The organism is Pseudomonas sp. CFBP2511 (genome assembly GCF_030209255.1).
Taxonomy (GTDB): domain Bacteria; phylum Pseudomonadota; class Gammaproteobacteria; order Pseudomonadales; family Pseudomonadaceae; genus Aquipseudomonas; species Aquipseudomonas avellanae.
In genome coordinates, this window is the sequence record NZ_JARVSI010000017.1 from 1 (window position 1) to 54,264 (window position 54,264).

A 54,264-nucleotide genomic window follows, 5' to 3' on the forward strand; every position below is an offset into this window, starting at 1 on the left:
AAGTGGGGCGAATTATAGACACATCACAGAGGGCGTCAACCGTTAATTTCAAAAAACCTGAAATTAACCGTTAGCGCCGTAGCTATATAGAGAAGCGCTTTAAAAACACTCTTTTATATAGCTACAGCACACCTGCGGCTCGCAGCGATGCAACCTCATCACCGCCCAAACCGAGAAGCTCCTCCAGTACCACAGCTGTATGTTCGCCCAGCATAGGCGGCGCCCTACGGTATTCAACGGGCGTCTCGGACAAACGAATCGGGCTGGCGACCTGCGGGACCTTGCCACCCAGTGCATGGGGCAGCTCAATCGCCAACCCGCGTGCCACAACTTGCGGATCGGCAAACACCTTGGCCAGATCATTGACCGGGGCGCACGGCACACCCACAGCCTCCAGTACGGCCACCCACTGAGCGGTCGCCTTGAAAACCGTCACCTGCCGAATCAGCGGGATCAGTTCAGCACGATGAGCCACTCGCAGCGTGTTGGTCAGAAAACGCGGATCATCTGCCCACTGCGACTGCCCCGCCACTTCGGCAAACTTCCTGAACTGACTGTCGTTACCCACCGTAAGGATAAGGTCGCCATCGGCAGTCGGAAAACTCTGATAGGGCACGATATTGGGATGGGCATTGCCCAGACGCTCTGGTGCGACCCCGGTAGTCAGGTAGTTCATGGCCTGATTGGCCAGGCAGGCCACCTGCACGTCCAGCAACGCCATATCAATATGCTGCCCTACATCGCTTTGATCGCGATGAGCCAGAGCTGCAAGGATTGCGGTCGTTGAATACAGGCCGGTCAGAATGTCGGTCAGCGCGACGCCGACCTTCACCGGACCTGCACCTTCCTCGCCCTCCGGCAAACCGGTAAGGCTCATCAGACCGCCAAGCGCCTGAATCATGAAGTCGTAACCCGGACGAGTCGCATATGGACCGCTTTGACCGAAACCGGTAATGGAGCAATAGATCAGTCGGGGGTTGATTGCCTTGAGCGACGCATAATCCAGCCCGTAAGCCGCCAACCCACCAACCTTGAAGTTTTCTATGACGATATCGGACTTCGCCGCCAGCTCCCTGACCAGCTTCTGCCCTTCAGGTCGCGTGAAGTCGATGGTGACCGACTGCTTGTTACGATTGGCCGACAGGTAATAAGCCGCCTCACTGGTGTTATGCCCGGCCGCATCCTTAAGAAACGGAGGCCCCCAGGCGCGAGTGTCATCGCCACAGCCCGGACGCTCGACCTTGATGACGTCAGCGCCCAGATCAGCAAGGATCTGCCCGGCCCAGGGTCCGGCCAGAACACGCGAAAGATCGAGCACTCTTATATGTGAAAGCGCACCCATGATCAGCCCTCCTTAATAGAAAGCCTGAATACCGGTCTGCGCTCGCCCCAGGATCAACGCATGAACGTCATGCGTCCCTTCATACGTATTCACCACTTCCAGATTGACCAGATGGCGCGCAATGCCGAATTCGTCGGAAATCCCGTTCCCGCCCAGCATGTCGCGAGCCATGCGCGCGATATCCAGAGATTTGCCGCAGGAGTTGCGCTTCATGATCGAGGTGATTTCCACCGCCGCAATGCCTTCGTCTTTCATACGCCCCAATCGCAGACAGCCTTGCAGCGCCAGGGTGATCTCGGTCTGCATGTCTGCGAGCTTTTTCTGGATCAACTGATTGGCTGCCAGCGGACGGCCAAACTGCTGACGATCAAGGGTGTATTGCCGAGCGGTGTGCCAGCAGAATTCAGCCGCACCCAGCGCACCCCAGGAAATACCGTAGCGTGCCGAATTAAGGCAGGTAAAAGGACCTTTGAGACCGCGCACGTCCGGGAAGATGTTTTCTTCGGGCACGAACACATTGTCCATGACGATCTCGCCGGTGATTGACGCGCGCAAACCGACCTTGCCATGAATGACCGGAGCACTCAGCCCCGCCCAGCCTTTTTCAAGAACGAAACCGCGAATATCACCAGCGTCGTCCTTGGCCCACACCACGAACACGTCCGCGATCGGACTGTTGGTGATCCACATCTTGCTGCCGCTCAGGCGATAACCGCCTTCGACACTCCTTGCCCGGGTGATCATCGCGCCAGGGTCGGAGCCGTGATTGGGCTCGGCTAGGCCAAAGCAGCCGATCCACTCGCCAGACGCCAGTTTGGGCAGGTATTTCTCTTTCTGGGCCTGCGTGCCGAATTCATTGATCGGCACCATGACCAGTGAGGACTGCACACTCATCATCGAACGATAGCCCGAGTCAACGCGCTCTACTTCGCGGGCGATTAGCCCGTAACAGACGTAATTCAAGCCACTGCCGCCGAACTCTTCAGGGATGGTCGCACCCAGCAGCCCCACTTCACCCATCTCGCGAAAGATGTCCGGGTCGGTTTTCTCGTGACGAAACGCTTCCAGCACACGCGGCGCAAGCTTGCCCTGGGCGAACTGCTCGGCAGTGTCGCGAACCATGCGCTCTTCTTCAGAAAGCTGTTGATCCAGCAACAATGGGTCGATCCAGTTAAAGCTCGCTTTACCGCTCATGTCTGTTCCTCACGCTCAGCTGAAAAATCCTGTAACGATCCTAGCCCCGGCTTACCCCTGCGACAATCGAGGTTTTATCAAGGCACTGTGCTAATTTCTCACTCCGAAGTTCGGTTAATGGCCCCACAACAAAAAGATCAGTGAGAAGAAAGTACATGAGACGCAAAATACCCAGTACAACCGCCCTGGTGAGTTTTGAGGCAGCCGCGCGCCATGAGAGCTTCACCAAAGCCGCGCATGAACTTTCCCTCACGCAGGGCGCCGTTTGCCGGCAGATAGGCGGGCTGGAAGAGTTCCTCGGCATAGAACTGTTCCGACGCTCCAGGCGGGGCGTAAAGCTTACAGAAGCAGGGCTTTCCTACAGCCGCCGTGTTGCCCAGCAGCTGGACGCCGTCGAACGGGACACCCTTTCGGTCATGGGCGAACAAGGCGCGCATGCCATCGAGCTGGCCGTAGTCCCCACCTTCGGCACCCAATGGCTATTGCCGCGTCTGAAAGACTTTCAGCACAAGCACCCTGATGTCACGGTTCATCTGACCAACCGCACGCGCCCGTTTCTGTTCGCCGACACCGACTTCGATGCCGCCATCTATTTTGGCGACGCCGACTGGTCCGGCACCCAGTCACACAGGCTGATGGGCGAAAACTCATTGCCGGTGTGCAGCCCTTCATTCCTGGGCGGGCGAGGCAGCCTCAAGGCCAGCGAGCTGGCCGAGCTGCCGCTGCTTCAACAGACCACCCGCCCCTATGCGTGGCGCCAATGGTTCAACGCGCAGAACCTGAACGTTGCCCGCGACATGACCGGCCCTCGCTACGAGCTGTTCTCGATGCTGGCGCAGGCAGCCATGCACGACATGGGCGTGGCGCTGATCCCGCCCTTTCTCATCCAGCGTGAACTGCACGAAAAACGCTTGGTGATCGCCAGCACCAGCGCCCTGCCCAGCAACAAGGCTTATCACTTGATGATCCCCGAGCGAAAAGTAGAGTCTGCTTCATTGACCGCATTTCGCGACTGGCTGGTCGATCAGGCCCATGATTACTCACTGCCGCAAGACAAAGAACACACACTCGCTTAAAGGTAGTGATATGCCAAATCCCCCTACATATATAACCTTATGTCGCATAGGGACAACTCGCTAAAAAGCTCGATAATCGAACTAGCCCCTCAATATTTACGGGGTTATTCCATTGATTTCAGCTTGGTCCCCGGCGTTTTTCGAAAAAAAGTTTTATCACCTGTATTTTTTGTGGATTAACGCTCAAACACCCGCAGCCAAAGCGCTTCACGGGAATACTGCGACAATAAGTCACAGCGTGACTTGTAGTTCATCTATAGTTTCGTTACAGAATATATTGATGCTTGGAAACATCGCCTGCAAAATGCCCCGCGCCTGCTCGAAAGGGCGCGTTGATTGACCGTTCCAGACGCACCAGCCAGACGCACCAACCGTAGTGCCCTGGCCTACCTACAAACGATAAAAAATCGCGCAGGAGATTTGTCGTGCACATTGGTGTTCCTCTCGAAACGCAAGCGGGCGAAACCAGGGTGGCTGCCACCCCGGAAACTATCAAAAAGCTGATCAGCCAAGGACACAGGATCACCGTGCAGCGCGGCGCCGGTATTCAGGCCAGCGTTCCAGACAGCGCTTTTGAGGCCGCAGGCGCGGTCATAGGTGAGGCGAGCGAAGCGTTTGCAGGTGAGCTGATCCTCAAGGTCGTCGCGCCGAACGATAACGAGTTAGCACTGATAAACAGCGGCTCGGTGGTCATCGGCATGCTCAACCCGTTCAACAACGAGCTGATCGGCAAGATGGCCGATCGCGGCGTCACCGCTTTCGCCCTGGAAGCCGCGCCACGCACCTCCCGCGCCCAGAGCCTCGATGTGCTGTCTTCGCAAGCCAACATTGCCGGCTACAAAGCCGTGCTGCTCGCCGCGCACCACTACCCGCGCTTCATGCCGATGCTGATGACCGCAGCTGGCACCGTCAAAGCGGCACGCGTGCTGATACTCGGCGCAGGTGTCGCAGGCCTGCAGGCCATTGCTACTGCCAAACGGCTGGGTGCAGTGGTGGAAGGCTCCGACGTGAGGCCGGCAGTCAAAGAGCAGATCGAATCGCTCGGCGCAAAATTCATTGATGTGCCATACGAGACCGATGAAGAGCACGAGTGCGCCGAAGGGGTCGGCGGTTATGCCCGGCCAATGCCCGCCAGCTGGATGCAGCGCCAGGCCGCAGCCGTTCACGAGCGGGCCAGGCTGGCGGACATCATTATTACTACCGCCCTGATCCCCGGCCGCAAGGCACCGGTGCTGCTCAGCGCCGAAACCGTGGCGCAGATGAAGCCCGGCTCGGTAGTGATCGACCTGGCGGCTGCACAAGGCGGCAATTGCCCGCTGACGGTGGCGGATGAGGTTGTCGTCGCGCACGGCGTCACCCTAATCGGGCACACCAACCTGCCCGCACTGGTCGCCGCCGATGCATCCGCGCTGTACGCCCGCAACCTGCTGGACTTCATAAAGCTGCTGTTCGACAAAGACGGCACATTCTCGATCAACCTTGAAGACGACATCGTCGCCGCGTGCCTGATGTGCCGCGACGGTCAAGTCGTACGCAAAAACGGCTGAGGACACACCCATGGAAGAGCTGATCTCCCCCGGCGTCTATAACCTGATCATCTTCGTGCTGGCCATCTATGTCGGCTACCACGTGGTCTGGAACGTCACGCCTGCGCTGCACACGCCCTTGATGGCCGTTACCAACGCGATCTCTGCCATCGTGATTGTCGGCGCCATGCTCGCCGCTGCCCTCACTGTCACGCCGCTGGGCAAGACCATGGGCACGCTGGCCGTCGCGCTGGCTGCAGTGAATGTGTTTGGCGGTTTTCTGGTCACGCGGCGAATGCTGGAGATGTTCAGGAAAAAGGCACCCAAAGCGAAAGACGAGGCGCCAAAGTCATGAGCATGAATCTGGTCACGCTGCTGTATCTGATTGCATCGATCTGTTTCATCCAGGCACTCAAAGGCCTGTCACACCCGACCACCTCCCGCCGCGGCAACCTGTTCGGCATGCTCGGCATGGGTCTGGCGGTTATCACCACGATAGGCCTGGTGTTCAAACTGGCAGCCCTTTCCAGCGCTGAAGGCACTAGCGCCGGCATTGGCTACATCGTGGTCGGCCTGCTGGTAGGCGGAACCGCCGGCTCGATCATGGCAAAACGTGTCGAAATGACCAAAATGCCGGAGCTGGTAGCGTTCATGCACAGCATGATCGGCCTGGCGGCGGTGTTCATTGCCATTGCCGCTGTGGTCGAGCCCCAGTCACTGGGCATCGTTCAGCACTTGGGCGACGCTATCCCGGCGGGCAACCGTCTGGAGCTTTTCCTCGGTGCGGCCATTGGCGCGGTCACGTTCTCGGGTTCGGTGATCGCCTTCGGCAAACTGTCGGGCAAGTACAAGTTCCGGCTGTTTCAGGGTGCACCGGTACAGTTTGCCGGGCAGCACAAGCTCAACCTGGCGCTCGGCCTGGCCACGCTGTTCTTTGGCCTGACTTTCATGTTCACCGGCAGCCTCACAGCCTTTGCGATCATGCTTGCCCTTGCGTTCGTGATCGGCGTGCTGCTGATCATCCCGATTGGCGGCGCCGACATGCCGGTCGTGGTCTCGATGCTCAACAGTTATTCAGGCTGGGCAGCGGCGGGTATCGGCTTTTCGCTGAACAACTCGATGCTGATCATCGCCGGCTCGCTGGTGGGTTCTTCTGGCGCGATCCTGTCTTACATCATGTGCAAGGCGATGAACCGCTCGTTCTTCAACGTGATCGGCGGCGGCTTCGGTGGCGCAACGGATTCGGCAGGGCCTGCAGGCGCCAAGGAAGCGCGCCCGGTGAAGTCCGGCTCGGCAGACGATGCAACCTTCCTGCTGACCAATGCCGACACCGTGATCATCGTGCCGGGTTACGGCTTGGCTGTGGCTCGCGCGCAGCATGCCCTCAAGGAGCTGACAGAAAAGCTTGTGCACCGTGGCGTCACCGTCAAGTACGCCATTCACCCGGTTGCCGGGCGTATGCCGGGGCACATGAACGTACTGCTGGCCGAAGCGGAAGTGCCTTACGACCAGGTGTTCGAGATGGACGACATCAACTCCGAGTTTGGCCAGGCTGACGTGGTTTTGGTGCTCGGTGCCAACGACGTGGTCAACCCGGCCGCCAAGAACGATCCGAAATCGCCCATTGCCGGGATGCCGATTCTGGAAGCCTTCAAGGCCAAAACCATCATCGTCAACAAGCGCTCGATGGCCAGTGGTTACGCAGGACTGGATAACGAGCTGTTCTATCTGGATAAAACCATGATGGTGTTCGGAGACGCCAAAAAGGTGATCGAGGACATGGTGAAGGCTGTGGAAAACGCCTAGCCTGACCCTGCTTCAGCACAGCCCCGGCTCGCTTGGCGACCGGGGCTTTTTACATTTCGCGTAACAGTGTTTTGCGCTAAAGCCGCCCATTAGAGCCCTTAAATGCGACCTTGGTAGCGGGACGAACAAGGCCCGGTTCTCTAGACTTGTCGCTCGCTTCTATCTACGAGACAGATCCCATGTACCGTGACCGTATCCGCCTGCCCTCCCTGATGAGCAAGGTTATGAGCGCAGCCGATGCTGCTGCATTGATTGAAGACGGCATGACCGTCGGCATGAGCGGCTTCACCCGCGCAGGCGAAGCCAAGGCCGTGCCGCATGCGCTGGCCGAGCGCGCCAAGGTGACACCGCTGAAAATCAGCCTGATGACGGGTGCCAGCCTGGGCAATGACCTGGACAAGCAACTGACCGAATCCGGCGTGCTGTCCCGGCGCATGCCGTTTCAGGTCGACAGCACTCTGCGCAAGGCGATCAACAACGGCACGGTGATGTTCATCGACCAGCATTTGTCCGATACCGTCGAGTTGTTGCGCAATCGGCAGATCAAGGCCGTGGACCTGGCGGTGATCGAGTGTGTGGCAATTACCGAGGAAGGCCACCTGGTGCTGAGCACCTCCGTTGGCAACTCGGCCAGTTTCGCTATTCTGGCCAAACAGGTCATCGTGGAAATCAACCTGTCCCAGCCTCTGGAGCTGGAAGGCCTGCATGACATCTATATACCCAGCTACCGGCCGACGCGCCTGCCGATCCCGGTGCTGGAAGCCGATTCGCGCATCGGCAGCCATGCGGTGAAGATCGACCCGGCGAAGATCGTCGGCATCGTTATCAGCAACCAGCCTGACTCGCCTTCCACCGTCACGCCACCTGACGCAGACACTCAGGCCATCGCCAACCACCTGGTGGAGTTCTTCAAGAAGGAGGTGCGCGAAGACCGGCTCACCGACAAACTGATGCCCCTGCAGGCGGGCATTGGCAACATCGCCAACGCAGTCATGCATGGCCTGCTGGAATCGCCATTCACTGACCTGACCATGTATTCCGAAGTATTGCAGGACTCGACATTCGACCTGTTCGACGCCGGCAAACTGACATTTGCTTCCGGCAGCTCCATGACCCTGTCAGCGGCCAAACACGCCGAAGTATTTGCCGACTTCAACCGCTATAAATCCAGGCTGGTGCTGCGCCCGCAGGAAATATCCAATCACCCCGAAGTCATCCGGCGCCTGGGGATTATCGGGATCAATACCGCGCTGGAGTTCGATCTGTACGGCAACGTCAACTCCACCCACATCTGTGGCACGCGGATGATGAACGGCATTGGCGGCTCTGGGGATTTTTCGCGCAACGCGCACCTGGCGATATTCGTCACCAAGTCGATTGCCAAGGGCGGTGCCATTTCCAGCGTTGTGCCGATGGTCAGCCATGTCGACCACACCGAGCATGACGTCGACATTCTGGTGACCGAGCAGGGGCTGGCCGATTTACGCGGGCTGGCACCTCGCGAGCGGGCGCGGGTGATCATCGATAACTGCGTACATGCTGATTATCGCGATGCGTTGAACGCCTATTTCGACGCCGCCTGCGCGCTGGGCGGGCATACGCCGCACATCCTTCGGGAAGCACTGAGTTGGCACATCAACCTGGAAGAAACCGGGCGCATGCTGCCGACCTGAACAGGACAGTTGGAAGTGATCGAGACCTTTGCTTGATCACTTCCTGGTGCTGCTGAGCGGTATCCGAGAAAACTGTACTTCTGTACCGGTCATAAAACTGCCTTAAAACACCAAAATCACCACAATCGAGCATAAAACGCACTGGATTGGTGCCGACCGGTACAGTTGCCCCATTTATGAACAAAACAGTGCCCGATCACAGTTAACTGAACCCTCACAATACAGCTGAACTGTGTCTATCGAAGCTGGACGCGTACGAGGAAAATGGGCACCAGTCAAGCAACTCACTAATCCCGCCACAAGCGGAAGGAAGTCACACCATGGAACGTACAATCAGTTCCGATCTGTTCAGCGAAAGCACCGTCAACACTGCAAAAGCTTCTTTGCCTCTGCGCGTATTCGCCAACCTGATGCTCTGGCAGCGTCGCTTGTCCAGCCGCCATCAACTGGCTCGCCTGGATTCCCGTCTGCTGGCTGACGCCGGTATCAGCGAATCCCAGCGTTACGAAGAGCTGAGCAAGCCGTTCTGGCGCTAATTTAGCGCTCGCTGGTCCCAGACCTCCAAAGGTCTCCCACCAGCACCCCGAATTGCTTCATACAAAACCCGTCTCAGGCAACCGAGGCGGGTTTTGTCGTTTCAGGCTTACAATACAGGCTGATTCCCAAGCAGCAGTACAGTTTTAGTTATGTCAAAAATAAGCCTGTACAGTTACCAAATATCGCATGTTAGATGACAACAGGCCGTCGACCGCCATGACAAGCGCGGTACCGCTGGGATAATCTAGCGCTCTACCCAAGCCCTTTGGCTTCGCAAGCAGCCTATGCCCTTTTGTCCACGATGGAATTCGATCATGTCTCTGCTACGTACCCTTGGCGCTGCCATCCTGTTGACCGCAGCAGCAGGCGCCAACGCCTCAAGCTTCATCGTGACCACTGACGCGGTGGTCGATGCAGTCAACGCGGCGACCCGCGCCACCTCCAAAGTGTCATCGTCTCTCAAGGACGACAAGATCGTTCTGGCCGCGCGTGAAGATGCAGCCAGCTTCGTGGCCAGCTCCGGCGAGATTCGCGGCGCTCGCCTTGAAGGCGCACTGCAGCACATCCGCCAACAGTTGCCTGAACTGCAAGCCACCGACAACCAGCTGGCGCAGGCCATTCTGGCCATCTGACACATAACGCCCCGGCCACGTGTCGGGGTAGCCCGTGCCAGAGCATTGCGCTAGCCTTGAGGCCTGTTTTGCCGGTTCGTGAAAGCCATGCGTTTACTGCACCTTCTGTTTATCGCACCCATTGCCAGCCTGGCCGTTGTCAGTCAGGTTCAAGCGTTCGATACGACCACACAAAGCCTGGTCATCACCGGCTATGTCACCAGTCAGGTCACAACGGCACCGTTCGATAACAAGCTGATCATCGCGGCACGGGACGACGCTGCAGCGTTTGTCGCCAGTGGTGGAGCAATGCGCGGTGCGAGGCTTGAATCGGCCTTGCTCGCTCTGCGCCAGGCAAATGCAAAACTTCATGCCAGCGACCTTGAACTGGCGCAGGCAATCCTCGTCCAATAGCCACTTTCCCCTCTTTGCGTAACTGGAGACGTCACTACATGCGTACCCCGCTGATTGCTGCTGCTTCACTTGGCCTGCTGTTGCTGGCCGATCTTGCCCAGGCTCAGACCGTTGTGGCCACGAGCAACATCATCGTTCGCGCGTTCGGCCGTACCATCGACTTTACCTCGGACACCACCACGTCGATCCGTGATTCCAAGGTTGTCATCCAGGCCAAGGACGATGCCGCCAGCTACGTTGCCAGCGGCGGCGACATTCACGGAGCCCAGCTCGACGCAGCCTTCGATACGCTGCGTACTCGCGTGCCGGAAGCGCGCGGTGCCAGCGACCAGACCCTGGCTGAAGCAATCCTCGCATTGTGAGGCGGTTTCGCGCCTGGCTGCTTGCTGGCGCGCTGTCGCTGGTCGGGACACCTGCCTTTGCCAGCCTGAAGCTGGAACTGCAGGCCGATGGCCTCAGCGCCGCCCAACAGCAAGCCAGCCAGACGCTGCTCGACGAAGCCATGCAGGCGCTGCCGCCCAGCTTCGTCGAGACGCTGGACCGCACCGTCGAGGTGAGCTGGTCCGGTGACATGCCGCAAAACGCCTATGGCCAGGCTGCCGGCCCTTATCAGCTGTACCTCAACAGCCATTTGCTGGCTGCGTTGACCGACGGCTCGGCTGCCACAGCCCAGACAGGCCGCCCGCATGGCACGGTTCGCCGGGAAATGCTCGCCACCGTCCTGCATGAACTGACCCACGTGTACGACCGCGCTCGTCTGTGGTCACCCACCGAGAAGGCGGCTATTTTCCGCTGCGCCTCGCGCAACAGTTCGCTGGGCAAGATCGGCCTGCCCGACAGCTGTCGCGGTCAGACCGAACGACGCTTCACCCTGAGCGACGATCCGCGCCTGCTGGACCTCGCCGGCTGGCAGCAATATGTCGGACGCCGCGGTGAACGCGAAGAACATAACGGCCAGGTCGCGCGCAGCCCGGACATTTACGAAACCACCAGCCCGCTGGAATTCGTGGCCGTCAATATGGAGTATTTTCTCCTCGACCCGGCCTACGCCTGCCGTCGCCCCGCGCTGTATGCCTATTACAAGCAGCGCTTCGGCTGGGCACCTGCGGCACGCGATGAGTGCCCGACGTATTACCCGTACCTGAACGCCGGCAGCGACTTCGGCCGAGAGCCCTTGGGCAAGCTGGACCCGGAGCGGGTCTATGCGGTCGATTACCTGCTGGCCGAGGCGAACCAGAACTGGGCAAGCCGCTGGGGTCACAGCATGTTGCGGCTGGTGATCTGCAAACCCGGTCGCCCGCGCGGCCCGGATTGCCGACTGGACCTCGACCAGCATCTGGTCCTGTCTTACCGGGCGTTTGTCGGCGACGTGCAGCTCTCGAGCTGGGATGGCCTGATGGGTGCGTACCCGTCACGGCTGTTTGTCCTGCCGCTTGCTCAGGTCATTGATGAATACACCAAGACCGAACTGCGCAGCCTGGCATCGGTGCCGATCACGCTGTCCCGCCCGGAGATCGAAGGGCTGGTTCAGCATGCTGCCGAGATGCACTGGAGCTACGACGGCAACTACTACTTTCTCTCGAACAACTGCGCGGTTGAAAACCTCAAACTGTTGCGCAGCGGCACGCACAATCCCAAGCTGGTCGGCCTGGACAGCATTCTGCCCAACGGTTTGCTTGAAGTGCTTAAAGGCCGTGGGCTGGCGGATACCAGCGTGCTGGACGACCCCAAGGAAGCGCTGCGTCTGGGCTATCGATTCGACTCCTACCGCGATCGTTATCAGGCGATGTTCGAGGTATTGAAGAAATACCTGCCGATCAAGCAGAACACCGTCGAAGAATGGATGACCCTGCCCGCCAGCGAACGCAGCCAATGGTTCGAGAAGGCTGACCTGCGCACCAGTGCCGCCATCCTGCTACTGGAACAGGCGAGCCTGCGTCGGCAATTGCTGCTGGCACAGGATGAAGTCAAGCAACGCTATCTGGGCGCACGGCAGTTGAACGACGGCAGGGTTTCCAAGGCAACCACGACGCTGCAGGAGATTCTTGCCAGCAGCGGCTTTCTGAGTCGCCCTGCCGAGCTGCTGGGCAGCGATGGTTATGGCTTGCCGCAGGCCAGTGAATGGCAGCGTCTTGAGGCAGAAAGCAGTCAGCGCCAGAAACAGCTCAAGCGCCTGACCGGCGATCTCGACAAGGAAGTGCGCGCATTGCTGGAGCCTGAACGGGCCAAGGAAATCGCAGCCAACGAAAACAATCTGAAACAGATGGGCGAACACCTTCGCGCGCTGCACAAAGCAGCAGGCGGTCTGCAACTGCCTTGATCAGGCTGCTTTCTTTTTCGGCTTGAGGTACTTGGTAAGGCCCTGGAACCAGATTACCAAGGCCGGGTTGCCCTTGATCTGAATGTCCTTGTCCTGAACGCCCCTCATGAACGCCAACTGCTTGTTTTTTGCCTGAAGTGTGGCAAAACCGAACGCTGCGTCACGAAACGCGATGGCAAAGGCAGGCTCTGCCACTACACCGCTCGCTGTGCGAATGCGTTGATCCTGAACCACGAAATGGCGCGCAATCCTGCCGTCTATGGTCTGCAACTGAAAGGTAAGGTTCTTGCCAGCCAACTGCTGCTGGAAATCAGGATTGTCTCTACTGGCGCGGGCCATCATTCGGCCCAGCATCCAAAGAAGAAAGCGAAATTTCATACAGTTCCTCGGCGTGAACCAGACCCTGTCATCAGAGCCCGGGTGGCTAGTACAGTGTAGTAGGTTGAAGGGAAAAGCCTGCAAGGAAAGATCTATTTCGACGAAGATCGGTACATAAACCTTAATCCACAACCAGGTGCTGCTCCGCATGGAAAGCAGCACCGTCGCCTAATCAGCGAATGCTGCTGATGCTGCCCTTGCTGCCCGTTACCTTCACGTTGACCTTCTTGAAGATGAAGTAGTCCTGAACGCTGACTTCATAACGTGGTGCCACGATCAGATCGGCACCCGAGGAATTGACTGCCTTGTAGGCAGCAGCCGCCTTGGCGGTCGATACAGGGTCAGGCAGCGCCAGCCCAAGACCACCGCCACCACTCGCGCCGCCGTAGGTCACGCCATCGGCAAAATGGTTGTCGCCACCGAAACTCAGGAAGTTGAACAGCACATTGGTGGAGGACTCACCGGTGATGGTGCCGCCGACCTTGACGTCCGCTTTAAGGTCGGTTTTGACCGTGCCTTCCAGCGGTGCGCTTGGCTGGCTGACGTTGTAGCTCACGCAACCACTGGTGGTGGCGATCAGCGCCGCAACAGCAGCAGACATCCATAGCTTCTTCATTCGAGATTTCCCAAGAGTAATTTTAAGGGGTGCAGCAGGAGCGGCACTCTAGGGGAATGCGAAACAAGAAAATGTCAGGCAAATGCCAGTGTTCAGGAAGGCTGCTGTACAAAATTCAGTAGGATTATTCTCACCACAGGCGCTCGCGCCTGAACCGTACGACACGCCAGATGCAAAAACGGGCACGCCAACTGAATGGTGTGCCCGCATTTCAGTAACGCGCCTCCCGCCGAGGCGCGCGACCAGGTATCAAGGGTTGACGCTGTCTTTCAGGGCTTTCCCCGGTTTGAAGGCTACGGTGTTGCTTGCCTTGATTTTTACTGGCTCTCCGGTCTGTGGGTTCTTGCCAGTCCGGGCGCCGCGATGGCGTTGTAGAAACGTGCCAAAGCCTACCAGCGTGACACTGTCCTTGCGGTGCAGTGCGCCAGTGATTTCTTCGAGAATGGCATTGAGAACGCGATTGGACTGTTCTTTGGTGAGATCCGCTTTTTCAGCAATAGCGGCTGCAACATCTGGTTTACGCATATGAAGCCTCTTTAACGGTTTTTTGTTTTTATGTCCCGCGCCGCTCGTGAAAAGCGGCAACAAGGCGCCGCGACGGCTCTACGTAGCGGCAGACAGACCGAGGATGGCATGCTGGCGTGGCCCGCGCCAGTGCACGGGCATGGTTTCTTGACAAAAAACCGTGGTATATCCGACAAAATGCCGCGAAATTATGCCAATAACGCAGGTAAAACCTTGTTCAGTGCGAGTTTTTCCATAACCGCAGTGCCGGTCAGTGCGTAACCCAGCAGATTGCCACCAGTGTCGTGACACAGTGCCTTGATATCAGCCCCCTGCCCTTCGATGCTCCACTGCCCGTCAGTACCGCGCGGCGGAGGGGAAACCACCAGCGGACACGCCGGCGTCTTTACAGTGATCGGCATGGGGCCATACTTCACGGCCGTCGGTGTTCCAGCCAGCGTCTGGGCCAGGGCGCGTGCACAGCTCATCAATGGCATGACATACAACAGGTTGAGACCGTCGACTTCAGCACAATCACCCAGCGCGTAGATATTGGCGTGGGAGGTTTGCAACTGACGGTCCGCCAGAATGCCGCGCCCCGTCTGCAGGCCGGCAGCGGCGGCCAGATCGATGCGCGGCCGCAGGCCAATGGCCGAAACCACCACGTCGCAATCAATCACCTGCCCGTCCGACAAATGCGCTTGCAGGCCATCATCTGCGCGTTGCAAATGTGTCAGCAGCGGGCCGAGGTGGAAACGTGCCCCCAGGCTTTCAAGCCCGGCCTTGACGGCCGCCGCAGCAGCAGGCGGCAACAGGGTCGGCATGACCTGTTCGCAGGGCGCAACCAGGTCCACTTCGTAACCGCCCAGCATTAGGTCGTTGGCAAACTCGCAGCCAATCAGGCCTGCCCCTAGAATCAATACGCGGCGCTTGCCCGCAGCCGCCGCCCGAAAGCGCGCGTAATCCTGCAGGTCGTTAATCGGGAACACCGCATCGCTGGCATCGCCTTCCACCGGCACGCGTATGGTTTCAGCCCCCCAGGCCAGCACCAGATCACGGTAATACACCGCCTCTTCACCGATCCACAGGCGTTTGTGGCCAGGATCAATGCCGCTGATACGCGTGTGCGTTCGGATTTCGGCCTTGAGCTGATCGGCCATTGCACCCGGCTCGGCCATGCTCAGGCCGTCGGCTTCCTTGTTCTTGCCAAAGCCTGTGGACAGCATTGGTTTGGAATAGGAGCGGCCATCATCGGCCGTGATCAATAGCAGCGGTGTGTCTGCGTCCAGCTTGCGAAACTCCCGAGCGAGGTTGTAGCCCGCAAGACCGGTGCCGACGATGACGACGGGTGCACTCATTGTTTTTTCCTGCTCAATGTTTTTCTGCTCAGTGTTACCGAAGAACGATCAGGCGATTTCGATCATTTCAAAGTCCATCTTGCCAACGCCGCAATCCGGGCACAGCCAGTCTTCAGGCACGTCCTGCCAGAGTGTGCCGGCGGCAATTCCGTCATCCGGCCAACCATCGGCTTCGTTGTAGATCAGGCCACAGACAATGCATTGCCACTTCTTCATGTTTTGATTCTCTTGGTTATCAGGCTAAGTGTAGTGCGGCGGTCGATTGCCACCTGAACGGGCGTTGTACTGATCACAAGGCCCGGATGCAAGCCTGATTCTATGACTTGTTGCTCTGCCGGTCGGCGGTCAAGCCAGGCAATCGTGATAAGCTCGCTGCCTCGTTGGCCGTCGAAACTGACTTATTGTGACCCAGCATTCCCCCGTATTCGTTACCCCTGACTGGCTTGAGCGCGAGCAACTGACTGACACGCCCACACCTGTATTTTTCGGCTGGCTATTCAATCAGCAATCCCTTACACGCCGACTGGACCGCCTGTCTGACGGCGGCTTCGATATCGTTCCCCTGTTTGAAGGCTGGCAAGCGTTGCGCGACGACGAATGCGCCGCTTTGGGCTTGCCAGCAGCCAGCGAAGGCTGGGTGCGCGAGGTGTACTTGCGCGGTAACGGCGAAAACTGGGTGTTCGCCCGTAGCGTCGCCGCACGGGACGCGCTGCAACACGGCGGTTTGCACATGGACGAACTGGGTACCCGCTCGCTGGGCGCATTGCTGTTCAGCGACCCGGCGTTCGACCGCGGCACCCTCCAGGTGTGTCATTACCCGCAAAGCTGGCTGCCTGATGCCGATGCAGTTTCCGGGCTGTGGGCACGCCGCTCACAATTCAGTCGCGGTGCGTTGAGCGTGCTGGTTGCCGAAGTTTTTCTGCCCGCCCTGTGGAATGCGATTCATAACAAGGACCACGCCTGATGTACCTGTCCCTGCTCAAATCCCTCAATCGCCTGAGCCCACGCGCCTGGGATTTTGTCCAACTGACACGTATCGACAAGCCGATCGGCATTTATCTGTTGCTGTGGCCAACCCTGTGGGCGGTCTGGATCGCAGGCAAGGGCTCGCCGTCGCTGAACACGGTGTTCATCTTCGTGGCAGGCGTATTCCTCATGCGCGCGGCGGGCTGCGTGATCAATGACTTCGCCGACCGCAAGGTCGATGGTCACGTAAAGCGTACCGAACAACGCCCGCTGGTCAGCGGTAAAGTCAGTTCGCGTGAAGCGTTGGTTCTGTTTGCCGTACTGGTCAGCCTGAGTTTTGTGCTGGTGCTGTTCACCAACAGCACGACGATCTGGCTGTCATTTGGCGGGCTGGCGCTGGCTGCCTGTTATCCGTTCATGAAGCGCTACACCTATTACCCGCAGGTGGTGCTGGGTGCCGCGTTCTCGTGGGGAATGCCGATGGCGTTTACCGCTGAAACCGGCGAGCTGCCTGCCGCAGCCTGGCTGTTGTACATCGCCAACCTGCTCTGGACAGTGGGCTACGACACTTACTACGCAATGGTCGATCGCGACGATGACCTGAAAATCGGCGTGAAATCCACCGCCGTGCTGTTTGGCGATGCCGACCGCGTGATCATTTTGTCCCTGCAAGGTCTGGCGCTGGGCTGTCTGGCGCTGGCCGGTTCGCGCTTTGAGCTGGGTGCCTTTTTCTACATGGGGTTGCTGGTCGCGGCTGCCTGCTTCGCCTGGGAATTCTGGAGCACGCGCCTGCGCGAGCGCGATGCCTGCTTCAAGGCCTTTCTGCACAATCATTGGGCGGGCCTTGCGATATTCCTCGGCATCGTCGCCGATTACGCCTTGCGCTGAGCACAGCCGCCAAGCGCACTCGGGCGATTGAAATAAAGGCGTGATCACTGGGCGTGCGGGCCCCCGGTATCCTGTGCGCATGCTAGCCTCATCCAGACCTGTCACACGACTGCAATAATTCCGTTATCTAATGCGCCCCAAGACAGTTAAATGACAAGAGGTTCGAGCATGGCTGGCAGGAGCATCCTGATCGTTGACGACGAAGCGCCTATTCGTGAAATGATCGCCGTTGCGTTGGAAATGGCTGGATACGACTGTATTGAAGCCGAAAACTCTCAGCAGGCCCACGCGATCATCGTCGACCGCAAGCCTGACCTTATTCTGCTCGACTGGATGCTGCCTGGCACATCCGGCATCGAATTGGCCCGACGCCTCAAACGTGATGAGCTGACCGGGGATATCCCGATCATCATGCTCACCGCCAAGGGCGAAGAGGACAACAAGATCCAGGGCCTGGAAGTGGGCGCTGACGATTACATCACCAAGCCGTTTTCGCCCCGCGAACTGGTTGCCCGCCTCAAGGCCGTGCTGCGCCGGGCCGGGCCGACTGACGGAGAGTCCCCTATCGAAGTCGGCGGCTTGCTGCTCGACCCGATCAGCCACCGCGTCACCATCGATGGCAAACCGGCAGAAATGGGCCCAACCGAATACCGCCTGCTGCAATTTTTCATGACCCATCAGGAGCGCGCTTACACACGTGGCCAGCTGCTGGATCAGGTCTGGGGCGGCAACGTGTACGTCGAAGAGCGTACCGTCGATGTCCACATTCGTCGCCTGCGCAAGGCCTTGGGTGATGCGTATGAAAATCTGGTACAAACCGTGCGCGGCACCGGCTATCGCTTTTCAACGAAGAGCTGACAGCCGTTTCGTCGATGCAGGGCAGCGACCGGTGCGGACCAGACAAGGATTTACCCTTAATTGAATCAAAATTGGTACGGCACCCTGATACGCCACATGTTGCTGCTGGTCACCGCCTGCCTGTTGGTGGGCCTGATCAGCGGACACTATGGCTGGAGCCTGGCCACCGGTCTGGGCCTGTATCTGGCCTGGACCCTCAAACAATTACTGCGCCTGCATGACTGGCTGAGCAGCCACAAGGCCGACGAGCCACCTCCAGACGGTTACGGCCTATGGGGCGAAGTGTTCGACAGCATCTACCACCTGCAACGCCGTGACCAACGGGTGCGTGGCCGCTTGCAGGCCGTCATCGACCGCGTGCAGGAATCCACCGCTGCTCTGCGCGATGCGGTGATCATGCTCGACAGCGAAGGCAATCTGGAGTGGTGGAACCGCGCCGCCGAAACCTTGCTGGGCCTCAAGACGCCGCAGGACAGTGGCCAGCCCGTGACCAATCTGGTGCGCCATCCACGCTTCAAGGAATACTTTGCGCTGGGCGACTACAGCGAGCCGCTGGAGATCTCCTCGCCCACCAACGACCGCATGCGCATTCAGTTGCTGATTACCCGCTATGGCAACAACGAGCATCTGATGCTGGTACGTGACGTCACACGCATTCATCTGCTGGAGCAGATGCGCAAAGACTTCGTCGCCAACGTATCCCATGAATTACGCACGCCGCTGACCGTGATCTTCGGCTACCTGGAAACACTGCTCGACAACGTGGAAGAGGTGAACCCACGCTGGGTGCGGGCACTGCAACAGATGCATCAACAAGGCGGGCGCATGCAGACGCTGCTCAACGACCTGCTGTTGCTGGCCAAGCTCGAAGCCACGGATTACCCTTCGGACAACAATCCGGTCGTGGTCACTGCGCTGCTCAAGACCATTACCGCCGACGCCAATGCGCTGTCGGGCAGCAAGAATCAACAGATCCACCTCAGCCTTGAAAGCGACATGCTCCTCAAAGGCAGCGAAAGCGAGCTGCGCAGCGCGTTTTCCAACCTGATTTTCAACGCGGTCAAGTACACCCTGGCCGAAGGCGTTATCCGCATACGCTGGTGGAACGACGAACGGGGCGCGCACCTTAGCGTGCAGGATTCGGGCATCGGCATTGAGACCAAACATCTGCCACGCCTGACGGAACGCTTCTACAGGGTCGATACCAGCCGGGCCTCCAATACCGGTGGCACGGGGCTGGGCCTGGCGATCGTCAAACACGTGTTGCTGCGCCATCGCGGCCACCTTGAGATCAATAGCGTTCCGGGCAAGGGCAGCGTTTTTACTTGCCACTTTGCCGACGACCAATTGTCCAAACCCTTGAACGACGATTCAGACTACTAGGCAATCGAGCTTTCAGCCGCTACATTGCCGGGTTCATAGCGTCTTCCTTGGCGCGAAATCGCTCTCTTTCTGTTAATACGGACCCTGCAAAACCCCATCATGGACCCTTCTCCTAGTTTTAACCTGTCTTCACTCTTTGCCGACTTCGGCATGATTCTCTTTGCTCTGTTCCTGGTCCTGCTCAACGGCTTTTTCGTTGCGGCAGAGTTCGCCATGGTCAAACTGCGCTCGACCAAGGTCGAGGCCATCGCCGACAAGAACGGCTGGCGCGGGCACATCCTGCGCAAGGTCCACGGCCAACTGGACGCCTATCTCTCGGCCTGCCAGTTGGGTATCACCCTTGCCTCTCTCGGCCTGGGCTGGGTGGGCGAACCGGCGTTTGCGCACCTGCTGGAGCCACTGCTCGCCGCAATGGGCGTCGACACCCCGGAACTGATCAAGGGCGTGTCGTTCTTTACCGCCTTCTTCATCATTTCCTACCTGCACATCGTCATCGGCGAGCTGGCCCCCAAGTCATGGGCAATCCGCAAGCCGGAGCTGCTGTCGCTATGGACGGCGGCACCGCTGTACTTTTTCTACTGGCTGATGTACCCGGCCATCTACCTGCTCAACGCCAGCGCCAACGCCATTTTGCGCATCGCAGGCCAGGGCGAGCCTGGCCCGCACCATGAGCACAGCTACAGCCGCGATGAACTGAAACTGATTCTGCACTCCAGCCGTGGTCAGGACCCAAGCGATCAGGGCATGCGGGTGCTGGCATCTGCTGTGGAAATGGGCGAGCTGGAAGTGGTCGATTGGGCCAACTCCCGCGAAGACATGGTGTCGCTGGACTTCAACGCGCCGCTCAAGGAAATTCTGGCCTTGTTTCGTCGCCACAAATTCAGCCGTTATCCGCTGTACGACGCCGAACGTGGCGAGTTCGTCGGGCTGTTGCACATCAAGGACTTGCTGCTGGAGCTGGCCGCGCTGGATCATATTCCCGAATCCTTCAACCTGGCTGAACTGACCCGCCCGCTGGAGCGCGTGTCGCGGCACATGCCGCTGTCGCAATTGCTGGAGCAGTTCCGCAAGGGCGGCGCGCATTTCGCCGTGGTCGAAGAAGCCGACGGCAAGATCGTCGGCTACCTGACCATGGAAGACGTACTCGAAGTGCTGGTCGGCGATATTCAGGACGAACACCGCAAGGTGGAGCGCGGCATTCTCGCTTACCAGCCGGGCAAGCTGTTAGTGCGTGGCGATACGCCGCTGTTCAAGATCGAGCGTCTGCTGGGCATCGACCTGGATCACATCGAAGCGGAAACCCTGGCAGGTCTGATCTACGAAACCCTCAAGCGCGTGCCGGAAGAAGAAGAGCAGATGGAAGTCGAGGGCCTGCGCATCATCATCAAAAAGATGAAAGGCCCGAAAATCGTTTTGGCTAAAGTGCTGAAGCTGGATTGACCCGATCAGCGCCGCCTGTTCAAAATCGGCCGCAAAGCGTCATGAGCTCATGCCCGCGCGGAGCATTGGCGCGATAGGCAACAGCGCTAATTCCCGCCCACCGCGAAGTTGGGCAGGCTCGGTACCGGTGTAGCGAATTCGTAGGGGATGGAGACCAGTTCATTGCCCGAATTGCGTTGCACGACAAAGTGCAGGTGCGGGCCGGTGCTGTTGCCGGTATTGCCGGAACGCGCCAGCGCCGTACCGACACTGACCCGCTGACCTTCCCTGACCGCCACCGAGCCTTGCATCAAGTGCAGGTAGACGCCCATCGTGCCGTCCTCGTGCAGAATCCGCACAAAGTTGCCTGACGCATTCGAGCCTCTGCCTGACTGGCTGTTTTCGATCTTCACCACCGTGCCGCCGCGCGCTGCGATGATCGGCGTGCCTTCGGGCATGGCGATGTCCATCGCGTAGCGCCCTTTGACACCGAAGTGGCTGTATCTGCCATTAGGCCCCTGGGTCAGACGAAACGGCCCACCGATCCACGGCAACGGGTATTTGTAAGCGTGTACCGAGCCCTTGGGATCGCCCAGCGTGGAAGTGAGCATCGACGCGTAATTCATCGGCTTGCTCGCAACCTTGGGGCTCAAGACCACCACCCGTTCGTTACTGCGTGCAGGGATAGTGCGGCGCAATGTCGAGGAAGCCCCTGCCACACCCAACACGTTGGTGACGCTGGAAAGCTTGAGTTCAACCTCGACCGGGGCATAAAGGTCGTTACGCACATACAGGCTGTGCACGCCCTTTTCCCGCCGCACACTCAGGTGCACCTGCTGGTCGATACGTTCGACCATCCGGTCCCGAAAGACCATGACCGATGCACCCGGCGTCGGCCGGTCAGAGAACGACACCACGCCTTGGGCATCGGTGAATTTGTAGATCGTGACTGCCCCCGCCGACTGCACAGTCAACGTCAGGGCAAACAGGATGAGCAGGCGTTCAAGCATCGGAGGCGATCAGGTTCAAAGGTGCCGGGTGCCAAGCCTAGCAGCCTTGCAGGCAGAAGAGGACTCACAGGTATCAATCGGACATGAATGAAGCGCCAGACAAGCCGCGCCAGACACAAGACGCGCAGTGCCGTTAAAACACTGCGCGAGGTGAATACGGTCAGATAGCTTGATAAGGTTTCAGGTAAGTCACCGAAAATTGCGCATCAGGAAAGTCGAGCTTCAAACGCGGCAAAACGAATCCGCCACAGGAGCGGCAAGTGTCCAACACAGTGAACACCTTGATATGCGTCAGTTTGGTGGACGCCATGTCTTCCTTCAAGACAGTCGCAATCAACCGTTCCGAATCAAGATAACGCCCGAATGATCTGACGACCAAATGATCGACGTCTCTGATGACCGGCAGGCTGGTAAACCCCGGATCCGGCTGACGCCCAGCCATACGAGCGCGTGCATCCCGGTAAATCACGCCATCGATGACTCGCTCGGTGCTTTCAGTGACATCGAGTTGCAACTTCAGATCTTTGGCTTTGTTACCACCAGACAGCGCGTAGTACACAATCCGCTCACCGGACTCAGTATAGGCCTGCAAGAATGAAAGGTTTGCCCCGCGGACTTGTTTCATTATGCGTTTGGGTGCCTTGGGCGTCACGATGCTTTCCAGGGTCAGCTTCTCCCATTTGACGGGAGAACCCTGCGTCGGCAGCAGTTGATTGAGTACTTCCACGATGTGCTGCTGATCCGGCAGGCTTCTCAGAGTAATCTTCTTGAAGTCTGGAATACTGTTTCTGGCCAGCGTCACGAACTTTTTCTGAATCTCTTCGCCGGACATGATATTGGCGGCAAACTTCAGAAGGTCATTGGGTTTTTGATTGGCAGTGCACCACTGCACGTAGTCGTCATAATGAGTGACGGGCTCCCCCCAGGACACGTGCCAATCAGCCCGCGCGGAATCATCCAGCAAATCAAACAGCAGTCGGGCAATATTTTCCTGGTCCTGCTCGGCTCCTGGAAACTCGCGAACCAACCGATACTGCTCGGATACCCGGATGTATTCATTGATTTCAGCCGCCTCGGTAACGCGAGAAAACCTCAGGTCGGACGCCTCATCTACAGAAATGGGTGCCTTGTAGAACAGCCCGGTGTCTGGCTCGAGGAAAATCCAGTTCTCCCCGTCCATTTCCAGCCGGATACCGCGAAGGGCTCGAGCATCAGCGATGTCTGAAGCAATGGGGCCGATATTGATGACAGGTATATGCGCGTATATCCACAGCGCATCATCCATCGAGAAGTTTTCCGGCAGGCCAAGTAGCCCTGCCCTTGCCAGTGCGCCGCGAAGCTGGGGCAGATAAACCGGCGTTTCAGGCAACGCAAGCAGTGCCCGTTCGGCCTCGGAAAGCGGCACGACCTGTTTCACGGCAGCCGACGTGGAGGCCACTGGCTCAACAGAATCGGCCCATTTACAGAACTTGCCCTCGTTGACGAATACATCAATGCTACTCGCCGCAGAGTCGGCCCCCAAAGACAGCCTGTCCAGCCCGAACTCACGGGCATCCATGGCATTGCTCGGGTATTTGCCAGTACGTTTCGGGGACGTCGAGCCATCCATTATCGGCTCCGGCGCGGGTGTTGCCAGCTTTACACCATTGGTGCAGGGGATTTCTATCAGGTTGCGCCGAACCCGGCAGAGTCTCTCTGTTTCCTGCAGTTGCGTTGAACGCAGAGATAACTTTTCAACAGCGAGCTTGCGCAATGCTGCGTCAGGCGTGTTGGTGTCGATATGGTAGATCTGATCATCGACCAGAATATCGAATACGCCCCCTTCCCGCTCGATAGCCCGGACATTGCAGCGTTCCACAATGCGCACCTCGCAGGCAGTGCCGTACTCGACCTCCGTTACCGGCGCGATGGGCGGATAGTGTTCAGGGCTTATGCGCTCCTGCGCTGAAAAAACCGAAAACTCCATTCGTTCGCTCTGTGCCACCTGCGTCAGCTTTTTACCAAATGCCGCGCCTGACCGTGGATCAGACAGCCTGAAATCCGGTTGCTCCAGAGTGCCTACGTCGCGCACCACTACGTCGGCTCTGCCATCGACCATTACAATCTTGCTCGCAGGCTCGGCAGTTATCGGCAACTGCACGTCTTCGGCGAGCCGATACATTCCCTTGTCCAGGCCGAAAGTGGCGTCAAGCACAGCCTGCGATGAAAACACGCTGCTCAGCGACGGCACGTCTTCCAACAATGCGGCCCAGCCTCGGACACCCATTTTCAGTCCCAGCCTGCCTATATCGCGCAAGGCGAATACAGCACTGGACTTCGCCAGCCCGGCGATCAACTTGCCGACCGCCTTGCCAGTGAGTCTGGCAACTGACTCGACGCTCATTTCGCCCGCTCGCAGAACGATGCGCGCGGTTGAACTGACGAACTGCCCCAAAGGAAGCAACACGAAGGCAACATCCATTACACAGCCAACTATCGCACCGCCCGACCGATCACCGGATGCAAGGTCCTTGATACAGCCGTAAAACGGAATGATCAGACGTGCAGCGATATCGGCGTATTCACGTTCCTTCGCCCAGACCTGCTCCCATTGAGTCTCGTGCAGGTGTTCAGCTTTACTGCGCTCGAGAAAGTCGCCGAGCAAATGCTCTGCCGCCTTGCTTGCCAGGATGTCCAGGCCGCTTTGCTGATCGGTATCAGCAAAGTAGACCAGCGTTGCAGAAGGAATCAGTGTCCCTTGTTGTGGCTGGTGCAAGGCTGCCGAGGAACGTGATACGGCCCCAAGCAGATAAGCGTCGCTGTCCATTGGCCATAGCGGGGTAACTCTGGCTTTTTCAATGCGTCGCTGGTGAGCCTCCTTGCGGCTGAGCGCTTCTGTGATAGGAATAGTGCCGGACCACGTAACGCCCTCTACCGCGTACCTGAACGCCTGACGAACTTCTCCTGCGACGCCTGCTGCCGGGATCAACTCGAAAAAGCGTTCGCCCACCGAGTGGCCCTCAAAATCGCTGCGGTGATCGCCCGCCTGGCACCGGATGAAAAGCCCCTGCGTCCCTTCCTCAGCGCCGAATCGGACCCTGCTCAGCTCGCAGGTGGAATCAAGCAGGGTCTTTTGGTCAATCACCTGCATTTCTGACAATTGGCGCCGGATGACGCTGGCCTCGGCACGGACCAGTGCGCGCTGAAATGCATCGAATGCAGTGGCGTAGGCTTCCGGGACCGTGGGCTGTCCCTGAATGTACACCTCACCCATCATCACCAGCTCGACCACTGACGCCTGCGGTCGCCCGGCTGCCAGCAGGCGGTCAATGGAGTAAGACGACGCGACCGTGAACCCATGCGCCTGCAATATCGGCCAGTGGTCGATATGAATGCTCTGCTCCCAAAGCCAATGATCGACACCTGCCGCTTTCAGCATCTGCTGCGCCAGGCCTTTCCGGTCCGCTGGCTTTATTCCCAGCAAACTGTTCAGTTCCTGAGCATGAAGGCGCTGCTGAACATCTAGATAAGCAAGCGCCTGACTGATCTGCGCGGCGCTGGCTTGATGGACATCATCATTATTTTTCCATTCAATAGCGCCGTGCGCGGTGGCGTAACGCAGGGCCGGGATAATCAGCGTTTTCGCCCACAGCGCATGAATATCGACATCGCTGGATTGAGCCAGATCCGCGCTGACCTTGATCAGCGTGTCGTATGGCGTGATCTGTGACAGGCCCGGCGACAACGCTTCAACCAGCGCAACGCCATGAATGAAGGCGACGCTCTGCAAAGAACGTCCATATTGAAGGTGGTCGGGCACGCCCTCGACCAGAAGCTCGGGCATCGCTTCACGCAAAAACAGGTGACACATTATGTCCAGGGTGCTCGGCAGGGCTTGAGGAAAGTGAGCGCGAACAAGCTTGCGCACCTTGTCATAAATCTGCACATGGCTGTGTTCGCAGACCCAGCGGCGACGCAGGGCCTTTTCAAGTGGCTCGCCATCAAGTTGCACGGCTGCTGCAACGTGATCGGCGATCACACGGCCGGCAAGTGCCTGGGTAACGAGGGGCGAGGTATGTTCGCCCGATCGTCCACCGAACCAATCCATGTAACTCAACAGCGGCTTGAAGACAGATTTGAACTGCGCGGTCTGGCACAGCGCATGCCAGGTCGCGTGCGGGCTAAAGCGCAGAACGCTGCCTTGCGACTCAGGCTCGCACAGCAGCGCCATACCCGAACGCTGCAGCAGATACCCCACATCGCGGACAGTGCTCCAGGTGTCCAGGCGCGGAACCTTTGCATCAAGGCTTTTGGCATTGGGCAACGACTCGTCCAGCGCCACGCTCGCATGCAGCACCGGCATCAGCACTATGGCTGCGAGCGCAATCAGCGACTCGAAGGATAATCTGGAGTGCTCGGCACCAAGGCTGATTGCCAGAGAAAGCGCGCGCATACCCGGCGCGGCGGTTGCATCCTCAATAGCCGTATTCAGCCAGCGTGCGCCATCCGGATTGACAAGATGGATGGCCATCCTGCGCAGGTATTCGGCCCTGCTGGCAAGCGCCATGGCGGTCGAGGGGTCGACGTGCAGATTACTGTCGGGCCAGTGGCTGACCGGGATCGCTGCCAACTGGTGCGCAATTGCAATCTGGCGCTCAGGTGCAGCCAGTTGCTGGTTGAGCGAATTCGCAAGCGCCTTGTCGTGGTACTCGCCAACGGGGGTCAGCCCGACCAGAGCCTGGCAGAAAATGCCCAGGTCAGAGCGCTGATGGGCGGAGGGTGCAGGAGGCGCAACAGCCGTGTGGACGTTTGATTGGAGCGGAGTTGAAGTCATCGGGTGGATTTCCAGTAGTGATTTGCATTTTCATGCGACTGGAAAAACTAAATAGACTATTGCCCGGCACCGATAGACGACGAGCTGTATGGATGACGCAGGAAAAGCCGCCGCGGGTTGTAGGCTGCGCTGTGACGCGCAGCGTCGAGAAAGGCGTCCCGACCACGGAGCATCGGTGCGAGAGTCAGACCCTCTCGTTCCGCACGCCCCTGCACCAGCGGTATCAGGCCCCCGGAACGAAGTGCTTCTGCGCCGTGCCGCGCGCGATCAGACGCGACAGGTAATCCAGCTTCTGTGCATCCTGATCGACAAAGCGGAAGGTCACTTGCAGCCATTCGCTGTCAGGCTTCTGCTCGAACGCAGCCACCGAGTGCAGGTAGCCGTTCAGACGTGCGACTTCGTTGCTTTCGCCCTGCTCAAGGTCCAGTACGGCGCTCTCGAGTACCTGCGGCAGCTTTTCGCTGACGCGCACCACCAGCGTGGCGTCTTTCAGGCTCAGGGCCTTGATCACGCACGGCTGAGTACCGTTGGGCAGGCGCAACTGACCCTGACCACGACCGGTAGGCTCTGCCGAGCGGACTGCTGCGACTGGCGGTGCTTTAGGGATACTGGCAGGCGCTGCAGCAGACGTGGCGCGAACCACCTCGGCCTTGCCGCCTGTCAGTGCACTGAGCGAGTCGTTGAGCGGCGAATTCATGCGCGCCGGGGCCGTGGACATGACCGCATCCAGCTTGCCGACCTTGGCCAGCGCTTTCTTGACCTTGCTCAGCAACTGCTCGTTGGTGAATGGCTTGCCGACAAAGTCGGTGACGCCGGCCTGGATCGCCTGCACGACGTTTTCCTTGTCGCCACGGCTGGTCACCATGATGAACGGAACGGTTTTCAGGTAATTGTCTTGCTCGCGGCACCATGTCAACAACTCAAGGCCGGACATCTCGGGCATTTCCCAGTCGCACAGAATCAGATCGAACGACTCTTTGCTCAGCAATGCCTGAGCCTTGCGACCGTTGACCGCGTCCTCGGTATGAATCCCGGGAAAATAATTGCGCAGCCCTTTCTTGACCAAGTCGCGAATGAAAGTCGCGTCATCCACCACCAATACACTGACCTTACTCATCGACGCTCCTGCGGGCGTGTTCACCTGGAGGCGAACTGCGGTATGCCAACACGCCCTTTGTTTCGGCAAGCATAGCGTTGACCGATGGCCAACAGCCATATTGATTGACTACGCCGCGACATTTAATCCGCAGGCGACGGAAATATTGCGCTGCACAACGAAAAACGCCCAGCGCGTGCCGGGCGTTTTTCTCGCAGGCAATCTTACTTATCGTCAGCGTTGCCCGGAACATTAGCGGTTTCGCTCGAGATACCCTGCACTTCTTCCTTCATGCGCTTGAGGCCCATGTGCCGCACGTCGGTCCCGCGCACCAGATAGATCACCAGTTCGGAGATGTTGCGTGCGTGGTCGCCGATGCGCTCCAGCGAGCGCAGCACCCAGATGACGTCCAGTACCCGGGAGATCGAGCGTGGGTCTTCCATCATGTAGGTCGCCAGCTCACGCAGAGCGGTCTTATACTCGCGGTCGATGATCTTGTCGTACTGCGCGACCGACAGGGCCAGCTCGGCGTCGAAGCGCGCGAACGAGTCCAGCGCGTCACGCACCATGTTGCGCACCTGATCGCCGATATGCCGCACCTCGACGTAACCGCGCGGTGCCTCGCCCTCATCGCAGAGCTTGATGGCACGGCGGGCGATCTTGGTGGCTTCATCACCAATGCGCTCCAGGTCGATCACCGACTTGGAAATGCTGATGATCAGGCGCAGATCGGACGCCGCAGGCTGACGACGAGCCAGAATGCGCAAGCATTCTTCGTCGATGCTGCGCTCCATCTGATTGATCCGGTCGTCAACCTCACGAACACGCTGGGCAAGACCGGAGTCGGCCTCGATCAATGCCGTGACCGAATCGTTGACCTGTTTCTCGACCAGGCCACCCATTTCGAGCAAATGGCTGCGAACGTCTTCGAGTTCAGCGTTGAACTGTTGGGAAATGTGATGCGTATGGCTGTCTTTGTGGATCATGCTGGGTGTCCTTGGAACGTCCGGTTAATTGCGAAAACGCAGCGGTGGTTCAGGGCTGACGAAGCACGTCCTAGCCGTAACGACCGGTGATGTAGTCTTCAGTCTGCTTTTTTGCCGGGTTGGTGAACAACGTATCCGTGTCACCGAACTCGACGAGTTTGCCCATGTACATAAACGCGGTGTAATCCGACACCCGAGCCGCCTGCTGCATGTTGTGGGTAACGATCACAATGGTGTATTTGGATTTCAGTTCGTAGATCAGTTCTTCGACTTTAAGGGTCGAAATCGGATCGAGTGCCGAACAGGGTTCGTCGAGCAGCAGGACTTCCGGCTCCACGGCGATCGTTCGGGCAATCACCAGACGCTGTTGCTGACCACCGGACAAACCCAGGGCCGACTCATGCAGCCGGTCCTTGACCTCATCCCACAGCGCCGCAGCCTTCAAAGCCCACTCGACAGCTTCATCGAGTACGCGTTTTTTGTTGATCCCCTGAATGCGCAGCCCATAGACCACGTTTTCATAGATGGTCTTGGGAAACGGGTTCGGCTTCTGGAACACCATGCCGACGCGCCGACGCAATTCAGCGACTTCCTCGCCCTTGGTATAGATGTTGTGCCCGTACAGGTTGATGGCGCCTTCGACGCGGCAGCCATCGACCAGATCGTTCATGCGATTGAAACTGCGCAGCAACGTCGACTTGCCGCAGCCGGACGGACCGATGAACGAGGTCACCTTCTGTTTGGGGATATTCAGGGCGATGTCGAACAACGCCTGCTTGTCGCCATAGAACAGACTCAGCCCCGGCACTTCGATGGCCACCGTCTCCTCGGCCAGGTCCAGGACTTGTTTGCGACGTCGCAGGGCCGGCATGTTCATGCCGTGAGTCGGTCTTTCATGCTGCATGGATTGCTCCTGTGCGAACCATTCGTTGCATCGAACTGCCCTGCTTGCCCGCAGGCGTCGTAAGGATCAATTGTCGAGCGCCTTGTACTTTTCCCGCAAATGATTACGAATGCTGACCGCCGACAGGTTGAGCAAGGCGATGACCAGCACCAGCAACAGCGCGGTGGCATAAACCAGCGGTCGTGCCGCCTCGACATTGGGGCTCTGGAACCCTACGTCGTAAATATGGAAACCCAGGTGCATGATTTTCTGATCGAGGTGCAGGTAAGGATAGTTGCCATCCACGGGTAATGACGGGGCCAGTTTGACCACACCCACCAGCATCAACGGCGCCACCTCACCGGCTGCGCGGGCGACCGCCAGAATCAGACCGGTCATCATCGCCGGGCTGGCCATTGGCAGCACAATCTTCCACAGCGTCTCGGCCTTGGTGGCACCCAGTGCCAGCGAGCCCTCGCGCAGGGTCAGCGGAATGCGCGCCAGCCCTTCCTCAGTGGCCACGATCACCACCGGAACCGCCAGCAGCGCCAGCGTCAACGAGGCCCATAACAGGCCAGGCGTGCCGAACGTCGGGGCCGGCAGCGCTTCGGGAAAGAACAGACGATCCACCGAGCCGCCCAGCACATAAACGAAAAACCCGAGGCCGAACACGCCGTACACAATCGCCGGTACACCGGCCAGGTTATTCACGGCGATGCGGATCAGGCGGGTCACCAGGCCCTGACGCGCGTACTCACGCAGATAAACCGCCGCCAGCACACCGAACGGCGTCACGATCACTGCCATGATCAGCGTCATCATCACCGTGCCGAAGATGGCCGGAAAGATACCGCCCTCGGTATTGGCCTCACGCGGGTCGTCGCTGAGAAACTCCCACAGCTTCTGGAAATAGAAACCCAGCTTGGTGAACGTGCCCATCGCATTAGGCTGATAGGCATGCACCACCTTGCCCAGGCTGATTTCGATTGTTTTGCCGTCGGCATCGCGGGCCGTCAGGCTGTCACGGTCAAAGGCCTGATGCAGCGTTTCAAGACGGCCCTCGATGACCTTGTAGCGCGCGTCCAGCTCGGCACGCTCTGCCGCCATGTCGGCTTGCGCAGCGGCATCCAGCTTGCCGGCCAGCTCCAGCTTGCGAGCCTGCAGACGCAAGCGCTCAATGCCATGATTGATCGCGCCGATGTCTTTCTTTTCCAGGCTGTAGAGCTCGTCAGCGAGCGTTTCGATGCGTTTGATGCGTTCTTGCAGGGTTGGCCAGGCCGCCTCGCCTTCGGCCACGACTCTGCCACCTTCCTTGACGTTGACCAGATAGCCGTAGAAATTGCCCCACTCGCGGCGCTCCAGCGTCATCAGCTCTGCGGGGCTGCTTTGCCCGCTCAGCCACTCGCCGACTACCCAGGTGAAATCGCTGGGGTTCAGGTCACGGTTGCCAACCTTGAACAGCTCACGGGTCATGAACTCCGGCCCCTGATCAGGCACCGGCAGACCAGCGCTTTTCAGGCGCGCACGCGGCACCTGCTCCTGCTCGACCAATTCACCGACCAGAACATGCGCCGGCTGATCGGGCACCGCGTACTGCGCGACCACCAGGTCAGCAGGCCAAAAGTGCCCCAGCCCGCGCACGGCGATCACCGCCAGCAGCCCGATGGTCATGATCACCGCGATGGAAACGGCGCCCGCACTCATCCAGACGCCAGGCGCGCCGCTTTTGAACCAGCTTTTGAGTGAGTTCCGTTTCAACAACGTCTACCTTCCTACAGCAACGAATATTGCTTGCGCAGGCGCTGACGAATCAGCTCTGCGAGGGTGTTCATCACAAAGGTGAAGATCAGCAGCACCAACGCGGCCAGAAACAGCACCCGATAATGACTGCCACCGACTTCCGACTCGGGCATTTCCACCGCAACGTTGGCCGCCAGGGTGCGCATGCCTTCAAACAGGTTCATGTCCATGATCGGCGTGTTGCCCGTGGCCATCAGCACAATCATGGTTTCACCCACCGCGCGGCCCATACCGATCATCAACGCCGAAAAAATGCCCGGGCTGGCGGTCAGGATGACGACCCGCGTCAGGGTCTGCCAAGGTGTTGCGCCCAGTGCCAGCGAGCCGAGGGTCAGGCTGCGTGGCACGCTGAACACGGCGTCTTCGGCAATCGAATAAATGTTGGGGATCACCGCAAAGCCCATCGCAATGCCGACCACCAGCGCGTTGCGCTGATCGTAGGTAATGCCCAATTCGTCCCGGATCCACGTGCTCATGTCGCCACCGAAGAACCAGTTCTCCAGGTGCGGGCTCATGCTCAGGGAAAACCAGCCTACCAACAGCACGACAGGAATCAGAATCGCGCCTTCCCAGCCATCGGGCACGCGCAGGCGAATCGAATCAGGCAGACGGGTCCAGAAAAAGCCTGCCAGCAGAATACCGATCGGCGTGAGCAGCAACAGGCTGAAGATGCCGGGCAGGTGCGCTTCCAGGTACGGCGCAAGAAACAGTCCGGCAAAGAAGCCGAGAATCACCGTCGGCATCGCTTCCATCAATTCGATCACCGGCTTGACCTTGCGGCGCATGCCCGGTGCCATGAAATAGGCGGTGTAGATAGCTGCAGCAACGGCCAGCGGCGCGGCCAGCAGCATGGCGTAGAACGCCGCCTTGAGCGTGCCGTAGGTCAGCGGTGCGAGGCTCAGCTTGGGCTCGAAGTCGGAATTGGACGCCGTGGATTGCCAGACGTACTTGGGCTCGTCGTAGTTCTCGTACCAGACCTTGCCCCACAGCGAACTCCAGGACACTTCCGGGTGCGGGTTATCCAGCGTGAGGGGCAACAACTTGCCGCCACTTTCAATCAACACCTGATTGGCGCGCGGCGACAGCGTCAGGATGCCGGGGCCATCTGCAACCTTTTCGACCAGCAATGTGCGGTGCGCAGTGCTGTGAAACACCCCCAGCCGGCCCGACTCATCAAGGGCGATAAAACCTTTGCGACGCTGCTCGGCCCTGATCTGACGGATCGGCGCTTTGCCCATCTTGAAGTCACGAATCCGCATGAAGCGCTGTTCGCCATCAGTGTCACGGGCCATGAACCACTGGGACATGCTGCCTTTGGAGTTGCCGATGATCAGCGAAATACCGCCGACCAACTGAGCGCTGGCGGTGATTTCGGCGTTGCCGTCTTCCAGCAGCTTGTAACGTCCATTGAGGCTGCGATCACGCAGGCTGAACACATCCGCCTGCGCCCGGCCATTGATAACGTACATCCATTGCTGGCGCGGGTCGATGTAGATGGCTTTGACCTCGGCGGACATCTGCGGCAATTCGATGCGTGTCTGGTCACGAGTCATTTCGCCGGTCATCATGTTTTCTTTCTGTTCGAGCGACATGACGTGCAGCTGGGTTCCAGTAGAGCCCGCCACTTTCAGGCTGTCGCCGTCCGCGCTGACCGTCACATGTTCGACCGCCCGCCCGGCTTCATCCAGCACCAGCGGTGTTTCGCCGTAAGGCCAGGCCACGCTCGGGGTGATGGTTTTCTGGTTGTTCGGGTACGTGGTCAGGTAGGTATGCCTGAAAATCAGCACCTGACCATTGGAAAGGCCCAATGCTATAAGCGGCGCGCCGGGCTGATCCTTGCCGATGGAAGCAACGGACACACCCGCAGGGAGCGGCAAGGCCACCCGATGCAGCTCTGCGCCGCTCTGAACATTGAAAAAGATCACCTCGCCCTTGTCGGAAACACGCATGCCGATCAGGTTCTGCTCTTCGATCGAGATCATCAACGGCTCGCCGGCGCCCTGCATCCACGGCGCATCAAGCGCAGGTGCAGAGGTCAGGCTTGCGCCTTTGAACAGCGGCGCAACGACATAGGCCAGATAGAAGAAGATCAGCGTGATGGCGGCCAGCACGGCGAGACCACCAATGGCGACGTACCAGTGAGTGAGCCGATCCTTGAGCGCGCGGACACGACGCTTGCGCTGCATCGCAGGCGTATTGAAGTCGATCCGCTCCGGAGGCGAACGCTGATTCATCGAGGATTTGAACAGCTCATTCATGCGCACACACCGTAGACGCCTTGTATGACAAAAACATTACAGCAAGGTGACGCAGAAAAGCCCGCTGCCCGTGAAGCCGGCGGCGGACTGTCGAACGTGTGTGCAGGCCAGTCCATTGCGCCTCGCGGCTACTTGACTGCCAGCCCGCTTGCGACCTGCAGGCCGAGATCAGTCAGGGTCTTTTCCACTACGCGCGCGGGCAGCGGAATATAACCGTCTTTCATCACCACTTCCTGGCCTTGTCTGGACAGCACCAGTTTGACGAACTCTGCTTCCAGCGGTGCCAAAGGCTGGTTGGGTGCCTTATTCACGTAAACGTAGAGAAAGCGCGACAGCGGATAGGTGCCGTTCAACGTGTTGGCTTCGTTGTCTTCGACAAACTCGCCACCCGCTTTCTTGGCCAGCGGCACGGTCCTGACATTGGACGTTTTATAACCAATGCCCGAGTAACCAATACCGTTCAGCGAGTTGCTGATGGCGCTGACCACCGATGCCGAACCCGGCTGCTCATTGACGTTGGCCTTGAAGTCGCCTTTGCACAGGGCTTCTTCCTTGAAGTAACCGTAAGTGCCTGACACCGAGTTGCGACCAAACAGCTGGATCGGCTTGCCCGCCAGATCGCCCGTCACGCCCACATCACCCCAGGTTTTTGCATCAGCCCTGGCACCGCACAGCCGGGTTACTGAGAAAATCGCGTCCACTTGCTGCAGGGTCAGGCCCTTGATCGGGTTGTCCTTGTGCACGAACACCGCCAGCGCATCGACCGCGACCGGAATCGCAGTAGGTTTGTAACCGTGCTTTTGCTCGAAGGCCGACAGTTCGCCGTCTTTCATCCTGCGGCTCATCGGCCCCAGGTTGGCGGTGCCTTCGGTCAATGCAGGCGGGGCGGTGGAAGAACCCGCCGCCTGAATCTGGATGTTCACGCTCGGGTATTCTTTCTTGTACGCCTCGGCCCACAAGGTCATGAGATTTGCCAGGGTATCGGAACCGACACTGGAGAGATTGCCCGACACACCCGAGGTCTTGGTATAGGCCTTGATGGCTGGGTCGACGGCCGCGAAAGTGTGGGTTGCTGCCACTCCAGCGGCAACGAACGTCAGTGCAGTCATCAAACGCTTGAGTGTCATTCCTTGCGCTCCCGGCAGGGTATGTAGGTGTTCACAAGCCTCGTCGGCCCGTCTTGTGAACACTCTATGAATTGATTATGACAATAAGATGAAAAGGCCACCGCCCCTGAGCAGGGGCGACAGCCTTTTAGCGGTAGGGATCAACAAGCAGGTTTTCAGGCGAAGCTGATCAACGCTTCCTGGTCAGCAGGAACACACCGATTGCCATGCCCAGGCCGCAGAGAATCGCGACATACCAGGACGGCCCCATCGGGCTGCTCTTGAGCATGAAGGTCACCACCATCGGCGTCAGACCGCCGAAAATGGCGTACGCCAGGTTGTAGGAAAACGACAGCCCGGAAAAGCGCACCACCGGCGGGAAGGCTTTGACCATGACGTAAGGCACCGCGCCGATGGTGCCGACGAACAGCCCGGTGATTGCATAGAGCGGGAACAGCACCTCCGGGTGGCTGCCGAGGACGTGATAAAACGTCCAGGAACTGACCAGCAGACCGGCACTGCCCAGCAGAAATACCCAGCCTGCACCGAAACGATCCGCCAGCGCGCCGGCAGCGATGCAGCCCACACTGAGGAACACGATGGCCAGGCTGTTGGCCTTCAACGCCGTGGCCGCCGGGAAGCCATAGATAGTCTGCAGGATGGTAGGCGTCATCAGGATCACGACAATGATGCCCGCCGACAGCAACCAGGTCATCAACATCGACAGCGCAACGGCACCGCGATGATCACGCAACACCGCCTTGAGTGGCACTTCTTCTGCCAGAGCCTTACGCAGTTGCAGCTCGGCAAACACCGGGGTCTCGTGTAGCAGGCGACGCAGGTACACCGACATCAGACCGAACACGCCGCCCAGCAGGAAAGGAATCCGCCAGGCGTAGTCCGACACTTCAACCGGTGTATAAATGCTGTTGATCGCCGTGGCAACCAGCGAGCCCAGCAAAATACCGGCAGTCAGGCCAGCCGTCAGTGTGCCGCAGGCATAACCGACGCGACGTGCAGGTACATGCTCGGACACGAACACCCACGCCCCCGGCACTTCGCCGCCAATGGCCGCGCCCTGAATGACCCGCATCACCAGCAGCAGAATGGGTGCCCACATGCCAATCTGCGCATAAGTGGGCAACAGGCCCATGATCAGCGTCGGCACCGCCATCATGAAAATGCTCAGGGTGAACATTTTCTTGCGCCCCAGCAGATCGCCGAAGTGCGCCATGATAATGCCGCCTAGCGGTCTTGCCAGATAACCGGCGGCGAAAATGCCGAAGGTCTGCATCATGCGCAGCCAATCAGGCATATCGACCGGGAAAAACAGCTTTCCAACCACGGCCGCGAAAAACACGAAGATGATGAAGTCGTAGAACTCCAGGGCACCACCCAGAGCGGACAGCGACAGGGTTTTGTAATCGCTGCGAGTCAACGGCCGCGCAGGCTGCGTGGAACTTGAGGGAACAGATGACATGACAAGGCTTCTCTTTACTTGTTCTTCGAAGGGGGCAAGCGACAGCAACGCTGGCTGCTGCGGGGTGCCGTGCAGAAGCGATAGTCGGGAGCAACGGTGCAGATAGGCACCAAAATTGCGTGTACAGGCAGTCTTGTTACCTGTAGAGGTCCAGCAAGATAGCAAATTGCTTTCAAAAAACACATGTCAAGAACTGCATCAATACAAAATGAAAACCCGACGGTCGTTCTAAGACGCAACGCCCGATATACTCGCAAGCCGTCAACAGCAGTGGGAAGTTGTGCGAAAACGTCTGAATCAGCGGGTTTCGCAGAGTTTCCCTTAGGCCACACCGGTGCTGAACCCCTAACGTTCATGCGCATGGTTTTGAATGGCCCCTGTTAACCGCGGCACACAATAATGAGAGTCATGGGTCAGAGGCACCCTAGGCATGATCGAGCTCGAACAAGAAGATCCAACTCCGCAAGGCGACCTTGCGCTGCAAATTACTGCTCTTCCCCGTGAAACCAACGGCTTCGGCGATATCTTCGGCGGCTGGCTGGTGTCTCAGATGGACCTGGCCGGGACTGCAATGGCCAGCAAAGTGGCCGGCGGTCGCGTGGCGACCGTGGCTATCGATCGCATGGCGTTTCTGGTGCCGGTCGCAGTCGGCGAGCAGCTTTCCTTTTATACGCGCACCCTGGAAGTGGGGCGCACCTCGATCAAGATGATGGTCGAAGTGTGGAGCGATGACCCGGTTACCAGCGAGTGGCGTAAGGTAACAGAGGCCGCATTCGTGTTCGTGGCCATAGATTCCAGCGGCCGGACACGCTCGGTTCCTGCACGACGGTAAATTGTTGCTCGGCCCAGGTTTGGCTGCGCGGTAAACTCATTCTTCGTGAAGCGGTCTATTTTCGTCACGGTCATTGAGTGAGAACCTTGCATGCCAACATCCCCGGTTGAACCCCTCGTCGAATCCGTCCAGTACGATGAACTGAACTGTTGGCGCATTCGCCACGGCGAAGCAGAGCTGCTGGTCGCCCAGCAAGGCGCACACATCCTCAGCTATCAGGTGGCCGGACAACCGCCACTGGTGTGGCTGAACGAAGAAGCGGCGTTCAAGAAAGGCAAAGCGATCCGTGCGGGCATGCCCATCTGCTGGCCGTGGTTCGGCAATCTGGAGCGCAACCCTCAGAGCGTGCAGGCCATGCGCGACAGCAGCGAACCCGCCAAGGCCCACGGAGAAGTCCGCGCACTGGACTGGCAACTGCTCGGTATTGGCGCAGATGGCGATGCACTGCTGGTGGAGTTTGTCCTCCCCGAAGCTGAAGGCCACTTGCCAGGCTGGCCGCACAACGTCGCCCTGAAACTGAGCATTCGCCTGGACCACGCACTGAACGTCAGTCTGGTCAGCTATAACTGCGGCGCAGAACCGGTCACCTTCAGTCAGGCGTTGCACACCTATTTCGCCGTCAGCGATGTTCGTCAGGTCAGCATCGAAGGACTCGACGGCCTGCGCTACATCGAAACCCTGGCAAACTGGGAAGAACGCGAACAGACCGGCGACCTGACGTTCACCGGCGAAACCGATCGTATCTACCAGGACACGCCAGGTGTGCTCAGCATCGTCGACCCCGAGTGGCAACGACGCATCCACATCCGCAGCACCGGCTCGAAATCAGCCATCCTGTGGAACCCGTGGATCGAGAAAACCGGCAAATTCACCGACATGGCAGCCGACGGCTGGCAGCGCATGGTCTGCGTCGAAACCGCCAACGTGCTGGACGACGTGGTCACGCTGGCGCCTGACCAGATGCATGTGCTGGGTGTGAGTATCTGGGGTGAGGCGCTCTGATCACAGTCTGATTAACGATCAGCCATCAAAGGTCCGACTCGACCACCACGCGGACCTTTGATGCATCCATTGCGTAAGCGGCATCGGCCAGATCGTTACTGACTTTCTCGATCTTGAGTGTGCCTTCTACCCACAGCGGTGTGTAGATGTCGTCCAGCTTCAGACCCTTGGGGTAGCGCACCAGCACCAACTGGTTGGGCGGCGGAGGCGGCACGTGGATGCAGGCGCCGGGGTAAGGCACGATAAAGAACAGCGTGCTATGACCTTTGGCGTCGGTTTCGAGGGGTACAGGATAGCCACCCAAGCGAATGGTCTTGCCGTTCATGGCCGGGACGGTCTTGGTGGAATACATCACTGCCGGCAAACCCTTGCTCTGCTTCAAGCCACCTTTGCTGTCGAACGTGCCCATGGCTTCCGGAGAGTTGTGGTCAATCTCGGGCATGGCGTCGAGGGCTTTTTGATCGGACTTGGGCATCAGCTCAAGCCAGTCGGTTTCCGGCAACTGGGCGTGTGCAAGCCCGGAAAGCAGTAAAAGGGTCATCAACAGAAAGCGACGCATGATAAAGCTCGGCAAAAGGGAGAAGAGTTGCCGCGCATTCTAGCCCTCTGCGCCGTACAGAACAGAGGGCTGAACATGAAACGTTATTTCTTTTTGATCATGCCGTAGATAACCAGCAGGATGATTGCACCGACCAGTGCACCGAGGAAACCTGCACCCTCGCCTGCGTGATAGATACCCAATGCCTGGCCACCATAGGTTGCCGCGAGCGAACCGGCGATACCCAGCACAATGGTCATGATCCAGCCCATGCTGTCATCGCCCGGCTTCAGAAAGCGAGCCAACAGACCAACGATCAGGCCGATAAAGATGGTTCCAATGATACCCATGCCATTTCCCTCTGTATTAAGTGAACATGCCTGGGCAATAGCAGCCCCGACTTACTGCTATCTGAGAACAGTAGCAGGGAATGGTTCCGGCAAAATGGCGAGTTTGAGTCGAGGTGGAGAATTCTTCATGAATGGCAGGGCATCTGCATCCTCTCGCGACCCAGAGCGCCACGAACTGCCAAAACCCACGGTCGCCCCCACAAGGTCAACTATCGTGCGACGCTCTGCGTCGCATGCCGTTCTGGACGCTCCGCGTCCTCTTGCGACGCAGAGCATTGGCACAAGCGTTACGGCTTGATCAGCGCTTCGACCAACTTCACCTGGCGATCCAGCGTGGCGTGGTCGGCGCTGCGAACGGTGGCGTGGCCCACTTTGCGGCCAGCCTTGAACGCTTTACCGTAGTGGTGCAGGTGACAGTCCTCGACAGCCATGACCTTGTCCACCGCTGGCACTTCGCCGATAAAGTTGAGCATGGCGCTCTCGCCAACCTTGGCCGTCGAGCCCAGTGGCAGACCGGCAACCGCCCGCAGGTGGTTTTCGAACTGGCTGCACTCGGCGCCTTCGGTGGTCCAGTGGCCGGAGTTGTGCACACGCGGTGCAATCTCGTTGGCTTTCAGGCCACCGTCGACCTCGAAGAACTCGAATGCAAGCACGCCGACGTAATCGAGCTGCTTCAACACACGCCCGGCATAGTCTTCTGCCAGTGCCTGCAAGGGGTGATCGGTGCTGGCAATGGACAGGCGCAGAATGCCGCTGTCATGAGTGTTGTGCACCAGCGGGTAAAAACGGGTTTCACCGTCACGCGCACGCACGGCAATCAAGGATACTTCCCCAGTGAACGGCACGAAGCCTTCCAGCAGGCAAGGCACGCTGCCCAGTTCGGCGAACGTACCGACCACATCGGCTGCCGAACGCAGAACCTTCTGGCCCTTGCCGTCATAACCCAGGGTGCGGGTTTTCAGAACAGCGGGCAGACCAATGCTGGCCACGGCGGCATCCAGGTCGGCTTGCGACTGGATATCGGCGAAAGCCGGGGTCGGAATGCCCAGATCCTTGAACATGCTTTTTTCAAACCAGCGGTCACGCGCAATGCGCAGCGCTTCGGCACTCGGGTAGACCGGCACGAACTGCGACAGGAACGCGACGGTTTCAGCCGGAACGCTTTCAAATTCGAACGTCACCAGATCGACTTCGTCAGCCAACTGACGCAGATGATCCAGATCGCCATAATCGGCACGCAAATGCTCACCCAACGCAGCTGCGCAAGCATCCGGCGCGGGATCGAGAAAGGCGAAGTTCATGCCCAGCGGCGTCCCTGCCAATGCCAACATGCGACCGAGCTGGCCGCCACCGATTACACCGATCTTCATGGAAAAACCTCAGGCGTGGCGTGGGTCTGGATTGTCCAGGACGCTGTCTGTCTGCTCAGTGCGAAATTTCTTCAGCGCTGCGTGAAATTGCGGGTGCTTGGCGCCGAGAATGCTTGCCGACAGCAGCGCTGCGTTGATCGCACCGGCCTTGCCGATGGCCAGCGTCGCGACCGGAATGCCAGCGGGCATCTGCACGATCGACAGCAGGGAATCGACACCCGAGAGCATGGAGGACTGCACCGGAACGCCCAATACAGGAAGGTGAGTCTTGGCAGCGCACATACCCGGCAAGTGAGCGGCACCACCGGCACCGGCGATGATCACTTCAATGCCACGGCCTTCGGCTTCGTCGGCGTACTGGAACAGCAGGTCCGGCGTGCGGTGAGCTGACACCACTTTGACTTCAAAAGGAATGCCGAGCTTTTCCAGCATGTCGGCGGTGTGGCTAAGGGTGGACCAATCGGACTTGGAGCCCATGATCACGCCAACCAGTGCGCTCATCGTCGTGCCTCTCATCGGGCGCCCGCAGGCGCGTCTTAAAACAACAAGCCACGCAGGGAACCGGCGTGGCTTGCTGTACGAATAATGACCGACTTAGCCGGCCAAAGGCCGCGCAGTATAGCGCAAAGTTGCCTGTTTAAAGCACCTGCGATCACCTTCTGTCAGCGGCCGGATTCCTGACACTCAACCCATACGCCCTACACCACAAAGGCACTGAAACTACTGCTTGCAGCGCAAAGTGCGCCTGTTATCGCTGATGGGTATCTGCTTGACTGGTGCCGCGACAGTAAAGTCGCCACCTGAATCTGACTATCAAGGATGAGAACGTCACTATGAAAAACGTAAACGTGAAAACCACATTGAAAACATGTCTGTCTCTGGCCGTCTTTTTTTACCTGCCATTTGCAACTGCAAGCGGACCCAATCTGGGGCTGTTCCTGGTTATGCATGATCAGCTCACACAGCAGGAACGCGCCGATCTGAACGAGAGTTACTTGAGCCCGCTGATCGAACAGTTGACTGAGATCACCGGGCGTAGAGTCACCGTGATCTCCATCGCCAACGAACCCGGGATCACTGACTTCGACTATCGCGGGCTGGAAAAGGCCGACCTGATGACCAACCTGTCTTTCATCAGCGAGAAATATGCAGACGCGAAAAACCTGCCGCTCCCGTCAGAGCGGCATAAGTACGTGTTCCTGACATCCAATAAAATCAGCCCGTTGACACATGGGGTTTCGGCAACAAACTACAACGTCTCCATTGCGTCGCTGAAGAACTACAACACCCTGGCACACGAAGTCGGCCACCTGCTTGGCGCCACGCACGAAGCCGCAACCGGTTTCCCGTGCCAGACGACGATGTGGGGAGACTTCACGACCTCGATCATTCCCTGCTACTACTTCAGCGAAGCCAACAAGGCGCTGATTCGTAGTTACGTCGACGGCACACCTGCCGTTAACTGAGAAATCGCCTCGCTGCGCGCCGGTTCGGCGCGCACACCCCGTTGCAATGGGCCGCCGTTCAGTTTTTTACGGCCTCGGCTACCGGCACCTGCGACCTCATGAAATGCGTGGATTTGTCCTGCACCATTTTACAGCTGAGGACTACATCGACCGCTGACAATGCTGATTCACCCGACGCCGCGATTGCTATTAATTAGGGACATGACCTGCTTTGGGTCATGAATGCTAATTAACTACTCACGGACGAGTAAAAACATGTTCAAGACAATCGCAAGAACTCTGCTGTTAATCGCTACCTTCACGCTATGCCAGGCCGCACTGGCGGATGACACCTCGAAGCGCCCGCTGTTTTTCTTTCTGCTCATTCATGACGACGTAAAGGAAACCAGCGACAAGCGTCTCGTCGAGGACTACTTTGCCTGGCTCATCAAGGACCTGGAAAGCTTCACGGGTCGCCGCGTCCATTTACAGTTCATTCGCAACGTTCCTGACGTGACGGACTTTCAGTACAAGAACGAAAACACGGACCAGACCTATGGCGCATGGAGGAGCGAAATCAATCAGTATTTGAAGGAGCAAAACCTGCCGATCAATGGCACCAGCAAATACCTGTTGGTGACCCAAAGCAGGATGAATTCAACCACGGCTGGTTTCGCCACCCTCGGTGGGAATACCGGCATAGCCTCGCTGGAAACGTTTACCGCACCTGCACATGAGCTTGGCCATATGCTCGGCGGTACTCACGAACTCGCAGAGGTCATTTACAAAGGGGGCTGGTGGTGTGAAACCAATCTGGTAGCGACCCGCCAATCCGTACGTGCCAACTGCTACTTCTACAGCGACCAAAACAAGCAAAAAATCGTCGCAAACCTGAGTGAGTACCCCTGAATAAAGCGCGGGCCGCTTGCCAGGAGCGGCCCGCCTTACAATGACTCTGGTGGTGCAGCGCTTTCAAGCTTGCGCCACAGCAGACGCACATTGGCCTTGCGCACCAATGCGCAACGGTACAGACGAATCTCCAGCGGAACGTGCCATTGCGGCCCGCCACACACCACCAATTCACCGCGCGCCAGTTCGGCGCGCACACTCAACTGCGGCACCCAGGCGATGCCCAACCCTTCAAGCGCCATGCTTTTCAGGCTGTCGGCCATCGCTGTCTCGTAAACCGTGGTGAAGCGCAAATTGCGCTGACGCAGCAGCAAATTCACTGAACGCCCGAGAAACGCCCCCGTGCTGTAGGCAAGCAAAGGCACACTGGCCTCACCTTCCATATCGAACAATGGCCGGCCCTCGGCATCGGCGGCGCAAACCGGCAGCATCTCGGTATGCCCCAGGTGCAGCGAGGGGAAGATTTCAGCATCCATCTGCAACGCAGCATCAGGATCATAGAACGCCAGCATCAAATCGCAGCCGCCTTCACGCAATGCGTGCACCGCGTCACCGACGTTGGTGGCTACCAGACGAGTCGCGATGTTCAACCCTTCGTTACGAAGTTGAGCGATCCAGCGTGGAAAGAAGCCGAGCGCCAGCGAATGCGCAGCGGCAACCTGCATGACCTCGCCCTGCCCCCCTTCCAGATGATGCAGATGCCGCACCACCTCGCCCAGCTGTTCGACCACAGTGCGCGCCGTCACCAGAAACAACTGCCCGGCGGCGGTCAATTCCACAGGCGTGCGTGAACGGTTGACCAAGACCAGCCCCAGCGCGGCCTCAAGGCTGCGGATGCGTCGGCTGAACGCCGGCTGGGTGACGAAACGACGCTCGGCAGCCTGGGAAAAGCTGCGCGTGGCCGCCAGGGCACTGAAATCCTCCAGCCATTTGCTTTCCAGATTCATCAGGTCCTCCCGGACAATGAATGAAGGCCCTCGACAGGCATCCTTTTAACGACGCCTGTGGGACGAACGACAACTCGGCGCAGATACATGAACAATCGCTATTGATCAGCAGACACGGCACGGGCCGGGTGCGACATTTTGCCCTCTTTACGCACCGGATGTAATCCAGGTCACACCTGCATTATGCCGTTATTGCATAGCCCAGCGTTTAACAGCATTGGTCAATCAAGAACGGCAAGCCCACTATTCTTGGCGTTCCGGCATTGTCCGTGCCTTTTTGAGACTTTTTTTATCATGTCCTCGCCTGCATCATCGCGCATCGAAAAAGACCTGCTAGGTGTTCTCGAAGTACCTGCCAACGCTTATTACGGCATCCAGACCCTGCGAGCGGTGAACAACTTTCACCTTTCGGGTGTGCCGCTTTCGCACTACCCGAAACTGGTAGTAGCGCTGGCCATGGTCAAGCAGGCGGCAGCCGATGCAAACCATCAGCTTGGGCACCTCAACGATACCAAGCATTCAGCGATCAGCGAGGCGTGCGCCCGGCTGATCCGCGGCGACTTCCATGACCAGTTCGTGGTCGACATGATTCAGGGCGGCGCTGGCACTTCGACCAACATGAATGCCAACGAAGTCATCGCCAACATCGCGCTGGAAACCATGGGTTTCGAGAAGGGCGAATACAAACACCTGCACCCCAACAACGACGTGAACATGGCGCAGTCCACCAACGACGCCTACCCGACCGCGATCCGCCTGGGTCTGCTGCTGGGTCATGACGCCCTTCTCGCCAGCCTTGCCAGCCTGATCCAGGCGTTCGCCGCCAAAGGCGAAGAATTCAACCATGTGCTGAAGATGGGTCGTACCCAGTTGCAGGACGCCGTTCCAATGACTCTGGGCCAGGAATTCCGCGCCTTTGCCACCACGCTGACCGAAGACCTCAACCGTCTGCGCAGCCTGGCACCCGAACTGTTGACCGAAGTCAACCTGGGCGGCACTGCCATCGGTACCGGCATTAACGCCGACCCCGGCTACCAGAAGCTTGCTGTCGACCGTTTGGCGCTGATCAGCGGTCAGCCGCTGGTGCCGGCAGCCGACCTGATCGAAGCGACCTCCGACATGGGCGCGTTCGTACTGTTCTCGGGCATGCTCAAACGCACCGCGGTCAAGCTGTCGAAGATCTGCAACGACCTGCGCCTGTTGTCCAGCGGCCCGCGCACCGGCATCAACGAAATCAACCTGCCGGCGCGCCAGCCAGGCAGCTCGATCATGCCCGGCAAGGTCAACCCGGTAATCCCGGAAGCGGTCAATCAGGTGGCCTTCGAGATCATCGGCAACGACCTGTCGCTGACCATGGCAGCCGAAGGTGGCCAGTTGCAGCTCAACGTCATGGAGCCGCTGATCGCCTACAAGATCTTCGACTCGATCCGCTTGCTGCAGCGCGCCATGGACATGCTGCGCGAACACTGCATCGTCGGCATCACCGCCAACGAACAGCGCTGCCGCGAACTGGTCGAGCACTCGATCGGTCTGGTCACCGCACTGAACCCGTACATCGGGTATGAAAACTCCACCCGTATCGCCCGTATCGCGCTGGAAACCGGCCGCGGCGTACTGGAACTGGTCCGCGAAGAAGGTCTGCTCGACGACGCCATGCTCGACGACATTCTGCGACCGGAAAACATGATCGCTCCACGTCTGGCCCCCTTGAAGGCCTGACAGGGAATGACCTGCGCAACACGCTCACCAGATTGAGGGCCTAGACACCCCTCAATTTTTTGAGGGTCTGGGAGTGATTCTCCAGACCCTTTTTTTTGCCTGCTGCAAAGGGCTCAGATGCTTGACCCAGAGCCTGTGGCGACCTGCTTCCAAGCAGCAATCCGCAGGAGCATTCATTCATCGTCGCGAATGAAGAATCAGCCTCACAAGAAAGCGACTACAGACGTAAAAACTTTGCACCGGTATAGTGCGCCCCCTCAAAAGTAGCGAGGAATAACAAAAATGTTGGAAATGATTAACGACTTTCTCTCCGGTAAGGTACTGATCGTACTTATCGTTGGCCTGGGTAGTTACTTCACGATCCGCTCGCGTTTCGTCCAGTTTCGACACTTTTTCCACATGTTCTCGGTTTTCCGCGACAGTCTGCGCAGCAGCGCCGGCCAGCTGAGTTCGTTTCAGGCCCTGATGCTCAGCCTTGCTGGCCGCGTCGGTGCAGGCAACATTGCAGGCGTCGGCATTGCCGTGACGCTGGGTGGTCCGGGTGCCGTGTTCTGGATGTGGGTCACCGCACTGGTCGGCATGTCCAGCAGTTTCATCGAGTGTTCGCTCGCGCAGCTCTACAAGCGCAAGGACTCCGAAGGCCAGTTCCGCGGCGGTCCGGCGTATTACATCCAGCACGGTCTGGGCAAACGCTGGCTGGGTATGGTCATGGCCGTACTGCTGCTGGTGACCTTCGGCTTTGCCTTCAACGGCCTGCAATCCCATGCCGTGACCGACTCGCTGAAAAGCGCGTTCAACGTCGACACCAAAACCACCGGCATCTGCCTGGTTGTGTTGCTGGGTCTGGCGTTCGTCGGCGGCATCAAGCGCATCGCGGCAATTTCCGACCTGCTGGTCCCGGTCAAGACCCTGATCTACATCGCGGTCACCATCTACGTCATCGTTCTGCAGATCGACCACGTGCCCGGCATGCTGATGACCATCGTCAGAAGCGCCTTCGGCCTTGACCCGGTATTCGGTGGCCTGATCGGCAGCGCGATCGTGATGGGCGTCAAGCGTGGTGTGTTTGCCAACGAAGCCGGTCTGGGCAGTGCGCCCAACGTGGCGGCTGTAGCGCATGTAGAACACCCGGTGGCACAGGGCGTGGTTCAGGCGTTCAGCGTGTTCCTCGACACCTTCGTCATCTGCACCTGCACCGCCTTGCTGATCCTGCTGTCGGGTATCTACGACATCGGTTACGACGGCAACGGTATCGTGCTGGCGCAAAACTCGCTGGCCGCCGTGGTCGGCGACTGGGGCCGGATCTTCATCAGCGTGGCGCTGGCGTTGTTCGTCTTCACCTCGATTCTCTACAACTACTACCTGGGCGAAAACAGCCTGCGTTTCCTGTTCGGCGAGAAGATCCAGACCATCATCATTTACCGTATCGCGGTGCTGGTACTGATCATGTGGGGCGCTGTCGTCGACTTGAAAGATGTACTGGCCTTCGCTGACATCACCATGACCATGCTGGCGTTCGTCAACCTGATCGCACTGGCGATGCTGTTCAAAGTCGTCAAGCGTATCCTCAACGACTACGATGCGCAGCGTCGGGCAGGCATCAAGACGCCAGTGTTCGACTCCAGCCAGTTCCCTGATCTGGACCTGGACCGTAGCGCCTGGCCGGCCAACCCGAGCCGTCAGTCGACACACGATGCCGAACTGGCGGGCAAGCCTGCGCCTGAAGCCCGATAAACCACGCGACATTACGCCGGAGAAGACCCATGAGTCATGATGCACATCAACCCGCTCAGCGAGTCATGGTTCTTTACACCGGCGGCACCATCGGCATGCAGGCCAGCGCCAACGGCCTGGCTCCTGCCTCGGGGTTTGAAGCACGGATGGCCGGGCAACTGGCCGACCACCCCGAGCTGCGGGTGCCGCAGTGGCGCTTTCGCGAGATGTCGCCGCTGATCGACAGCGCCAACATGACCCCCGCCTACTGGCTGCGCCTGCGTGAGGCGGTGATCGAGGCGGTGGATGTCGAGGGCTGCGACGCGGTGCTGGTGCTGCACGGCACCGACACCCTGGCGTACAGCGCCGCCGCAATGTGCTTCCAGCTGTTGGGTTTCAGCGCGCCAGTGGTGTTCACCGGTTCCATGCTGCCTGCCGGTGTGCAGGACAGCGATGCCTGGGAAAACGTCAACGGTGCCCTGCTTGCGCTGGGTTCCGGCCTGGTGTCGGGCGTTCAGCTGTATTTCCACGGGCAACTGATGACGCCTGTGCGCTGCGCAAAAATTCGCAGCTTCGGTCGTCAACCGTTCGCGCCACTGCAACGCTCGCGCGGCGGTCATGCGGTGGTTTCGTTGCCTGATGCACTGGATTACCGACGAGCCAAGGCGCAAGCCAGGGTCGCTGTATTGCCATTGTTTCCAGGCGTCGGCGCAGCCCAGCTGGACGGGTTGGTCAACAGCGGTATCCAGGGTCTGGTACTCGAATGCTTCGGCAGCGGCACCGGGCCCAGTGATGATCCGCAGTTTCTGGCCAGCCTGGAGAACGCTCGCGCGCAGGGTGTCTGCGTGGTCGCGATCACTCAGTGCCATGAAGGTGGTGTCGAGCTGGATGTGTACGAGGCGGGAAGCCGTCTGCGCGGTGCAGGTGTGCTTTCCGGTGGCGGCATGACCCGTGAAGCGGCGCTTGGCAAGTTGCATGCGCTGCTCGGTGCCGGCCTGACCACCGAAGAAGTTCGGCGTCTTGTCGAGCTGGACCTGTGTGGCGAGTTGCGTTAAGCCGCGGTAGCTTTCTTCTGCTGTATCCGAGGCGCTCCGCACATGCGGAGCACCTCACCCCTCTTACGACGCTTTGCTTTCTTCCTGCGCGCCCCTGAGCATCGAATCCAGATTGCGCTCGATGTTTTCGCACAACGCATTCATCTGAATTACGTGCTCACTGGCACGGAACGGGCTCTGCAGGTCGGTGCCGATCTTCTCGATGGCCAGCAGCATGAAGCCCACCACGGTGGAGGCCAGCGGCGTGAACCAGCCCAGGGTTTCCACCAGACCAATCGGCACGATCAGGCAGAACAGCGTGATGAACAGCCTCGGGAAGGCCACATACGGATAAGGCAAAGGCGTGTTGGCGATCCGCTCCATGCCGCCTTGGCAGTTGGAGAGATCGACCATGGTCGACTCCAGACGCGCCAGACGAATACTGTCCAGACGCCCTGCCTGATACTCCTTGGCCAGCAGTGCAGCCGAGGTGTTGAGCAGGTCGTTGGGGAAGTTGTTGGTATCGCGACGGCGTTCAAATTCCTCGCGGGGGATCAGCATCTGAATCTCGTCGCCCGGTTCAACGCCCTTCAAGTGCGCGGACAGGCACTTCACGTAGGCCACATGGCGACGCAACAAGATGGCCTTGACCGGGTTGATGCCGTTGTCGTCTTCGACCAGGGTCAGAACCTGACGGGCGAAGCTGCGTGAGCTGTTGACCATCGCGCCCCACAGCGTGCGCGCCTCCCACCAGCGATTGTAAGCGCTGGAATTGCGAAAGCTGGTCAGCACCACCAGCGCCGAACCGAGCAAGGTCAGCGGCAACGATGGCAGGTTGATCTTGCGATCGAGAAACAGCATGAAATCGACGGTGACGATCACGTCCCAGATCAGCAGCCAGAACAGCGACCAACCGACGTAACCAATGGTTTTACCGAGAAAACGGACTTTTGACATGATCGTTTGCTGCAAAGGACTACCCCACGATAAATAAGCGAGCGCGCATTCGGACCGCTACTGCATGGCCTTTGAATGCCAATCCAGCAGATGGTTCGCAAACGGCCCGCTTTATCTCGGGGCTTTATCTCAGGGCCTTGGGGTTTCTTAACAGCCAGTCAGAGCCACTTGCGGGCGTTCGCCAGTGAAGAATATCGGCCGCAACCGGACGCCGATGACGTTACCGGCATGGGCCGCGACCAGCCACAGCCAGCCGTGCAGGCTGCCCGAAGCAATCCCGCTGAAATACGCGCCGATATTGCAGCCATATGCCAGACGCGAGCCATAGCCCAGCAGCAACCCGCCGATGACCGCCGCCACCAGCGAACGCGTAGGGATGTCCAGGCTCGGTGCAAAGCGACCGGCCAGCCCTGCTGCCAGCAAGGCACCGAGCATGATGCCGATGTCCATCACGCTGGTGATGTCTTCCCACACCGGTGCCGCCAGCGCCTTGGCATTCGCAGCGCTCTGCCAGAACACCCAGTTGCCGACGTCCACGCCTAGACCACTGGCAGCCTTGGCGCCCCACAACGCGAACGCCGAGGTGATCCCCCAGGGGCGACCCGCCAACGCCAGTGTCGCGTAATTCAGAAGCGCCAATGCCACAGCGCCCCAGACCAGAATCCACGGCCCACGCAACACGCGAGACAGACCGCGATGCTCAGTGGTCACCGGCGCTTCAAGCTGGCCATGACGACGCTTTTCGAGCTTCACGGTCACCAACGCAATCAAGGCAAACAGCGCAAGGTTCACGATCAGCGCAGGCAGCACGCCGAAGGTCTTGACCACCGAAACAGCCGGGAACGCAGGCAGCGCAAACCACCAGTCCACATGATGGGTAGCGATCAACGAACCGAGGATAAAAAACAGCAGCGTCACCAGCATGCGCGCGTTGCCGCCACCCGCAGTGAACAGCGTGCCGGACGCACAACCGCCGCCCAGCTGCATGCCGATGCCGAAAATAAATGCACCCACCACGACTGAAACGCCCACCGGTGCAACCAGCCCGGTGACAGGCTGGCCAAACAGCGTGCCCGCACCCAATGCCGGAAAAAACAACACCACGGCCACCGCCAGCATGACCATTTGTGCGCGCAGGCCCGCGCCACGCCGCTCACGGATGAACACCCGCCACGCCGAGGTGAAGCCGAATGCCGCGTGATACAGCGTCACGCCCAGCGCGGCACCGACGATCCACAGCATCACCTGGCGAGTGCCGACACTGAGCAGCAGAAACTGGGCGCCCATCAGCAGCAGGAACAGCGCAGCCAGCGGCGCGCCGAACTTGCGGCCGGGTGTTGCAGAAAGAGAGTTGTTCATGGGTATCTCAACGACAAGTTGCAGAAAGTGCAGAGTATACGGGGTACTGCCGACCTACTCCGGCCAGACCATGCGCAGCCTGTTCAACGCATCCGCGATGGCGGGCTCAGGCACAGCGGCGAACCCAAGCACCAGACCGGCACGGTTATCCACAGGCTCGTCGGAATCGGACAGCCAGTATCCACTCAATGGGCTCATCTCGACGCCAACGCTTCTGGCTTTGGCAATCAACGCTTGCTCGCGCGCAACGCTGTCGACCTTGACCATTACGTGCAGGCCCGCCACGACTTTGGGCATTGCCGCGCAGCCGGGAACGTCGCCAGGCCAGCCGGCCAACAGCGCATCACGACGACTCAGGGCCGCACGACGCATGCGGCGGATGTGTCGCTGAAAATGCCCTTGGGCAATGAATTGCGCCATGACCGCCTGCACGCCGATCTCGGTATGGCGCATGTCCACCGCCTTGCGCTGGCTGAACGGACGCACCAGATGCTCGGGCAGCACCAGATAGCCCAGGCGCAGCGCCGGGAAGACAATCTTGCCGAACGTCCCGACGTAAAGCACTCGCCCGTTCTGATCGAGCGCAGCCAAGGGTGCCAAGGGCGACCCGCTGTAGCGGTACTCGCCGTCGTAATCGTCCTCGACGATCCAGCTCTGGTTTTTCTCGGCCCAGGCCAGCAACTCCAGACGCCGGGCCAGGCTCATGACCACGCCTGTAGGGTATTGATGCGAAGGCGTAACGTACGCCAGCCGACAGTCCGTCTGCTCAAGGTCGGCGCAACGCATACCCTCGCTGTCCACCGCTACACCCTGCAACCGCGCACCCGCCAGTGCGAACGCGTGACCTGCCGCGCGATAGCCCGGATTTTCCACTGCAACGCCCTCGCCTGGCGTCACCAGCAGCTGTGCACAAAGGCTGATTGCGTGCTGCGCGCCACTGGTGATCACAATTTGCTCAGCAGTACAGCCCAGCCCTCGCGAGGAGCGAAGATACGCCGCAACCAGCTCTCGCAGCCGCCACTCTCCCGCCGCAGCGCCATAGCCCAGTTGATCGAGATTTGGCTTGCGCCAAAAAGACGCATACAGCTTGCCCCACAAGGCGAACGGGAAAAGGTCAAACGCGGGAACCCCGACCCTAAAGGCCTTGGGCCGGTCATCCGGGGGCTCATTGAGGTGGTGCTTTTCAACCCGTTGCAGCGCGGGGTTGTGGATAACTTGATTCGGCAGATTCTGCGTGTTTTCAACCGCAAATGTGGACAAACCTGTGCATAACCCTGTGTGCAAACCTGTGGGTAAGTTGGTGGATAGTTTTCCGGGAGCATTGCGCTGAAGCGCAGCGTGACGTCCGGCCAGTTGCGCGACGTAAGTGCCATCGCCAACGCGCCCTTCAATGAAACCTTCGGCGTATAGCTGATCGAAGGCGCGCATCACACTGTTGCGAGAAATCGCCAGCGATTTTGCCAGATCCCGACTGGCCGGCAGGCGCATGCCGCTGCTCAGGCGTCCGTCGAGGATTTGCCGACGCAGAATTTCATACAGCTGCTTGCTAAGACCTTGGCCTGGGTCCAGTTCGATACCGATAAGCGTGGGTGGAAACGCAACGCGGTCTGCCGACATTAGATTGGCTCTGTGAAATCTATTGAAAATGGATCTTACAACAGACCAATAGCTTGCCTAGGATTCCCTCATCAGCCGAGGAAAATCGTTATGTACATACCCAATGCCTTCAGGGAAAGCGATACAGACAACCTTCAGGAGCACATGGACAAGACTCGCCTGGCCATTCTGGTCACCCAAGGTGACGACGGCCTGCACGCGACCCACCTGCCGCTGCTTTTGCGTAGCGATGAAGGTCCGTATGGCACGCTCTACGGGCACATGGCCAAGGCCAACCCGCAATGGCAGCAACTGAATACCGACGCCGAGGCAATGGTGATTTTCCCGGGTGAAGATGCCTACGTGAGCCCGTCGTTCTACCCGAGTAAAGCGGAACACGGCAAGGTCGTGCCGACCTGGAATTATCTGGCCGTGCACGCCTATGGTCAGGCTGAGTGCTTCACCGATCCCGACCGGCTGCATCAACTGCTCAATGACCTCACCGATCGGCACGAGTCCAGTCGTGCCCAACCGTGGTCGATCAACGATGCGCCCGCGGACTACATTGCAAAGATGCTCGGCGCCATTGTCGGGTTTTCCATTCCCGTGCAGCGCCTGCAAGGTAAACGCAAACTCAGCCAGAACCGCAGCGCTGAGGATATGGCCGGTGTACGCGACGGTCTTGGCGCAAGCCATCTTGCAAATGACCAACAAATCGCTCGCTTGATGAGCGGATGGAGACCTTCATGACCGACGTCCGGATTCGCCCCGTCGCTGCCGACGATCATCAGGCCTGGCTGCCGTTATGGCAGGCCTATCTGAGTTTTTACAAGACCGAGCTGCCCGAAGGCGTGAGCGAGGTCACCTGGCAACGCTTTCTCGACCCCAGCGAGCCGACTCATTCGGCACTGGCCTGGCTGGATGGCAAAGCGGTGGGCATGGTGAACTTCATCTATCATCGCTCCAACTGGAGCATCAACAACGCCTGCTACCTGCAAGACCTGATCGTCGCCCCCGAGCAGCGCGGGACGGGCGTAGGCCGGCAGTTGATCGAGTTTGTCTACGCCACGGCCAGGGCCGATGGCTGCGACAAGGTGCACTGGCTGACCCATGAAACCAACGTCACGGCCATCCGGTTGTATGGGCGGATTGCCGATCGCGGCGGGTACATCCAATTTCGTAAAGCACTCTGAAACAGGAAGTGATTCATGTCGGACATCATGCTGGACTGGCAAGCCGCAGAGCTGCCCACTGATAAAACGCTCGCCGGCCGGTTTATTCGCCTGGAGAAGCTCGATACTTCACGTCACGGCGATGACTTGTGGGCCGTGCTTCAAGGCCCGGATGCCGACCTCAAGTTGTGGGATTATCTGCCTTACGGTCCTTTCATCGAACGCGTTGACTTCGACACATGGCTGACCGGGCATCAGGCGGCCTCCGACCCTTGGTTCTACACCGTGATCGATCAACAGACCGGCAAAGCCGAAGGCGTTATCAGCCTGATGTCGATCTTCGCCGTACATGGCCGAATCGAAATAGGTCACGTCACGTTCAGCGCCGCCATGCAACGCACCCCCAAAGGCACCGAAGCCGTTTACCTGCTGGCCAGGGAAGCCTTTGCGCTGGGCAATCGACGTGTGGAATGGAAATGCAACGCCAACAACGCTCGTTCCAAACGCGCTGCCGAGCGATTCGGTTTCAGCTACGAAGGTACCTTTCGCCAACACATGGTGGTGAAAGGCCTGAGCCGAGACACCGCGTGGTATTCGATGCTCAACAGCGAATGGCCTGAACGGCAAAAGGCATTCGAGCACTGGCTGGCTGTGGATAACTTCGCAGACGGTCAGCAGATCAAAGGGCTTGAAGCGTTTCGATGAAGGAACACCATTATCGTGCGACGCTGCATCAGCATGGCGCTCGAAAAACCACCTCGGCATGCCGTTCTGGACACTCTGCGTCCTCTTCGCGACGCAGAGCGTCGAGAGCTGCATTCCCACGCGGGAGCGTAGGGAACGATAATCCTGACTATCGTGCTGAAATTCTGTGTCGGTATGCTGATCTCAACTATCGTGCGACGCTCTGCGTCGTCATGCCGTTCCGGACGCTCCGCGTCCTCTTCGCGACGCAGAGCGTCTATAGCTGCATTCCCACGCGGGAGCGTAGGGAACGATAATCCTGACTATCGTGCTGAA

The 54,264-nt window shown here is 58.9% G+C and carries 49 protein-coding genes; 25 read left to right on the top strand and 24 right to left on the bottom strand.

Going from position 1 to position 54,264, the window contains the following annotated elements; translation table 11 throughout:
- Positions 1 to 121: 121 nt before the first annotated feature.
- Together QRN38_RS14825 and QRN38_RS14830 are read right to left on the bottom strand one after the other, a co-directional pair.
- Entirely contained in the window at positions 122 to 1,345 is a 1,224-nt protein-coding gene (locus QRN38_RS14825) for a CaiB/BaiF CoA transferase family protein (protein ID WP_174518915.1), read from the bottom strand.
- A gap of 9 nt (positions 1,346 to 1,354) precedes the next feature.
- Positions 1,355 to 2,536 (bottom strand): acyl-CoA dehydrogenase, encoded by a 1,182-nt coding sequence (locus tag QRN38_RS14830; RefSeq protein WP_285362433.1) that lies wholly within the window; start codon positions 2,534 to 2,536, stop codon positions 1,355 to 1,357.
- Positions 2,537 to 2,691: 155 nt separating this feature from the next.
- Here QRN38_RS14830 and QRN38_RS14835 point away from each other — a divergent pair, with 155 nt between their 5' ends.
- From QRN38_RS14835 to QRN38_RS14880, 10 genes are all read left to right on the top strand, one after another.
- The gene (locus QRN38_RS14835) at positions 2,692 to 3,612 is read left to right on the top strand and encodes a LysR family transcriptional regulator (protein WP_005768397.1); all 921 of its coding nucleotides are present in this window, start codon (positions 2,692 to 2,694) and stop codon (positions 3,610 to 3,612) included.
- Positions 3,613 to 4,037: 425 nt separating this feature from the next.
- Positions 4,038 to 5,159 (top strand): Re/Si-specific NAD(P)(+) transhydrogenase subunit alpha, encoded by a 1,122-nt coding sequence (locus QRN38_RS14840; RefSeq protein ID WP_122223078.1) that lies wholly within the window; start codon positions 4,038 to 4,040, stop codon positions 5,157 to 5,159.
- A 10-nt stretch (positions 5,160 to 5,169) separates the two neighbouring features.
- Positions 5,170 to 5,493 (top strand): NAD(P) transhydrogenase subunit alpha part 2, encoded by a 324-nt coding sequence (locus QRN38_RS14845; protein WP_002555867.1) that lies wholly within the window; start codon positions 5,170 to 5,172, stop codon positions 5,491 to 5,493.
- Positions 5,490 to 6,944, top strand: coding sequence for an NAD(P)(+) transhydrogenase (Re/Si-specific) subunit beta (locus QRN38_RS14850; RefSeq protein ID WP_005768392.1), 1,455 nt, complete (start codon positions 5,490 to 5,492; stop codon positions 6,942 to 6,944). Before QRN38_RS14845 ends, QRN38_RS14850 begins: the two co-directional genes overlap by 4 nt.
- A 179-nt stretch (positions 6,945 to 7,123) precedes the next feature.
- Positions 7,124 to 8,617, top strand: a complete 1,494-nt coding sequence (gene scpC, locus QRN38_RS14855; RefSeq protein ID WP_005768390.1) for a succinyl-CoA:acetate CoA-transferase ScpC — start codon at positions 7,124 to 7,126, stop codon at positions 8,615 to 8,617.
- 320 nt (positions 8,618 to 8,937) lie between these two features.
- Positions 8,938 to 9,153 carry a DUF1127 domain-containing protein gene (locus tag QRN38_RS14860; protein ID WP_003383123.1) on the top strand — a complete coding sequence of 72 codons (216 nt, stop codon included), beginning with the start codon at positions 8,938 to 8,940 and terminating at the stop codon, positions 9,151 to 9,153.
- Positions 9,154 to 9,468: 315 nt separating this feature from the next.
- Positions 9,469 to 9,786: a DUF2388 domain-containing protein gene (locus QRN38_RS14865; protein WP_005768387.1), complete on the top strand. Its 318-nt coding sequence runs from the start codon at positions 9,469 to 9,471 to the stop codon at positions 9,784 to 9,786.
- Positions 9,787 to 9,873: 87 nt separating this feature from the next.
- The gene (locus QRN38_RS14870; protein WP_011105515.1) at positions 9,874 to 10,179 is read left to right on the top strand and encodes a DUF2388 domain-containing protein; all 306 of its coding nucleotides are present in this window, start codon (positions 9,874 to 9,876) and stop codon (positions 10,177 to 10,179) included.
- A 38-nt stretch (positions 10,180 to 10,217) separates the two neighbouring features.
- Positions 10,218 to 10,541, top strand: a complete 324-nt coding sequence (locus QRN38_RS14875) for a DUF2388 domain-containing protein (protein WP_003383126.1) — start codon at positions 10,218 to 10,220, stop codon at positions 10,539 to 10,541.
- Complete coding sequence (locus QRN38_RS14880; protein ID WP_057419139.1) at positions 10,538 to 12,499, top strand: DUF7844 domain-containing protein; 1,962 nt, start codon at positions 10,538 to 10,540, stop codon at positions 12,497 to 12,499. Before QRN38_RS14875 ends, QRN38_RS14880 begins: the two co-directional genes overlap by 4 nt.
- On the opposite strand, the gene QRN38_RS14885 is transcribed toward QRN38_RS14880, so the two are convergent.
- The 5 genes from QRN38_RS14885 to QRN38_RS14905 all read right to left on the bottom strand — a co-directional run bounded on the left by QRN38_RS14885 (position 12,500) and on the right by QRN38_RS14905 (position 15,571).
- Entirely contained in the window at positions 12,500 to 12,877 is a 378-nt protein-coding gene (locus QRN38_RS14885; RefSeq protein ID WP_024667547.1) for an SCP2 sterol-binding domain-containing protein, read from the bottom strand. It lies immediately after the preceding gene.
- 172 nt (positions 12,878 to 13,049) lie between these two features.
- Positions 13,050 to 13,493 carry a hypothetical protein gene (locus tag QRN38_RS14890; RefSeq protein ID WP_057419138.1) on the bottom strand — a complete coding sequence of 148 codons (444 nt, stop codon included), beginning with the start codon at positions 13,491 to 13,493 and terminating at the stop codon, positions 13,050 to 13,052.
- A gap of 249 nt (positions 13,494 to 13,742) precedes the next feature.
- A complete protein-coding gene (locus QRN38_RS14895; protein ID WP_003383132.1) occupies positions 13,743 to 14,018 on the bottom strand; it encodes an HU family DNA-binding protein in 276 nt (91 codons plus the stop codon).
- Positions 14,019 to 14,206: 188 nt separating this feature from the next.
- A complete protein-coding gene (locus QRN38_RS14900) occupies positions 14,207 to 15,355 on the bottom strand; it encodes an NAD(P)/FAD-dependent oxidoreductase (protein WP_057419137.1) in 1,149 nt (382 codons plus the stop codon).
- A 48-nt stretch (positions 15,356 to 15,403) separates the two neighbouring features.
- Positions 15,404 to 15,571 carry a rubredoxin gene (locus tag QRN38_RS14905; RefSeq protein ID WP_003383136.1) on the bottom strand — a complete coding sequence of 56 codons (168 nt, stop codon included), beginning with the start codon at positions 15,569 to 15,571 and terminating at the stop codon, positions 15,404 to 15,406.
- Positions 15,572 to 15,758: 187 nt separating this feature from the next.
- Between QRN38_RS14905 and QRN38_RS14910 the strand changes: the two genes are divergently transcribed.
- The 5 genes from QRN38_RS14910 to QRN38_RS14930 all read left to right on the top strand — a co-directional run bounded on the left by QRN38_RS14910 (position 15,759) and on the right by QRN38_RS14930 (position 20,890).
- Positions 15,759 to 16,319 carry a chorismate--pyruvate lyase family protein gene (locus QRN38_RS14910; RefSeq protein ID WP_007245013.1) on the top strand — a complete coding sequence of 187 codons (561 nt, stop codon included), beginning with the start codon at positions 15,759 to 15,761 and terminating at the stop codon, positions 16,317 to 16,319.
- Entirely contained in the window at positions 16,319 to 17,209 is an 891-nt protein-coding gene (gene ubiA / locus QRN38_RS14915; protein WP_007245012.1) for a 4-hydroxybenzoate octaprenyltransferase, read from the top strand. The genes QRN38_RS14910 and ubiA overlap by 1 nt, the downstream gene beginning before the upstream one ends.
- A 168-nt stretch (positions 17,210 to 17,377) precedes the next feature.
- Positions 17,378 to 18,067 carry a phosphate regulon transcriptional regulator PhoB gene (gene phoB / locus QRN38_RS14920; protein WP_003383141.1) on the top strand — a complete coding sequence of 230 codons (690 nt, stop codon included), beginning with the start codon at positions 17,378 to 17,380 and terminating at the stop codon, positions 18,065 to 18,067.
- A gap of 60 nt (positions 18,068 to 18,127) precedes the next feature.
- Positions 18,128 to 19,450, top strand: coding sequence for a phosphate regulon sensor histidine kinase PhoR (phoR, locus tag QRN38_RS14925; RefSeq protein ID WP_007245011.1), 1,323 nt, complete (start codon positions 18,128 to 18,130; stop codon positions 19,448 to 19,450).
- Positions 19,451 to 19,549: 99 nt separating this feature from the next.
- The gene (locus tag QRN38_RS14930) at positions 19,550 to 20,890 is read left to right on the top strand and encodes a hemolysin family protein (RefSeq protein WP_003383143.1); all 1,341 of its coding nucleotides are present in this window, start codon (positions 19,550 to 19,552) and stop codon (positions 20,888 to 20,890) included.
- A gap of 86 nt (positions 20,891 to 20,976) precedes the next feature.
- Here QRN38_RS14930 and QRN38_RS14935 read toward each other — a convergent pair whose 3' ends face one another.
- The 9 genes from QRN38_RS14935 to QRN38_RS14975 form a co-directional block, all read right to left on the bottom strand.
- Positions 20,977 to 21,879, bottom strand: coding sequence for a peptidoglycan DD-metalloendopeptidase family protein (locus QRN38_RS14935; RefSeq protein WP_046464026.1), 903 nt, complete (start codon positions 21,877 to 21,879; stop codon positions 20,977 to 20,979).
- Positions 21,880 to 22,039: 160 nt separating this feature from the next.
- The gene (locus QRN38_RS14940; RefSeq protein ID WP_057419136.1) at positions 22,040 to 26,692 is read right to left on the bottom strand and encodes a deaminase domain-containing protein; all 4,653 of its coding nucleotides are present in this window, start codon (positions 26,690 to 26,692) and stop codon (positions 22,040 to 22,042) included.
- A gap of 223 nt (positions 26,693 to 26,915) precedes the next feature.
- On the bottom strand, positions 26,916 to 27,809 hold the full coding sequence (locus tag QRN38_RS14945) for a response regulator (protein ID WP_005768363.1): 894 nt from the start codon (positions 27,807 to 27,809) through the stop codon (positions 26,916 to 26,918).
- Between the two features lie 203 nt (positions 27,810 to 28,012).
- Complete coding sequence (gene phoU / locus QRN38_RS14950; protein ID WP_003378397.1) at positions 28,013 to 28,774, bottom strand: phosphate signaling complex protein PhoU; 762 nt, start codon at positions 28,772 to 28,774, stop codon at positions 28,013 to 28,015.
- A gap of 70 nt (positions 28,775 to 28,844) precedes the next feature.
- Positions 28,845 to 29,678, bottom strand: a complete 834-nt coding sequence (pstB, locus tag QRN38_RS14955) for a phosphate ABC transporter ATP-binding protein PstB (RefSeq protein WP_024667551.1) — start codon at positions 29,676 to 29,678, stop codon at positions 28,845 to 28,847.
- A 66-nt stretch (positions 29,679 to 29,744) separates the two neighbouring features.
- A complete protein-coding gene (gene pstA / locus QRN38_RS14960) occupies positions 29,745 to 31,361 on the bottom strand; it encodes a phosphate ABC transporter permease PstA (protein WP_007245007.1) in 1,617 nt (538 codons plus the stop codon).
- Positions 31,362 to 31,429: 68 nt separating this feature from the next.
- Positions 31,430 to 33,715, bottom strand: a complete 2,286-nt coding sequence (locus QRN38_RS14965) for an ABC transporter permease subunit (protein WP_057419135.1) — start codon at positions 33,713 to 33,715, stop codon at positions 31,430 to 31,432.
- Positions 33,716 to 33,843: 128 nt separating this feature from the next.
- Positions 33,844 to 34,842, bottom strand: coding sequence for a phosphate ABC transporter substrate-binding protein PstS (locus tag QRN38_RS14970; RefSeq protein WP_057419134.1), 999 nt, complete (start codon positions 34,840 to 34,842; stop codon positions 33,844 to 33,846).
- A 169-nt stretch (positions 34,843 to 35,011) separates the two neighbouring features.
- Positions 35,012 to 36,301, bottom strand: a complete 1,290-nt coding sequence (locus tag QRN38_RS14975; RefSeq protein WP_005768352.1) for an MFS transporter — start codon at positions 36,299 to 36,301, stop codon at positions 35,012 to 35,014.
- Positions 36,302 to 36,731: 430 nt separating this feature from the next.
- Here QRN38_RS14975 and QRN38_RS14980 point away from each other — a divergent pair, with 430 nt between their 5' ends.
- Positions 36,732 to 37,133: an acyl-CoA thioesterase gene (locus QRN38_RS14980; protein ID WP_003378389.1), complete on the top strand. Its 402-nt coding sequence runs from the start codon at positions 36,732 to 36,734 to the stop codon at positions 37,131 to 37,133.
- A gap of 90 nt (positions 37,134 to 37,223) precedes the next feature.
- Positions 37,224 to 38,135 carry a D-hexose-6-phosphate mutarotase gene (locus QRN38_RS14985; RefSeq protein ID WP_057419133.1) on the top strand — a complete coding sequence of 304 codons (912 nt, stop codon included), beginning with the start codon at positions 37,224 to 37,226 and terminating at the stop codon, positions 38,133 to 38,135.
- Positions 38,136 to 38,160: 25 nt separating this feature from the next.
- Here QRN38_RS14985 and QRN38_RS14990 read toward each other — a convergent pair whose 3' ends face one another.
- The 4 genes from QRN38_RS14990 to purE form a co-directional block, all read right to left on the bottom strand.
- Positions 38,161 to 38,694, bottom strand: a complete 534-nt coding sequence (locus QRN38_RS14990; protein WP_005621857.1) for a DUF3299 domain-containing protein — start codon at positions 38,692 to 38,694, stop codon at positions 38,161 to 38,163.
- Positions 38,695 to 38,777: 83 nt separating this feature from the next.
- Positions 38,778 to 39,023: a GlsB/YeaQ/YmgE family stress response membrane protein gene (locus QRN38_RS14995; RefSeq protein ID WP_003378385.1), complete on the bottom strand. Its 246-nt coding sequence runs from the start codon at positions 39,021 to 39,023 to the stop codon at positions 38,778 to 38,780.
- A 287-nt stretch (positions 39,024 to 39,310) separates the two neighbouring features.
- Positions 39,311 to 40,393: a 5-(carboxyamino)imidazole ribonucleotide synthase gene (locus QRN38_RS15000; RefSeq protein ID WP_024665996.1), complete on the bottom strand. Its 1,083-nt coding sequence runs from the start codon at positions 40,391 to 40,393 to the stop codon at positions 39,311 to 39,313.
- A gap of 9 nt (positions 40,394 to 40,402) precedes the next feature.
- Positions 40,403 to 40,894, bottom strand: a complete 492-nt coding sequence (purE, locus tag QRN38_RS15005; RefSeq protein WP_003340324.1) for a 5-(carboxyamino)imidazole ribonucleotide mutase — start codon at positions 40,892 to 40,894, stop codon at positions 40,403 to 40,405.
- Between the two features lie 347 nt (positions 40,895 to 41,241).
- Here purE and QRN38_RS15010 point away from each other — a divergent pair, with 347 nt between their 5' ends.
- Both QRN38_RS15010 and QRN38_RS15015 read left to right on the top strand, forming a co-directional pair.
- Positions 41,242 to 41,859 (top strand): reprolysin-like metallopeptidase, encoded by a 618-nt coding sequence (locus QRN38_RS15010; RefSeq protein WP_285362439.1) that lies wholly within the window; start codon positions 41,242 to 41,244, stop codon positions 41,857 to 41,859.
- 255 nt (positions 41,860 to 42,114) lie between these two features.
- The gene (locus tag QRN38_RS15015) at positions 42,115 to 42,747 is read left to right on the top strand and encodes a zinc metalloprotease (protein WP_011105533.1); all 633 of its coding nucleotides are present in this window, start codon (positions 42,115 to 42,117) and stop codon (positions 42,745 to 42,747) included.
- Positions 42,748 to 42,782: 35 nt separating this feature from the next.
- Here QRN38_RS15015 and QRN38_RS15020 read toward each other — a convergent pair whose 3' ends face one another.
- Positions 42,783 to 43,694 (bottom strand): LysR substrate-binding domain-containing protein, encoded by a 912-nt coding sequence (locus tag QRN38_RS15020; protein WP_005768341.1) that lies wholly within the window; start codon positions 43,692 to 43,694, stop codon positions 42,783 to 42,785.
- A gap of 294 nt (positions 43,695 to 43,988) precedes the next feature.
- Between QRN38_RS15020 and aspA the strand changes: the two genes are divergently transcribed.
- From aspA to QRN38_RS15035, 3 genes are all read left to right on the top strand, one after another.
- Positions 43,989 to 45,413, top strand: coding sequence for an aspartate ammonia-lyase (aspA, locus tag QRN38_RS15025; protein WP_005739655.1), 1,425 nt, complete (start codon positions 43,989 to 43,991; stop codon positions 45,411 to 45,413).
- Positions 45,414 to 45,695: 282 nt separating this feature from the next.
- The gene (locus QRN38_RS15030; RefSeq protein WP_007244998.1) at positions 45,696 to 47,147 is read left to right on the top strand and encodes an alanine/glycine:cation symporter family protein; all 1,452 of its coding nucleotides are present in this window, start codon (positions 45,696 to 45,698) and stop codon (positions 47,145 to 47,147) included.
- Positions 47,148 to 47,176: 29 nt separating this feature from the next.
- Entirely contained in the window at positions 47,177 to 48,181 is a 1,005-nt protein-coding gene (locus QRN38_RS15035; protein WP_054090618.1) for an asparaginase, read from the top strand.
- 63 nt (positions 48,182 to 48,244) lie between these two features.
- On the opposite strand, the gene QRN38_RS15040 is transcribed toward QRN38_RS15035, so the two are convergent.
- The 3 genes from QRN38_RS15040 to pdxR form a co-directional block, all read right to left on the bottom strand.
- Complete coding sequence (locus tag QRN38_RS15040) at positions 48,245 to 49,117, bottom strand: bestrophin family protein (RefSeq protein WP_005768336.1); 873 nt, start codon at positions 49,115 to 49,117, stop codon at positions 48,245 to 48,247.
- A gap of 147 nt (positions 49,118 to 49,264) precedes the next feature.
- Positions 49,265 to 50,476, bottom strand: coding sequence for a YeeE/YedE family protein (locus QRN38_RS15045; RefSeq protein WP_057419132.1), 1,212 nt, complete (start codon positions 50,474 to 50,476; stop codon positions 49,265 to 49,267).
- A 54-nt stretch (positions 50,477 to 50,530) separates the two neighbouring features.
- Complete coding sequence (gene pdxR, locus QRN38_RS15050; RefSeq protein ID WP_057419131.1) at positions 50,531 to 52,093, bottom strand: MocR-like pyridoxine biosynthesis transcription factor PdxR; 1,563 nt, start codon at positions 52,091 to 52,093, stop codon at positions 50,531 to 50,533.
- Between the two features lie 90 nt (positions 52,094 to 52,183).
- Here pdxR and QRN38_RS15055 point away from each other — a divergent pair, with 90 nt between their 5' ends.
- From QRN38_RS15055 to QRN38_RS15065, 3 genes are read left to right on the top strand one after another with little or no spacing between them, the layout of a single operon-like run.
- Positions 52,184 to 52,822 carry an FMN-binding negative transcriptional regulator gene (locus QRN38_RS15055; protein WP_057419130.1) on the top strand — a complete coding sequence of 213 codons (639 nt, stop codon included), beginning with the start codon at positions 52,184 to 52,186 and terminating at the stop codon, positions 52,820 to 52,822.
- Entirely contained in the window at positions 52,819 to 53,265 is a 447-nt protein-coding gene (locus tag QRN38_RS15060) for a GNAT family N-acetyltransferase (RefSeq protein WP_057419129.1), read from the top strand. The genes QRN38_RS15055 and QRN38_RS15060 overlap by 4 nt, the downstream gene beginning before the upstream one ends.
- Before the next feature lie 15 nt (positions 53,266 to 53,280).
- Positions 53,281 to 53,949, top strand: a complete 669-nt coding sequence (locus tag QRN38_RS15065) for a GNAT family N-acetyltransferase (protein ID WP_007244991.1) — start codon at positions 53,281 to 53,283, stop codon at positions 53,947 to 53,949.
- The last annotated feature ends 315 nt before the right edge of the window (positions 53,950 to 54,264 follow it).

Bases quoted from the DNA above. Each gene is read 5' to 3' on its own strand.
- aspA (WP_005739655.1), top strand. From the start codon at position 43,989: ATGTCCTCGCCTGCATCATCGCGCATCGAAAAAGACCTGCTAGGTGTT.
- pdxR (WP_057419131.1), bottom strand. From the start codon at position 52,093: ATGTCGGCAGACCGCGTTGCGTTTCCACCCACGCTTATCGGTATCGAA.
- QRN38_RS14930 (WP_003383143.1), top strand. From the start codon at position 19,550: ATGGACCCTTCTCCTAGTTTTAACCTGTCTTCACTCTTTGCCGACTTC.
- QRN38_RS14850 (WP_005768392.1), top strand. From the start codon at position 5,490: ATGAGCATGAATCTGGTCACGCTGCTGTATCTGATTGCATCGATCTGT.
- pstA (WP_007245007.1), bottom strand. From the start codon at position 31,361: ATGAGTGCGGGCGCCGTTTCCATCGCGGTGATCATGACCATCGGGCTG.
- QRN38_RS14890 (WP_057419138.1), bottom strand. From the start codon at position 13,493: ATGAAGAAGCTATGGATGTCTGCTGCTGTTGCGGCGCTGATCGCCACC.
- QRN38_RS14845 (WP_002555867.1), top strand. From the start codon at position 5,170: ATGGAAGAGCTGATCTCCCCCGGCGTCTATAACCTGATCATCTTCGTG.
- pstB (WP_024667551.1), bottom strand. From the start codon at position 29,678: ATGCAGCATGAAAGACCGACTCACGGCATGAACATGCCGGCCCTGCGA.
- QRN38_RS14935 (WP_046464026.1), bottom strand. From the start codon at position 21,879: ATGCTTGAACGCCTGCTCATCCTGTTTGCCCTGACGTTGACTGTGCAG.
- QRN38_RS14885 (WP_024667547.1), bottom strand. From the start codon at position 12,877: ATGAAATTTCGCTTTCTTCTTTGGATGCTGGGCCGAATGATGGCCCGC.
- QRN38_RS14875 (WP_003383126.1), top strand. From the start codon at position 10,218: ATGCGTACCCCGCTGATTGCTGCTGCTTCACTTGGCCTGCTGTTGCTG.
- QRN38_RS14995 (WP_003378385.1), bottom strand. From the start codon at position 39,023: ATGGGTATCATTGGAACCATCTTTATCGGCCTGATCGTTGGTCTGTTG.
- QRN38_RS14865 (WP_005768387.1), top strand. From the start codon at position 9,469: ATGTCTCTGCTACGTACCCTTGGCGCTGCCATCCTGTTGACCGCAGCA.
- QRN38_RS14860 (WP_003383123.1), top strand. From the start codon at position 8,938: ATGGAACGTACAATCAGTTCCGATCTGTTCAGCGAAAGCACCGTCAAC.
- QRN38_RS15020 (WP_005768341.1), bottom strand. From the start codon at position 43,694: ATGAATCTGGAAAGCAAATGGCTGGAGGATTTCAGTGCCCTGGCGGCC.
- purE (WP_003340324.1), bottom strand. From the start codon at position 40,894: ATGAGCGCACTGGTTGGCGTGATCATGGGCTCCAAGTCCGATTGGTCC.
- phoU (WP_003378397.1), bottom strand. From the start codon at position 28,774: ATGATCCACAAAGACAGCCATACGCATCACATTTCCCAACAGTTCAAC.
- phoB (WP_003383141.1), top strand. From the start codon at position 17,378: ATGGCTGGCAGGAGCATCCTGATCGTTGACGACGAAGCGCCTATTCGT.
- QRN38_RS15060 (WP_057419129.1), top strand. From the start codon at position 52,819: ATGACCGACGTCCGGATTCGCCCCGTCGCTGCCGACGATCATCAGGCC.
- QRN38_RS15055 (WP_057419130.1), top strand. From the start codon at position 52,184: ATGTACATACCCAATGCCTTCAGGGAAAGCGATACAGACAACCTTCAG.
- QRN38_RS14900 (WP_057419137.1), bottom strand. From the start codon at position 15,355: ATGAGTGCACCCGTCGTCATCGTCGGCACCGGTCTTGCGGGCTACAAC.
- QRN38_RS14870 (WP_011105515.1), top strand. From the start codon at position 9,874: ATGCGTTTACTGCACCTTCTGTTTATCGCACCCATTGCCAGCCTGGCC.
- QRN38_RS14940 (WP_057419136.1), bottom strand. From the start codon at position 26,692: ATGACTTCAACTCCGCTCCAATCAAACGTCCACACGGCTGTTGCGCCT.
- QRN38_RS14945 (WP_005768363.1), bottom strand. From the start codon at position 27,809: ATGAGTAAGGTCAGTGTATTGGTGGTGGATGACGCGACTTTCATTCGC.
- QRN38_RS14835 (WP_005768397.1), top strand. From the start codon at position 2,692: ATGAGACGCAAAATACCCAGTACAACCGCCCTGGTGAGTTTTGAGGCA.
- QRN38_RS14895 (WP_003383132.1), bottom strand. From the start codon at position 14,018: ATGCGTAAACCAGATGTTGCAGCCGCTATTGCTGAAAAAGCGGATCTC.
- QRN38_RS14830 (WP_285362433.1), bottom strand. From the start codon at position 2,536: ATGAGCGGTAAAGCGAGCTTTAACTGGATCGACCCATTGTTGCTGGAT.
- QRN38_RS15045 (WP_057419132.1), bottom strand. From the start codon at position 50,476: ATGAACAACTCTCTTTCTGCAACACCCGGCCGCAAGTTCGGCGCGCCG.
- QRN38_RS14965 (WP_057419135.1), bottom strand. From the start codon at position 33,715: ATGAATGAGCTGTTCAAATCCTCGATGAATCAGCGTTCGCCTCCGGAG.
- QRN38_RS15065 (WP_007244991.1), top strand. From the start codon at position 53,281: ATGTCGGACATCATGCTGGACTGGCAAGCCGCAGAGCTGCCCACTGAT.
- QRN38_RS15035 (WP_054090618.1), top strand. From the start codon at position 47,177: ATGAGTCATGATGCACATCAACCCGCTCAGCGAGTCATGGTTCTTTAC.
- QRN38_RS14980 (WP_003378389.1), top strand. From the start codon at position 36,732: ATGATCGAGCTCGAACAAGAAGATCCAACTCCGCAAGGCGACCTTGCG.
- scpC (WP_005768390.1), top strand. From the start codon at position 7,124: ATGTACCGTGACCGTATCCGCCTGCCCTCCCTGATGAGCAAGGTTATG.
- QRN38_RS14905 (WP_003383136.1), bottom strand. From the start codon at position 15,571: ATGAAGAAGTGGCAATGCATTGTCTGTGGCCTGATCTACAACGAAGCC.
- QRN38_RS15040 (WP_005768336.1), bottom strand. From the start codon at position 49,117: ATGTCAAAAGTCCGTTTTCTCGGTAAAACCATTGGTTACGTCGGTTGG.
- QRN38_RS15030 (WP_007244998.1), top strand. From the start codon at position 45,696: ATGTTGGAAATGATTAACGACTTTCTCTCCGGTAAGGTACTGATCGTA.
- QRN38_RS15000 (WP_024665996.1), bottom strand. From the start codon at position 40,393: ATGAAGATCGGTGTAATCGGTGGCGGCCAGCTCGGTCGCATGTTGGCA.
- ubiA (WP_007245012.1), top strand. From the start codon at position 16,319: ATGTACCTGTCCCTGCTCAAATCCCTCAATCGCCTGAGCCCACGCGCC.
- QRN38_RS15015 (WP_011105533.1), top strand. From the start codon at position 42,115: ATGTTCAAGACAATCGCAAGAACTCTGCTGTTAATCGCTACCTTCACG.
- QRN38_RS14970 (WP_057419134.1), bottom strand. From the start codon at position 34,842: ATGACACTCAAGCGTTTGATGACTGCACTGACGTTCGTTGCCGCTGGA.
- QRN38_RS14990 (WP_005621857.1), bottom strand. From the start codon at position 38,694: ATGCGTCGCTTTCTGTTGATGACCCTTTTACTGCTTTCCGGGCTTGCA.
- QRN38_RS14985 (WP_057419133.1), top strand. From the start codon at position 37,224: ATGCCAACATCCCCGGTTGAACCCCTCGTCGAATCCGTCCAGTACGAT.
- QRN38_RS14975 (WP_005768352.1), bottom strand. From the start codon at position 36,301: ATGTCATCTGTTCCCTCAAGTTCCACGCAGCCTGCGCGGCCGTTGACT.